General features: G+C 69.4%; 58 protein-coding genes (1 of these 58 cut by a window edge). 45 read left to right on the forward strand and 13 right to left on the reverse strand.

Annotated features, from left to right (window positions below):
- The 17 genes from ITJ61_RS00005 to ITJ61_RS00085 all read left to right on the forward strand — a co-directional run.
- Positions 1-2,235: hypothetical protein (locus ITJ61_RS00005; RefSeq protein WP_194685125.1), on the forward strand; the 2,235-nt coding region annotated here is incomplete at its 5' end.
- A 180-nt stretch (positions 2,236-2,415) separates the two neighbouring features.
- The gene (locus tag ITJ61_RS00010; RefSeq protein ID WP_194685126.1) at positions 2,416-3,453 is read left to right on the forward strand and encodes an HAD-IIA family hydrolase; all 1,038 of its coding nucleotides are present in this window, start codon (positions 2,416-2,418) and stop codon (positions 3,451-3,453) included.
- Positions 3,450-3,623: a hypothetical protein gene (locus ITJ61_RS00015; protein WP_181062905.1), complete on the forward strand. Its 174-nt coding sequence runs from the start codon at positions 3,450-3,452 to the stop codon at positions 3,621-3,623. Before ITJ61_RS00010 ends, ITJ61_RS00015 begins: the two co-directional genes overlap by 4 nt.
- Positions 3,620-4,501 carry a TlyA family RNA methyltransferase gene (locus ITJ61_RS00020; protein WP_323744265.1) on the forward strand — a complete coding sequence of 294 codons (882 nt, stop codon included), beginning with the start codon at positions 3,620-3,622 and terminating at the stop codon, positions 4,499-4,501. The genes ITJ61_RS00015 and ITJ61_RS00020 overlap by 4 nt, the downstream gene beginning before the upstream one ends.
- A complete protein-coding gene (locus tag ITJ61_RS00025; RefSeq protein WP_104242281.1) occupies positions 4,498-5,421 on the forward strand; it encodes an NAD kinase in 924 nt (307 codons plus the stop codon). Before ITJ61_RS00020 ends, ITJ61_RS00025 begins: the two co-directional genes overlap by 4 nt.
- Complete coding sequence (gene recN / locus ITJ61_RS00030) at positions 5,418-7,166, forward strand: DNA repair protein RecN (protein ID WP_194685127.1); 1,749 nt, start codon at positions 5,418-5,420, stop codon at positions 7,164-7,166. The genes ITJ61_RS00025 and recN overlap by 4 nt, the downstream gene beginning before the upstream one ends.
- 11 nt (positions 7,167-7,177) lie before the next feature.
- Complete coding sequence (locus ITJ61_RS00035; RefSeq protein WP_258063201.1) at positions 7,178-8,899, forward strand: CTP synthase; 1,722 nt, start codon at positions 7,178-7,180, stop codon at positions 8,897-8,899.
- A complete protein-coding gene (locus ITJ61_RS00040) occupies positions 8,896-9,540 on the forward strand; it encodes an NUDIX domain-containing protein (RefSeq protein ID WP_104242279.1) in 645 nt (214 codons plus the stop codon). Before ITJ61_RS00035 ends, ITJ61_RS00040 begins: the two co-directional genes overlap by 4 nt.
- An 11-nt stretch (positions 9,541-9,551) precedes the next feature.
- Complete coding sequence (xerD, locus tag ITJ61_RS00045; RefSeq protein ID WP_194685128.1) at positions 9,552-10,514, forward strand: site-specific tyrosine recombinase XerD; 963 nt, start codon at positions 9,552-9,554, stop codon at positions 10,512-10,514.
- The gene (locus ITJ61_RS00050; protein ID WP_104242275.1) at positions 10,511-11,383 is read left to right on the forward strand and encodes a ParA family protein; all 873 of its coding nucleotides are present in this window, start codon (positions 10,511-10,513) and stop codon (positions 11,381-11,383) included. The genes xerD and ITJ61_RS00050 overlap by 4 nt, the downstream gene beginning before the upstream one ends.
- A complete protein-coding gene (locus tag ITJ61_RS00055) occupies positions 11,367-12,233 on the forward strand; it encodes a segregation and condensation protein A (RefSeq protein WP_374953200.1) in 867 nt (288 codons plus the stop codon). Before ITJ61_RS00050 ends, ITJ61_RS00055 begins: the two co-directional genes overlap by 17 nt.
- Complete coding sequence (gene scpB / locus ITJ61_RS00060) at positions 12,226-12,822, forward strand: SMC-Scp complex subunit ScpB (RefSeq protein ID WP_104242273.1); 597 nt, start codon at positions 12,226-12,228, stop codon at positions 12,820-12,822. The genes ITJ61_RS00055 and scpB overlap by 8 nt, the downstream gene beginning before the upstream one ends.
- A 103-nt stretch (positions 12,823-12,925) precedes the next feature.
- Positions 12,926-13,831: a pseudouridine synthase gene (locus tag ITJ61_RS00065; RefSeq protein ID WP_104242308.1), complete on the forward strand. Its 906-nt coding sequence runs from the start codon at positions 12,926-12,928 to the stop codon at positions 13,829-13,831.
- On the forward strand, positions 13,828-14,922 hold the full coding sequence (locus ITJ61_RS00070) for a prephenate dehydrogenase (protein WP_194685129.1): 1,095 nt from the start codon (positions 13,828-13,830) through the stop codon (positions 14,920-14,922). The genes ITJ61_RS00065 and ITJ61_RS00070 overlap by 4 nt, the downstream gene beginning before the upstream one ends.
- Complete coding sequence (cmk, locus tag ITJ61_RS00075; protein WP_194685130.1) at positions 14,919-15,710, forward strand: (d)CMP kinase; 792 nt, start codon at positions 14,919-14,921, stop codon at positions 15,708-15,710. The genes ITJ61_RS00070 and cmk overlap by 4 nt, the downstream gene beginning before the upstream one ends.
- The gene (gene der / locus ITJ61_RS00080) at positions 15,703-17,250 is read left to right on the forward strand and encodes a ribosome biogenesis GTPase Der (RefSeq protein ID WP_104242269.1); all 1,548 of its coding nucleotides are present in this window, start codon (positions 15,703-15,705) and stop codon (positions 17,248-17,250) included. Before cmk ends, der begins: the two co-directional genes overlap by 8 nt.
- 199 nt (positions 17,251-17,449) lie before the next feature.
- On the forward strand, positions 17,450-18,901 hold the full coding sequence (locus tag ITJ61_RS00085) for a glyceraldehyde-3-phosphate dehydrogenase (protein ID WP_104242267.1): 1,452 nt from the start codon (positions 17,450-17,452) through the stop codon (positions 18,899-18,901).
- A gap of 79 nt (positions 18,902-18,980) precedes the next feature.
- Here ITJ61_RS00085 and ITJ61_RS00090 read toward each other — a convergent pair whose 3' ends face one another.
- Positions 18,981-20,483: an APC family permease gene (locus ITJ61_RS00090; protein WP_104242265.1), complete on the reverse strand. Its 1,503-nt coding sequence runs from the start codon at positions 20,481-20,483 to the stop codon at positions 18,981-18,983.
- Between the two features lie 234 nt (positions 20,484-20,717).
- Here ITJ61_RS00090 and ITJ61_RS00095 point away from each other — a divergent pair, with 234 nt between their 5' ends.
- The 6 genes from ITJ61_RS00095 to ITJ61_RS00120 all read left to right on the forward strand — a co-directional run bounded on the left by ITJ61_RS00095 (position 20,718) and on the right by ITJ61_RS00120 (position 24,937).
- Positions 20,718-21,266 carry an RNA polymerase sigma factor gene (locus tag ITJ61_RS00095; protein WP_104242263.1) on the forward strand — a complete coding sequence of 183 codons (549 nt, stop codon included), beginning with the start codon at positions 20,718-20,720 and terminating at the stop codon, positions 21,264-21,266.
- Positions 21,263-21,838, forward strand: coding sequence for a hypothetical protein (locus ITJ61_RS00100; RefSeq protein ID WP_146081993.1), 576 nt, complete (start codon positions 21,263-21,265; stop codon positions 21,836-21,838). Before ITJ61_RS00095 ends, ITJ61_RS00100 begins: the two co-directional genes overlap by 4 nt.
- Positions 21,835-22,131: a hypothetical protein gene (locus tag ITJ61_RS00105; RefSeq protein WP_104306405.1), complete on the forward strand. Its 297-nt coding sequence runs from the start codon at positions 21,835-21,837 to the stop codon at positions 22,129-22,131. The genes ITJ61_RS00100 and ITJ61_RS00105 overlap by 4 nt, the downstream gene beginning before the upstream one ends.
- A gap of 69 nt (positions 22,132-22,200) precedes the next feature.
- Positions 22,201-23,682, forward strand: a complete 1,482-nt coding sequence (locus ITJ61_RS00110) for a S1C family serine protease (RefSeq protein WP_194685131.1) — start codon at positions 22,201-22,203, stop codon at positions 23,680-23,682.
- 58 nt (positions 23,683-23,740) lie between these two features.
- Positions 23,741-24,166 (forward strand): NUDIX hydrolase, encoded by a 426-nt coding sequence (locus ITJ61_RS00115; RefSeq protein ID WP_219819647.1) that lies wholly within the window; start codon positions 23,741-23,743, stop codon positions 24,164-24,166.
- Between the two features lie 114 nt (positions 24,167-24,280).
- Positions 24,281-24,937: a PadR family transcriptional regulator gene (locus ITJ61_RS00120; protein ID WP_104242253.1), complete on the forward strand. Its 657-nt coding sequence runs from the start codon at positions 24,281-24,283 to the stop codon at positions 24,935-24,937.
- Between the two features lie 56 nt (positions 24,938-24,993).
- Here the strand turns inward: ITJ61_RS00120 and ITJ61_RS00125 are convergent, their stop codons facing one another.
- Both ITJ61_RS00125 and ITJ61_RS00130 read right to left on the reverse strand, forming a co-directional pair.
- Positions 24,994-25,665, reverse strand: coding sequence for a hypothetical protein (locus ITJ61_RS00125; RefSeq protein WP_104308685.1), 672 nt, complete (start codon positions 25,663-25,665; stop codon positions 24,994-24,996).
- Positions 25,662-27,110: an alanine--tRNA ligase-related protein gene (locus ITJ61_RS00130; RefSeq protein WP_194685132.1), complete on the reverse strand. Its 1,449-nt coding sequence runs from the start codon at positions 27,108-27,110 to the stop codon at positions 25,662-25,664. Before ITJ61_RS00130 ends, ITJ61_RS00125 begins: the two co-directional genes overlap by 4 nt.
- A 107-nt stretch (positions 27,111-27,217) precedes the next feature.
- Between ITJ61_RS00130 and ITJ61_RS00135 the strand changes: the two genes are divergently transcribed.
- Complete coding sequence (locus tag ITJ61_RS00135; RefSeq protein ID WP_219819646.1) at positions 27,218-27,931, forward strand: RraA family protein; 714 nt, start codon at positions 27,218-27,220, stop codon at positions 27,929-27,931.
- 59 nt (positions 27,932-27,990) lie between these two features.
- Here ITJ61_RS00135 and ITJ61_RS00140 read toward each other — a convergent pair whose 3' ends face one another.
- Positions 27,991-28,917, reverse strand: coding sequence for an SDR family NAD(P)-dependent oxidoreductase (locus tag ITJ61_RS00140; RefSeq protein WP_194685133.1), 927 nt, complete (start codon positions 28,915-28,917; stop codon positions 27,991-27,993).
- An 89-nt stretch (positions 28,918-29,006) separates the two neighbouring features.
- Between ITJ61_RS00140 and ITJ61_RS00145 the strand changes: the two genes are divergently transcribed.
- The 4 genes from ITJ61_RS00145 (at position 29,007) to ITJ61_RS00160 (ending at position 34,027) form a co-directional block, all read left to right on the forward strand.
- Complete coding sequence (locus ITJ61_RS00145) at positions 29,007-29,414, forward strand: MarR family winged helix-turn-helix transcriptional regulator (RefSeq protein ID WP_104242245.1); 408 nt, start codon at positions 29,007-29,009, stop codon at positions 29,412-29,414.
- 34 nt (positions 29,415-29,448) lie between these two features.
- Positions 29,449-30,297, forward strand: a complete 849-nt coding sequence (locus ITJ61_RS00150; RefSeq protein ID WP_104299225.1) for an oxygenase MpaB family protein — start codon at positions 29,449-29,451, stop codon at positions 30,295-30,297.
- A gap of 137 nt (positions 30,298-30,434) precedes the next feature.
- Complete coding sequence (locus tag ITJ61_RS00155; RefSeq protein WP_194685134.1) at positions 30,435-32,741, forward strand: glycoside hydrolase domain-containing protein; 2,307 nt, start codon at positions 30,435-30,437, stop codon at positions 32,739-32,741.
- The gene (locus tag ITJ61_RS00160; protein WP_194685135.1) at positions 32,738-34,027 is read left to right on the forward strand and encodes a glycosyltransferase; all 1,290 of its coding nucleotides are present in this window, start codon (positions 32,738-32,740) and stop codon (positions 34,025-34,027) included. The genes ITJ61_RS00155 and ITJ61_RS00160 overlap by 4 nt, the downstream gene beginning before the upstream one ends.
- A gap of 167 nt (positions 34,028-34,194) precedes the next feature.
- Here ITJ61_RS00160 and ITJ61_RS00165 read toward each other — a convergent pair whose 3' ends face one another.
- The 3 genes from ITJ61_RS00165 to ITJ61_RS00175 form a co-directional block, all read right to left on the reverse strand.
- Complete coding sequence (locus tag ITJ61_RS00165; RefSeq protein ID WP_104299223.1) at positions 34,195-34,680, reverse strand: SRPBCC family protein; 486 nt, start codon at positions 34,678-34,680, stop codon at positions 34,195-34,197.
- A complete protein-coding gene (locus tag ITJ61_RS00170; RefSeq protein WP_194685136.1) occupies positions 34,677-35,066 on the reverse strand; it encodes an ArsR/SmtB family transcription factor in 390 nt (129 codons plus the stop codon). The genes ITJ61_RS00165 and ITJ61_RS00170 overlap by 4 nt, the downstream gene beginning before the upstream one ends.
- 89 nt (positions 35,067-35,155) lie before the next feature.
- Positions 35,156-35,716, reverse strand: coding sequence for a TetR/AcrR family transcriptional regulator (locus ITJ61_RS00175; protein ID WP_194685137.1), 561 nt, complete (start codon positions 35,714-35,716; stop codon positions 35,156-35,158).
- 54 nt (positions 35,717-35,770) lie between these two features.
- Between ITJ61_RS00175 and ITJ61_RS00180 the strand changes: the two genes are divergently transcribed.
- From ITJ61_RS00180 to moaA, 4 genes are read left to right on the forward strand one after another with little or no spacing between them, the layout of a single operon-like run.
- The gene (locus ITJ61_RS00180; protein WP_194685138.1) at positions 35,771-36,175 is read left to right on the forward strand and encodes a DUF1304 domain-containing protein; all 405 of its coding nucleotides are present in this window, start codon (positions 35,771-35,773) and stop codon (positions 36,173-36,175) included.
- Positions 36,176-36,219: 44 nt separating this feature from the next.
- The gene (locus ITJ61_RS00185) at positions 36,220-36,741 is read left to right on the forward strand and encodes a MogA/MoaB family molybdenum cofactor biosynthesis protein (RefSeq protein ID WP_160074004.1); all 522 of its coding nucleotides are present in this window, start codon (positions 36,220-36,222) and stop codon (positions 36,739-36,741) included.
- Positions 36,738-37,160 (forward strand): molybdenum cofactor biosynthesis protein MoaE, encoded by a 423-nt coding sequence (locus ITJ61_RS00190; protein WP_194685139.1) that lies wholly within the window; start codon positions 36,738-36,740, stop codon positions 37,158-37,160. The genes ITJ61_RS00185 and ITJ61_RS00190 overlap by 4 nt, the downstream gene beginning before the upstream one ends.
- Positions 37,157-38,275, forward strand: a complete 1,119-nt coding sequence (gene moaA / locus ITJ61_RS00195) for a GTP 3',8-cyclase MoaA (RefSeq protein WP_194685140.1) — start codon at positions 37,157-37,159, stop codon at positions 38,273-38,275. The genes ITJ61_RS00190 and moaA overlap by 4 nt, the downstream gene beginning before the upstream one ends.
- A gap of 16 nt (positions 38,276-38,291) precedes the next feature.
- On the opposite strand, the gene ITJ61_RS00200 is transcribed toward moaA, so the two are convergent.
- Genes ITJ61_RS00200 through ITJ61_RS00225 form a run of 6 tightly spaced genes read right to left on the reverse strand, consistent with a single transcriptional unit; the run spans position 38,292 to position 42,567 of the window.
- Entirely contained in the window at positions 38,292-38,540 is a 249-nt protein-coding gene (locus ITJ61_RS00200) for a MoaD/ThiS family protein (RefSeq protein ID WP_194685141.1), read from the reverse strand.
- Entirely contained in the window at positions 38,537-38,818 is a 282-nt protein-coding gene (locus ITJ61_RS00205; RefSeq protein ID WP_104242221.1) for a DUF6457 domain-containing protein, read from the reverse strand. Before ITJ61_RS00205 ends, ITJ61_RS00200 begins: the two co-directional genes overlap by 4 nt.
- Positions 38,815-39,600 carry a molybdenum cofactor guanylyltransferase gene (gene mobA / locus ITJ61_RS00210; RefSeq protein WP_194685142.1) on the reverse strand — a complete coding sequence of 262 codons (786 nt, stop codon included), beginning with the start codon at positions 39,598-39,600 and terminating at the stop codon, positions 38,815-38,817. The genes ITJ61_RS00205 and mobA overlap by 4 nt, the downstream gene beginning before the upstream one ends.
- Complete coding sequence (gene moaC, locus ITJ61_RS00215; protein WP_104242218.1) at positions 39,582-40,055, reverse strand: cyclic pyranopterin monophosphate synthase MoaC; 474 nt, start codon at positions 40,053-40,055, stop codon at positions 39,582-39,584. Before moaC ends, mobA begins: the two co-directional genes overlap by 19 nt.
- A 2-nt stretch (positions 40,056-40,057) precedes the next feature.
- On the reverse strand, positions 40,058-41,317 hold the full coding sequence (gene glp, locus ITJ61_RS00220) for a gephyrin-like molybdotransferase Glp (RefSeq protein WP_194685143.1): 1,260 nt from the start codon (positions 41,315-41,317) through the stop codon (positions 40,058-40,060).
- Entirely contained in the window at positions 41,314-42,567 is a 1,254-nt protein-coding gene (locus ITJ61_RS00225) for a ThiF family adenylyltransferase (RefSeq protein WP_194685144.1), read from the reverse strand. Before ITJ61_RS00225 ends, glp begins: the two co-directional genes overlap by 4 nt.
- Before the next feature lie 199 nt (positions 42,568-42,766).
- On the opposite strand from ITJ61_RS00225, the gene fdhD reads away from it, so the two are divergent.
- From fdhD to ITJ61_RS00290, 13 genes are all read left to right on the forward strand, one after another.
- Entirely contained in the window at positions 42,767-43,681 is a 915-nt protein-coding gene (gene fdhD / locus ITJ61_RS00230; RefSeq protein ID WP_194685145.1) for a formate dehydrogenase accessory sulfurtransferase FdhD, read from the forward strand.
- An 87-nt stretch (positions 43,682-43,768) separates the two neighbouring features.
- On the forward strand, positions 43,769-44,182 hold the full coding sequence (locus ITJ61_RS00235) for a TOBE domain-containing protein (protein WP_104242210.1): 414 nt from the start codon (positions 43,769-43,771) through the stop codon (positions 44,180-44,182).
- A gap of 82 nt (positions 44,183-44,264) precedes the next feature.
- Positions 44,265-45,011 carry a molybdate ABC transporter substrate-binding protein gene (gene modA / locus ITJ61_RS00240; protein WP_104242208.1) on the forward strand — a complete coding sequence of 249 codons (747 nt, stop codon included), beginning with the start codon at positions 44,265-44,267 and terminating at the stop codon, positions 45,009-45,011.
- Positions 45,012-45,067: 56 nt separating this feature from the next.
- Complete coding sequence (locus ITJ61_RS00245; protein ID WP_104242206.1) at positions 45,068-46,621, forward strand: MDR family MFS transporter; 1,554 nt, start codon at positions 45,068-45,070, stop codon at positions 46,619-46,621.
- Positions 46,622-46,756: 135 nt separating this feature from the next.
- Complete coding sequence (locus tag ITJ61_RS00250; protein ID WP_104242204.1) at positions 46,757-47,224, forward strand: SRPBCC domain-containing protein; 468 nt, start codon at positions 46,757-46,759, stop codon at positions 47,222-47,224.
- 194 nt (positions 47,225-47,418) lie between these two features.
- Positions 47,419-48,432, forward strand: coding sequence for a dimethylarginine dimethylaminohydrolase family protein (locus ITJ61_RS00255; protein ID WP_104242202.1), 1,014 nt, complete (start codon positions 47,419-47,421; stop codon positions 48,430-48,432).
- Between the two features lie 3 nt (positions 48,433-48,435).
- Positions 48,436-50,112, forward strand: a complete 1,677-nt coding sequence (locus tag ITJ61_RS00260; RefSeq protein WP_104299207.1) for a thiamine pyrophosphate-binding protein — start codon at positions 48,436-48,438, stop codon at positions 50,110-50,112.
- Positions 50,109-50,702, forward strand: a complete 594-nt coding sequence (locus ITJ61_RS00265; RefSeq protein WP_104242199.1) for a helix-turn-helix domain-containing protein — start codon at positions 50,109-50,111, stop codon at positions 50,700-50,702. Before ITJ61_RS00260 ends, ITJ61_RS00265 begins: the two co-directional genes overlap by 4 nt.
- A gap of 172 nt (positions 50,703-50,874) precedes the next feature.
- On the forward strand, positions 50,875-51,765 hold the full coding sequence (locus tag ITJ61_RS00270) for an ABC transporter substrate-binding protein (RefSeq protein WP_104242197.1): 891 nt from the start codon (positions 50,875-50,877) through the stop codon (positions 51,763-51,765).
- 41 nt (positions 51,766-51,806) lie between these two features.
- Positions 51,807-52,772 (forward strand): amino acid ABC transporter permease, encoded by a 966-nt coding sequence (locus ITJ61_RS00275; RefSeq protein ID WP_104242195.1) that lies wholly within the window; start codon positions 51,807-51,809, stop codon positions 52,770-52,772.
- Positions 52,772-53,554, forward strand: a complete 783-nt coding sequence (locus ITJ61_RS00280) for an amino acid ABC transporter ATP-binding protein (RefSeq protein ID WP_323744266.1) — start codon at positions 52,772-52,774, stop codon at positions 53,552-53,554. The genes ITJ61_RS00275 and ITJ61_RS00280 overlap by 1 nt, the downstream gene beginning before the upstream one ends.
- A 10-nt stretch (positions 53,555-53,564) precedes the next feature.
- A complete protein-coding gene (locus tag ITJ61_RS00285) occupies positions 53,565-54,539 on the forward strand; it encodes an NAD(P)-dependent oxidoreductase (RefSeq protein ID WP_194685146.1) in 975 nt (324 codons plus the stop codon).
- Positions 54,536-55,204 carry the 5' portion of a M20 family metallo-hydrolase gene (locus ITJ61_RS00290; protein WP_194685147.1) on the forward strand. It continues 624 nt past the right edge of the window, so only the first 669 of its 1,293 coding nucleotides appear in the window; it begins with the start codon at positions 54,536-54,538; its stop codon lies beyond the right edge, outside the window. The genes ITJ61_RS00285 and ITJ61_RS00290 overlap by 4 nt, the downstream gene beginning before the upstream one ends.

The raw sequence follows: 55,204 nt of genomic DNA on the forward strand, positions 1-55,204 counted from the left end.
GAGCGTCGTCCCTACAACTCCCGCGATGACCGCGGCGAGCGCAAGTCGTTCCCGCCCCGCGACGGTGAGCGGAAGTCGTACGCACCGCGTGATGACAACCGTGGTGAGCGGAAGTCCTACGCGCCCCGTGATGACAGCCGCGGCGAGCGCAAGTCGTACCCTCCTCGTGACGGCGAGCGGAAGTCCTACGCACCGCGTGATGACAACCGTGGTGAGCGGAAGTCGTACGCGCCTCGTGATGGTGAGCGCAAGTCCTACGCGCCCCGTGATGACAACCGTGGTGAGCGGAAGTCCTACGCGCCACGCGATGACAACCGTGGTGAGCGCAAGTCGTACCCTCCTCGTGATGGTGAGCGCAAGTCCTACGCGCCACGTGACGACAACCGTGGTGAGCGGAAGTCGTACCCTCCTCGCGATGACAGCCGTGGTGAGCGCAAGTCGTACCCGCCTCGTGACGGGGAGCGTCGTCCCTACAACTCCCGCGATGACCGCGGCGAGCGCAAGTCGTTCCCGCCCCGCGACGGTGAGCGGAAGTCGTACGCACCGCGTGATGACAACCGTGGCGAGCGGAAGTCCTACGCGCCCCGTGACGACAGCCGCGGCGAGCGCAAGTCGTACCCTCCTCGTGACGGTGAGCGCAAGACCTACGCGCCTCGTGATGACAACCGCGGCGAGCGGAAGTCCTACCCTCCCCGTGACGGCGAGCGTCGCTCATCTGGCCCCCGTGGCGACAGCCGTGGCGGACGCGACGATCGCGGCTTCTCTGGCGGCCGCGGACGTCCTCCGGCGCCTGAGCGTCCGGAACTGACCGAGGAGGAGCTGCTCGCGCGTGAGCTCCGCCCCGTTCGGGCAGAGCACATCGACCCCATCGTTCCCGACGAGGTCAGCGAGTCGGATCTCCCCAAGGGCGCCCGCAACGAGCTCAAGACGCTCGAGGCGACCAACCAGGAATTCGTCGCCAGGCACCTCGTGATGGCATCGGTGCTGATCGACAGCGATCCCGAGCTCGCCCATCAGCATGCCGTCTCGGCGGCACGCCGCGGCGGACGTATCGCCATGGTGCGCGAGACCCTCGCCATCACGGCGTACACGATCGGCGACTACGCTCTGGCACTCCGCGAGCTGCGTACCTACCGTCGCATCAGCGGCAAGGAAGACCAGCTGGCGCTCATGATCGACAGCGAGCGCGGCCTCGGCCGCCCGGACCGGGCCCTCGAGCTCGGTCGCGCCGCCGACCGCACGGGGCTCGGCCCGGCCGAACTGGTCCAGGTCGCCATCGCCATGTCCGGTGCGCGTCTCGATCAGGGCGCCGCCGACCTCGCGCTTGCTGAACTCGAGATCCCGCAGCTCGACCCGAAGCGCGCCTACTCGTACAGCCCGGCCCTGTTCGCCGCCTACGCGACCGTGCTCGAGGAACTCGAGCGCACCGCGGAAGCCGAGCGCTGGACTGCCCTCGCCACCAGGGCGCAGGATGCTCTCGACGCCGTCAAGCACGACGAGCACGAGACCATCGAAGTCGTCACCGAAGGCGAGTTCCCCCCTCTCGAGGAGGACGAGATCGACGAGGACGGGATCGCAGCCGAGACCGAGATCGCGGGCGAAGGCTCGACGAGCGCTGTCGAGGGCTCGGGAAGCGTCGCAGATGGCGAAGCATCCGAGGCCGCGGAGTACTCGCGTGACGAGGACGACCTCGAAGCCGAGGTAGATGAGCTGCTCGCGGCGGCCGGTGACACGGTTGCAGCTGAGCCCGAATCGGAGGCTGCGGCTGAGGCCGTTGTCATCGACGAAGCCGCTGCCGTGCTCGACGACGAACTGGTCGCCGAGGTCGAGGAAGAGGCGGACGAGATCGTCGCCGAAGCCGAGGCGCTGGATGAGGTCCAGGAAGAGGCCGACGAGATCGTCGCTGACGCGGAGACTGCCGACGAGGCGAAGGAAGTCCAGGAAGAGGCTGACGAGATCGTCGCCGCTGCCGAGGATGCCCAGGAACTCGCGATCGACGAGCACGACATCGACGAGCACGAGAGCGCGCCTGTTGCCGTCGACGTCGAGCTCGATGTCGTCCCGGCACCTGCTGAGGCCGAGGTCGCATCGGAGTCAGACGCTGACGCTGCGCCTGCCGATGCTGCATCGGACGCTGATGACAGCGACGCCGAGAACAGCGACGACGAGAACGACGACGAAGACGAGGAGAAGAAGCGCAAGGGCGACGAGCCCGAGCCCCTCTTCGACCTGTGATCGGATGCGGGGCGGCGGATCCACTCCGCCGCCCCGCGCCCGCCTGCGGGGCCCGCAGCGCCCGCTGTGCCTGTACCTCGCGCGAAGTGCGCGAATCGCGTCGATCCTGCCTGGGCCGACGCCAAGATCCCAAGAGTCAGGCTGCCGAAGCCGACGAGCCGAGAGAGACGAGAGATGCTGATGGCTTTGTTCAAGAAGAGCACCGGAACCGGACCTTCCCCGCTCGACGGCGTGGACGTGGTGCTGGCGGACCTGGATGGCGTCGTCTACCGCGGACCGAACCCGGTGCCCTACGCGGTGGAGAGCCTGAATGCGCTCGCCGCGGCCGGTCTCCGCTCTGGGTACATCACGAACAATGCCTCCCGCACGGATGAGCAGGTCGCGCAGCATCTGCGCGAGCTGGGGCTCACGCTGACGGCCGAGGACGTCGTGACGAGTCCGCAGGCGGCGGTGCGTCTCCTGGCTGACCAGGTAGCCCCCGGCGCGCTTGTGCTCGTCGTCGGTGGGGACGGTCTCATCGACGAGCTCGCCAAGGCTGGATTCCGCGTGACGCGATCCGCGGACGACGAACCCGACGCAGTCATCCAGGGCTTCGCGCCGCACGTCGGCTGGGAGCACCTCGCGGAGGCCTCGTTCGCGCTCGCGCGCGACATCCCGTGGGTCGCGACGAATCAGGACTGGACGATCCCTGTCGCTCGCGGCATCGCCCCAGGCAACGGAACGCTGGTGTCGGCCGTGCACACGGCGGTGCAGAAGCTGCCGCTCGTCGCCGGGAAGCCGGAGAAGGCGATCTTCGACGAGGCGGTGCGCCGCTTCGACGCGAAGAAGGCGCTGTTCATCGGCGACCGACTCGACACCGACATCAAGGGTGCCTCGAACGCCGGCATGGCCTCGGCGTTCGTGCTCACGGGCGTCGACCGCCCCAAGCAGCTCATCGCGGCGCCCCCTGGTCAGCGTCCCGACTTCATCTTGAGCGACCTTCGCGAGCTCTCGCAGCCGTACCCGAAGGTCGTCAGCGAGCGTCCACAGGCCGAGGTGGCCGTCGCGCGCGTCGGAGACGCGCAGGTCACAGTGCGTGGCATCGACGTCATCGTCGACCGCGCCGGCTCCTCGCCCATCAACCTCCTGCGTGCTGGCTGCGCAGCGATCGCGGCTTCGGAGAAGCTCATCTACGCGCTCCGGGTGCCGGAGGTGCTGTACTCGGAACTCGCGTCATGAGCATCGACCCAGGCGGGGCCGCCGACGACACGGAGCTCGCCCCCGAGCTCGATCGAATCGCGTCCCTGCCCGTCTCGGAGCGCGCGGCCGAGTTCTCGCAGCTGCACCAGCAGCTGGGGGAGCTCCTGGAGAGCACTCCCGTGGAGCTCTTCGACGGGGACAGCGCGTGAACGGTCCGATCACGACGCCCGAGGGAGGGCCGCTCAAGCGCCTCGACACCGAGCTCACCCACCGTGGACTCGCGCGCAGCCGCACGGCCGCGGCGCGCCTCATCGAGGCCGGGCTGGTGTCCGTGAACGGTGTGCAGGCGAGCAAGACGGGCCTCCGCGTCGCCGACCACGACGAGCTGACGATCGCTGGGGGAGACGACTTCGTCTCGCGAGCCGCGCACAAGCTCGTCGCGGGTCTCGACGCGGTGCCGACGCTCGATCCCACTGGTCGAGTAGCGCTTGACGTGGGTGCATCCACCGGCGGCTTCACACAGGTGCTGCTCTCTCGCGGCGCACGTCACGTCGTGGCACTCGACGTCGGGCACGACCAGCTGGCGCCGTCGGTGCGCGAAGATCCTCGCGTCTCGAACCTGGAAGGCGTCAACGCCCGGTTCGTCGACGCCGAGCAGCTCGACGAACTGCTCGTGGCAGCGGAATCGCCCGTGCGCTCCGCCGATATCGACCTCGTCGTTGGCGACCTCTCGTTCATCTCCCTGACCAAGGTCATCGCGCCCATCCTGGCGATGGCGCCCGGGATCGTCGACGCCGTGCTGCTCATCAAGCCGCAGTTCGAGGTCGGGCGGACGGGCGTGAAGGGCGGCATCGTCCACGACCGCAGGCTGGTCGCGCCCGCACTCGAGCGGGTGCTCATGGAAGCCGCCGACTGCGGGCTCGAGCTCGTCTCCCTGCGGCCGTCTCCCATCGTGGGAACGCACGGGAACTCGGAATTCGTCGCGGTCTTCCGCACGTCGAGAGGCTCGAGTCCAGCGGATGCTGACAGACTCGACACTCTGCGGCGAGCCATCGTCGAAGCGGAGGACTTGGAGGCAGATCGATGAGCGGAAACTCGAAGCGGCGGATCCTCGTCGTCAGCCATGTCGCACGCGAAGACGCCATCGAGGCGGCCATGACGGTTCTGCAGCTGCTCGACGATGCCGGCGTGGTTCCCGTGCTCGAGCCGTCGACGCACCGCGAGCTGCTGCGCCTCGACAGGAACCGGGTGCCCCGGACGACCATGGCGCTCGGCGATCAACTCGCGGCCGACGAAGTCGAGATCGCCATCGTGCTCGGGGGCGACGGCACCATCCTGCGTGCCGCCGAGCTGGTGCGCGATGCCGGGGTCCCGATTCTGGGGGTCAACCTCGGTCACGTCGGCTTCCTCGCCGAGAGCGAGCGAGACTCGCTCGCGGACGCTGTCGGACGAGCCCTCGATCGCGACTATGAGGTCGAGGAGCGGATGACGCTCGACGTCCGGGTCACGCTCGGCGGCCAGACCGTCTACGAGACCTGGGCCCTCAACGAGGCATCCATCGAGAAGGCCAGCCGTGAGCGGATGCTCGAGCTGGTTCTCGAGGTCGACGGGCAGCCGCTGCTCAGCTTCGGCGCCGACGGCGCGATCTTCTCGACGCCGACCGGCTCCACCGCCTACTCGTTCTCGGCGGGCGGCCCCATCGTGTGGCCGACGGTTGAAGCGCTGCTGCTCGTGCCGATCAGCGCGCACGCCCTCTTCGCGAGGCCCATCGTCGTCGGCCCGAGCTCGACGCTCGCCGTGGAGATCATTCCCCGCACCGGCACGCCGGGTGTGCTGTGGTGCGACGGGCGACGCACGTACGACCTCACGGCGGGCTCCCGCGTGACGGCAACGCGGGGAGGCGCCCCGATCCGTCTGGCGCGACTCCACAGCGCGCCGTTCAGCAAACGACTTGTGGAAAAGTTCCAACTCCCGACTTCAGGATGGCGAGGACCCGCACGCGCATGATTCTTGACATCGATATCTCCGGCCTCGGCGTCATCGAACGCGCCGAGCTTCCCCTCGGCCCCGGCTTCACCGCGATCACGGGTGAGACCGGCGCGGGAAAGACCATGATCGTCACGGCGCTCGGCCTGCTCCGCGGCGGGCGCGCCTCCGCGGACGCGGTGCGATCGGGCGCGAGCAAGGCAGTCGTGGAGGGGCGCTGGCAGCTCGACGCCGACAGTGCCGCAGCGCGCCTCGCGGCAGACGCGGGCGCAGAGCTCGACGAGAACGACGAGCTCCTCGTGGCCCGCCAGGTGAGCGCGGAGGGTCGGAGCCGAGCCTGGCTCGGCGGGCGCGGGGTGCCAGCCTCGATCCTCGCCGACCTCGGAGAGCGCCTTGTCGTGGTGCACGGGCAGAGCGACCAGTGGCGGCTTCGCAGCGAGGGAGCGCAGCGTGCCGCGCTGGATGCGTTCGGCGGTGCCGAGCTGCGCAGCGCACGCACCACGGTTCGCGAGGCGCATGTTCGCCGCGCCGAGCTGCGCGCCGAGCTGCAGACGCTGAGCGACGCTGAGGCCGAGCGCGAGCTCGAAGCCGCCCGACTGCGTCGAGCACTCGCCGACATCGAGCCGGCCGAGCCGCAAGCGGGGGAGGACGTGACGCTCCTCGCCCGCATCGAGCGGCTCTCCAACCTCGAGGCGCTCCGGCGCGACGTCGGCCAGGCGCACGAGCTCCTCGCCGGTGACAGCTCCGCAGGATTCGGCGGACAGGGCGGCGCGAGCTCCACCGAGCTGGTCTCGCAGGTGCGGGCCCTCATCGACAGCGCGACAGCGAGCGATCCCGCTTTGGGTGAGCTCGGACAGGCGGCGGCCGACATCTCGTTCGCAATCGACGAGCTCGGCCTGCGCCTCGCCGGCTACCTCGACGGACTCGAAGCCGAGGGAAGCGGTGAACTGGCGGAGCTCAACGAGCGGCTCACGCTGCTCACGAGCCTCACGCGCACCTACGGACCGACGCTCGACGACGTGATCGAGCTCGGCTCCCAAGCGGGCATCCAGCTGCTGGAACTCGAGAACGACTCGACGCGCATCCAGCAGCTCGAGGCGCAGATCGCCGAGGCGGAGGAGGCGCTCGCCGCCGCGGCTGCGCGCCTCACGGAACTCCGGACCGCGACGGCTGCGGTGCTCGAGGAGCGGGTCACGGAGGAGCTCCACGCCCTCGCCATGCCGGCAGCCCAGCTCACCGTGGCCATCACCCCGCTCGACGAGATCGCCGCCCACGGCGGCGACCGGGTCGCCTTCATGCTCCGTCCGCATCCGGGAACCGAGCCGGCCCCGCTCGGCAAGGGCGCTTCCGGCGGCGAGCTCTCTCGCGTCATGCTCGCGCTCGAAGTCGTGCTGGCGGACGTGAGCTCGGTGCCGACCCTCGTGTTCGACGAGGTCGACGCCGGCGTCGGCGGGTCCGCGGCGATCGAGATCGGGCGCCGCCTGCAGCGGCTCTCCGCGAACGCTCAGGTCATCGTCGTCACGCACCTGGCGCAGGTCGCTGCGTTCTCGGACAACCACATCAGCATCGAGAAGTCGAGCGACGGACAGTTCACGACCTCCAGCATCCGCCAGATCAGCGGTGCAGACCGGACGCAGGAGATCGCCAGGCTCCTGTCGGGACTCTCCTCCAGCGAGACCGGGAACGCCCACGCAGAGGAGCTGCTCGAGCTCGCCGCGGCGAATCGCACAGCGTCAGGCGCAGACGGATCGCGGTCCGTCGGCTAACATGGAATTCCGTGACTAGCGCAGATATCCCAGTTGCGGGAAACGACCAGGCCGTTGTCAAGCAGATCTATGTGACCGGGGGCGTGGTCTCCTCTCTCGGCAAGGGCCTGACCGCTGCCAGCTTGGGCAACCTCCTCAGGGCCCGAGGCCTGCGCGTCGTCATGCAGAAGCTCGACCCGTACCTCAACGTCGACCCGGGCACCATGAACCCGTTCCAGCACGGCGAGGTGTTCGTCACCAACGATGGGGCTGAGACCGACCTCGACATCGGCCACTATGAGCGCTTCCTCGACGTCGACCTCGCGCAGTCGGCCAACGTCACGACCGGGCAGATCTACTCGAGCGTCATCGCCAAGGAGCGCCGCGGCGAGTACCTGGGCGACACGGTCCAGGTGATCCCGCACATCACCGACGAGATCAAGCGACGCATGCGCCTCCAGGCCAGCGAGGAGCCTCGCCCCGACGTCATCATCACCGAGGTCGGCGGCACGATCGGCGACATCGAGTCGCAGCCCTTCATCGAGTCGGCCCGCCAGCTGCGCCACGAGCTCGGACGCGACAACGTGTTCTTCGTGCACGTCTCGCTCGTCCCGTTCATGGGAGCCTCAGGCGAGCAGAAGACCAAGCCCACCCAGCACTCGGTCGCGGCTCTCCGCTCCGCGGGGATCCAGCCGGACGCGCTCGTGCTGCGCAGCGACCGCCCCGTGACCGAGAGCAACAAGCGCAAGATCGCCCTCATGTGCGACGTGCCGGAGCGTGCCGTCGTGAACACCATCGACCTGCCGTCGATCTACGACATCCCCCGCGTCCTGCGCGATCAGGGGCTCGACGAGTACATCATCGAGCAGCTCAAGCTCCCCGCCGAACCCATCGAGTGGAGCGCCTGGGAGCGCCTGCTCGAGGTCGTCCACCAGCCCAAGCATCAGATCACGGTCGGCCTGGTCGGCAAGTACATCGACCTCCCCGACGCCTACCTGTCCGTGACCGAGGCGCTGCGGGCCGGCGGCTTCGCGAACCAGACGCGCGTCAAGCTGCGCTGGATCCCATCCGACGAGTGCGAGACGGCAGAGGGCTCCGCAGCACAGCTGAGCGACGTCGACGCGATCTGCGTGCCAGGCGGCTTCGGCATCCGCGGCATCGAGGGCAAGCTCGGCGCCCTGCGCTTCGCTCGCGACAACGGCATCCCCACGCTCGGGCTGTGCCTCGGCATGCAGTGCATGGTCATCGAGTACGCGCGCAACGTCGTCGGCATCAGCGACGCGAGCTCGTCCGAGTTCGACCCGGAGACGCCGAACCCCGTCATCGCGACCATGGCCGAGCAGGTCGACATCATCGAGACCGGCGACCTCGGCGGCACGATGCGCCTCGGGTCCTACCCGGCAGCCCTCGACGAGGGCTCCATCATCGCCGAGCTCTACGGCTCGACCCTCGTCGAGGAGCGCCACCGTCACCGCTACGAGGTGAACAACGCGTACCGCGATCAGATCTCGGATGCGGGCCTCCACTTCTCGGGACTCTCACCGGACGGCACGCTCGTCGAGTACGTCGAGCTGCCGCGCGAGGTGCACCCGTTCTACGTGGCCACGCAGGCGCACCCCGAGCTCAAGTCGCGCCCCAACAACGCGCACCCGCTGTTCTCCGGCCTCGTCGCCGCCGGCCTCGAGCGTCAGCGCTCCGGTCGCCTCGTCGACGTCGAGGAGAGCGTGCAGGACGTGGACCAGGTCCAGCAGTGACCTCGTCCGCTGAATCGGGACCCTTCGCCGACGCGGTCGCGGAAGACACGGTGCTCGAGTCGAGCGTCGTCTTCCGCGGCGCCGTCTGGGACATCGTCCGCGAGCGGTTCCGTTTCGGCGGAGAGGTGCTGACGCGGGAGTTCATGTCGCACACGGGCGCGGTCGCAGTGCTCGTGCTCGACGACGCCGACCGCATCCTCTTCATCCGCCAGTACCGTCACCCGGTCGGGCGGCGCGACTGGGAGCTGCCGGCAGGACTCCTCGACGCGCCCGGCGAGGACCCGCTCGACGCCGCGAAGCGCGAGCTCGGCGAGGAGGTCGACCTGCTCGCGGACCGCTGGGACGTGCTGCTCGACCAGTACACCTCGCCGGGGGGCAGCAGCGAGAACGTGCGCGTCTACCTCGCCCGCGGTCTCTCGGCCACTCCGGAGGCGTTCGATCGCACCGGTGAGGAGGCGGAGCTCGAGCAGCGCTGGGTTGCGCTTCCCGACGCGCTCGAGGCCGTCCTCGACGGCTCCGTGCAGAACCCGTTCGTCGTCTCGGGCGTCATGGCGCTCCACCTCGCGAAGGAACGCTCCTTCTCGACGCTCCGACCCGCGGACGCGGCCTGGCCGACCCGCTCGCCGGGGCGCCCAGAGTAGTCGGCCAGCGCATGGCCGCGGATCCGGGCCAGGCCACGTCGGACGCGGCCCGCCTCGATACCTACCTCAGGCATCTGACGATCGAGCGCGGCCTCTCCGCCAACAGCCTCGGGGCCTACCGGCGAGACCTCGTCAAGTACCTCGACTGGCTCGAGCAGGGTGACCGCAGCCCGGTCGCGGCCGCGAAGCCCGAGGACGTCACCGCCTTCCTCGCGCACCTGCGCGACGGCGAGCAGCTGGCCGCCTCCTCCATCTCGAGGACGCTGTCCTCGGTGCGCGGCTTCCACCGGTTCCTGCTCGACGAGGGTGTGCTCGACGTGGACGCCACCGCGCGGGTGCGCGCGCCGAAGCTGCCGTCCCGGCTCCCGAAGGCGCTCACCGTGGCCGAGGTGGAGCGGCTGCTGCAGGCAGCAGACGGCGAGACGCTCGAGGCGATGCGCGACACCGCGCTCGTCGAGCTCCTCTACGCGAGCGGCGCGCGCATCTCCGAACTCGTCGACCTCAACGTCGATGACCTGCTCGAGCCCGGCATCCTCCGGGTGCGGGGCAAGGGCAACAAGCAGCGCATCGTGCCGGTCGGCAGCTTCGCGCAGCGAGCCCTCGACCGCTACCTCGTCCGAGCGAGACGCGAGCTCTCCTCGCGGGGGAGCGCAACCCCGGCGCTGTTCCTCGGCACGCGCGGTGCGCGGCTCTCCCGGCAGAGCGCCTTCAACCTGCTCGACGCGATCGCAGCGCGGGCGGACCTCGCCGGGCGCGTCTCCCCGCACACCCTCCGCCACACGTTCGCGACGCACCTGCTCGAGGGCGGAGCGGACGTGCGTGTCGTGCAGGAGCTCCTCGGCCACGCCTCCGTCTCGACGACGCAGATCTACACGCTCGTGACAGCCGACACGCTCCGGGACGTCTACGCGACGAGCCATCCGCGCGCCACCCTCGGCGGAGGCCAGGCCGGGGATAGGATGCAGAGGTCATGAGCGAAGAGACCATCGAATCCACTCCCCGCAGCGCAAGCGCGGTGTCGACGCGACTCTATAACCACTTCGACGTGCCAGAGGAACTCGACGACCACGGCCCTGCGCGCATCATCTCGATGTGCAACCAGAAGGGTGGCGTCGGGAAGACCACGACGAGCATCAACCTCGGCGCCTCGCTCGCGCTCTATGGCCGCCGTGTGCTCGCCGTCGACTTCGACCCGCAGGGTGCGCTGAGCGCGGGCCTCGGCATTCGCACCTACGACGCCCCGACGGTCTACGACCTGCTCATCGGCACGGTCAAGGACCCACACGAGGTCATCCAGCCGACGGCCTTCCCGGGCCTCGACGTGATGCCCGCGAACATCGACCTCTCGGCGGCGGAGGTGCACCTCGTCACCGAGGTCGCGCGCGAGCAGATCCTCGCGAGTGTGCTGCGCAAGGTCTCGAGCGAGTACGACGTCATCATCGTCGACTGCCAGCCCTCCCTCGGACTCCTCACGGTCAACGCGCTCACCGCGAGCCACGGCGTGATCATCCCGCTCGAGTGCGAGTACTTCGCGCTCCGCGGCGTCGCGCTGCTCGTCGAGACCGTCGACAAGGTGCGCGACCGCCTCAACCCCTCGCTCGAGCTCGACGGCATCCTGCCCACCATGTACGACGGCCGCACCCTGCACTCGCGCGAGGTGCTCGACCGCGTCTACGAGGCGTTCGGCGACCGCGTCTTCGACACGGTGATCGGCCGCACGGTGAAGTTCCCCGATGCCTCCGTCGCCGGCGTGCCCATCGTCAGTTTCGCTCCAGAGCACACCGCGGCGAAGGCCTACCACCAGCTCGCGCGCGAGTTGGTCGAACGTGGCGCCGTCGCCTAGCACGCTGACCGCACGGGCCACCCCGGCCAGGCAGGGGAGCTCGGCCGCCGCCGACATCGAGGCGGCCCCGGACGCGGACTTCCGTGTCTCCCTCAGCAACTTCGAAGGCCCGTTCGATCTCCTGCTGACGCTCATTTCGAAGCACGAGATGGACATCACCGAGGTGTCGCTCAGCCGCGTCACGAGCGAGTTCATCGGATACCTGAACGACCTGTCGACGCCGGAGGAGCTCGATCGGGCGAGCGAGTTCATCGTCGTCGCGGCAACGCTGCTCGACATGAAGATCGTCAGCCTGCTTCCGCAGGGCGAGTACGTGGATGCGGAGGACGTGGCGATCCTCGAGGCACGAGACCTCCTGTTCGCGCGCCTCCTGCAGTACAAGGCGTTCAAGGAGGTCTCCGCATGGTTCGCGGCGGCGCTCGGCGTCGAGGGGCAGCGTACGACTCGTGCCGTGCCCCTGGAGGCGAAGTTCCGAGAGCGCATCCCGGAGCTCGTCTGGACGCTGTCCGCCGCCGACTTCGCCGCGCTCGCGACGCTCGCGCTCGCGCCACGAGAGATCCCGACCGTCGGCCTCACCCACCTCCACGCCCCCAAGGTGAGCATCCGAGAGCAGGCCCGCATCCTCGTCGCGGTCCTCCAGGACGGCGAACCGCGCACCTTCCGGGAGCTCGTCGCTGACGCCAGCGCTCGCGGTGTGGTCATCGCCCGCTTCCTGGCCCTCCTGGAGCTGTACCGCAGGGCCGCGTTGAGCTTCGAGCAGGAGACCCCGCTCGGCGAGCTCATCGTGCAGTGGGACGCGCAGGACTGGGATGCGGCGCAGCTCTCGAGCCTCGGAGACGACGATGACTGACCTCACCGCGACCGAGCAGCCCTCCGATCCGGGCGAGCAGCCAAGCGTCGAGCTCGACCGCGCCGTCGAGGCGATCCTCTTCGTCGCCGACGAGCCGCTGTCGCTCGTGACCATCGCCGGCGCGGTCAGCCGCCCCGTCTCCGACGTCCGAGCATCCATCGGCCGGCTCGTCGCCGACTACAACGGCGACCTCGGCGGGCCGGAGCGCGGCTTCGAGCTGCGCGAGGTGGGCGGGGGATGGCGGCTCTACGTGCGCGAGACGCTCGACGACATCGTCGCCGACTTCGTGCTCACCCGCCAGCCGTCGAGGCTCTCGCAGGCCGCGCTCGAGACGCTCGCCGTCATCGCCTACCGTCAGCCCATCACCCGTTCGCAGGTGGCGCAGGTCCGCGCTGTGAACGTCGACTCGGTGGTGCGTACTCTGGTAGCACGTGGCCTCATCGCAGAAGACGGCCACGACGACGTGACCGGGGCCATTCGCTACGTCACGACCCAGGCGCTTCTGGTGCACCTGGGACTCAACTCGCTCGACGAGCTGCCAAAGATTTCACCTCTGCTCGACGAAGGACAGGACGGATTCCATGAGTGATCAGCGAGGGCGCGCACCGCGCCACAGCGACGCCGACCGCACCGCCGACGAAGCCGCGGCGCTCCGCCAGGCTGCGCAGGCGCGACCTGAAGGCGGCTACTCGATGGACGACTTCGCCGACATCCCGCTGCCCGGCCGCGAGGTCGCTCCGGTGGAAGAGCGCAACGACGGCGTCCGTCTGCAGAAGGCGCTCGCGGCGGCAGGCGTCGCCTCCCGTCGTGTCTGCGAGCAGTACATCACGCAGGGACGCATCGAGGTCAACGGGGTCGTCGTGACCGAGCTCGGCAGCCGCGTCTTCCCGGACCGTGACGAGGTCGCGGTGGATGGCACCCCCATCCAGCTCGACCCGAGCAAGCGCTACGTCCTCCTGAACAAGCCCACCGGGGTCGTCTCGACGATGCGCGACGAGCAGGGCCGCCCTGACCTTCGCGAGTTCACGAGCGAATTCGAGGAGCGGGTCTACAACGTCGGCAGGCTCGACATCGACACGAGCGGCCTGCTGATCCTTACGAACGACGGGGAACTCGCGCACGTGCTCGCGCACCCGTCCTTCGGCGTGGAGAAGACGTACATCGCCCGCGTCGAGGGACGCGTGTCCGCGAAGGCCCTGCAGCGCCTTCGCCAGGGATTCGAGCTCGAGGACGGCTTCATCAAGGCCGACAGCGCGAGGCTGCTCGCCGATCAGCCGAGTCACACGGCCTCGCTCGTCGAGATCGTGCTGCACTCCGGCCGCAACCGCATCGTGCGTCGCATGCTCGAAGAGGTCGGGCACCCCGTCAGCGCGCTCGTGCGCCGGAGCTTCGGGCCGTTGAACCTCGGCACGCTGCGCGAAGGGGAGATGCGCGAGTTCACTACACTGGAGCTCGGCCGCATCCTGAAGCTCGCCCGGCGAGCCGGTGAGCAGCGCGAGAGCGGCGCCCCCGCGCAGTCAGCAGCCCCCGAGCGCGGGGCGAAGCAGGGGAGAACCGCGCGGCAGACGCCGTCTGCCAAGTCGAAAGGTCGTCGATGACGCCAACTCGAACCAACTCCCCGGTGCGGGTGGTCGGTGCCGGGCTGCTCGGCACGAGTGTCGGTCACGGGCTCCGGAGGCTCGGCGTCGACGTCCAGCTCGACGACATCTCGCCGTCGGTGCTGCAGCTCGCGGTCGACTACGGCGCGGGAACCCCCGCGGCGGATGCTGCCGGGGGAGAGCCACCCCGCATCGTCGTGGTCTGCGTGCCGCCTGACGTGACGGGCCAGGTCGTCGCGGCCGAACTCGAGCGCTGGCCGGACGCCATCGTGACCGACGTCGCGAGCGTGAAGTCGGCACCGCTCGCCGAGCTCGTCGCTCGGGGAGCCGACATCAGCCGGTACCTCGGCTCGCACCCCATGGCCGGCCGCGAGACGGGCGGGCCGCTCTCGGGCCGCGCCGACCTCTTCGTCGGACGCCCGTGGGTCATCGCGCACCACGAGCAGACGAGCGTCTTCGCGCTGCAGGAGGTCGAAGGCCTTGCGCTCGACCTCGGCGCGACTCCCGTCGCGATGACGGCCCACGACCACGACCGTGCCGTGGCGCTGGTCTCCCACGTCCCCCAGCTGGTCTCCACGCTGCTCGCCTCCCGCCTCGTCGACGACGAGGACGGCGCGACCGCGCTCGCGGGCCAGGGGCTGAGAGACCTCACGAGGATCGCCTCGAGCGACCCCGTCCTCTGGACCCAGATCCTCACCGCGAACGCGGCCCCGACTGCTGCGGTGCTCCGCAAGCTGCAGGCCGACCTCGACAAGGTCGCCGGAGCGCTCGAGCGCAGCCAGGAGCGCGGCTCCGGGCGCATCATCGCGGAACAGCTCGCGACCGGCAATGCCGGCGTCGCGCGCCTGCCAGGCAAGCACGGCTCCTCGCGACGCGAGTTCGACTCCGTCACGGTCATGATCGACGACAAGCCAGGCCAGCTCGCACGCCTCATGGGCGATGTGGGCGACGCGCAGGTCAACGTCGAGGACTTCCGGATGGAACACGCGCAGGCATCGAACGTGGGTCTCGTCGTCATCTCCGTCGTGCCATCGGCGACGGCGAAGCTCGTCGAAGAGCTCGAGCAGCGAGGGTGGAGGATCGCCGCATGAGCGCGCTCGCCTCTCCGCCCGCCGCCTCCGTCGCGGTCGCCCCCCTTGTCGTCGCCGTCGACGGCCCGGCTGGGTCGGGCAAGTCCAGCGTGTGCCGCGAGAGCGCGAGGCGCCTCCGCTTCGGCTACCTCGACACCGGCGCCGCGTACCGCGCGCTCACCTGGTTCGCCATCGAGCGGGGCTGCGACCTCGACGACGCCGCGACCATCGTCGCCCTGCTGCCCACCTTCATCGCCGAGTACCGCATCTCGCAGAGCCCGGACGAGCGCTGGGTTCGCGTTGGCGAGACCGATGTCTCGGAGCACATCCGCGACACCGCCATCTCCGGCGAGGTCTGGCGAGTATCCCGGGTGCCAGAAGCCCGTGCGGCCCTCACGGCGCTCTTCCGGAGCACCATGGCCGAGACGGCAGCTGCCGGCATCATCGCCGAAGGCCGGGACATCACGACGGTCGTGGCCACGGATGCGCCCGTGCGCATCCTCATGACCGCGGACGAGGCCGTTCGCATCGCACGCAGGGCCGGTGAGAAGGCAGGCGAGGCGGCCTCCGCCGTGGCCGAGTCCGTCTCGGCGCGCGATGCCCGCGACGCCAAGGTCACCAACTTCACCGAGGCCGCCGACGGCGTCACGGTGCTCGACACGACGAGGCTCGATTTCGAGCAGTCGGTCGAGGAATTCCTGCGAATCGTCGCCTCGGCGCCCGGTTCGCACCAGACGACAGCACCGTCGCTGGCAGCCGCCCCGAGCGCGCTGTCAGACACGACAACACGAAGGAGTCACGATGACTGACGACCAAGGGAACAACGACGAGGCCACACAGGCCTCAGACGAGTTCGACGCAGCAGGAGGCGAGGAGCTCGTCTCGCGCCTGGAGGGGCTCGACGAATCCGTCGTCGAGCAGCGCACCAACGCGCTGCGCCAGAGCCTCGACGACTACGAGCTCGAGGAAGACGACCTCGAGGTGCTCCTCGGCGCCTCCGAGGACGGCGACGCCATCACGTACCTGCCAGCGCTTCCCGTGCTCGCGGTCGTCGGCCGACCCAACGTCGGCAAGAGCGCGCTCGTCAACCGCATCATCGGCCGGCGCGAGGCCGTCGTGGAGGACACGCCAGGCGTGACCCGCGACCGCGTCTCGTACAAGGCCGAGTGGAACAACCGCTGGTACACGATCGTCGACACCGGCGGGTGGGAGCCCGACGCGAAGGGCATCGACCTGTCGGTCGCCCAGCAGGCGGAGATCGCCGTCGAGCTCGCTGACGCCGTGCTCTTCGTCGTCGACGCGAATGTCGGCCCCACCGCCACGGACGAGCACGTCGTGAAGCTGCTCCGCAAGACGGACCGGCCCGTCATCCTCGTCGCGAACAAGGTCGACGACGCCGTCCAGGAGCCGAACGCGGCGCAGCTGTGGAGCCTCGGACTCGGCGAGCCGTGGCCGGTCTCGGCAGTCCACGGACGCGGTGTCGCCGACCTCCTCGACAAGGTCATCGAGATCCTCCCCGAGGTCTCCAAGGTCGCGAAGGAGGAGATCGGCGGGCCCCGCCGCGTCGCCATCCTGGGACGACCGAACGTCGGCAAGTCGAGCCTCCTCAACAAGGCCGCTGGCGAAGAGCGTGTCGTCGTCAACTCCCTCGCCGGCACCACTCGCGACCCCGTCGACGAGCAGGTCGAGCTTGGCGGCAAGATCTGGCGCTTCGTCGACACGGCGGGCATCCGCCGTCGGGTGCACCTGCAGCAGGGTGCGGACTTCTACGCCTCGCTGCGCACGACGGCCGCCCTCGAGAAGGCCGAGGTCGCCGTCGTCGTCCTCGACGTGACCGAGGCCGTCAACGTGCAGGACCTGCGCATCATCGACCTGGTGCTCGAGTCCGGGCGCGCGCTCGTGCTCGCCTTCAACAAGTGGGACATGCTCGACGACGAACGCCGCTGGCAGCTCGAGCGTGAGGTCGAACGCGACCTCGCTCACGTCGCCTGGGCGCCGCGCGTCAACATCTCCGCGAAGACCGGCCGCCACCTCGAGAAGCTCGTGCCGGCCCTCGAGCTGGCCCTCGACTCGTGGGACACGCGCATCCCCACGGGCAAGTTCAACGCGTTCCTCGCGGAGCTCACGGCGGAGTTCCCGCACCCGCTCCGTGGCGGCAAGCAGCCGCGCATCCTGTTCGGCACCCAGGCGCAGACGCGTCCGCCGACATTCGTGCTCTTCACGACCGGCTTCCTCGACCCGGGCTACCGTCGTTTCATCCAGCGTCGACTCCGCGAGGTGTACGGCTTCGAGGGCTCGCCGATCATCACGAACATGCGTGTCCGCGAGAAGCGGGCGAAGCGCAGCTAGCGAGTCCGCCAGCGCCGAGGGGTCCGTTCCGCAGTCGCGGGACGGGCCCCTCGTGACAAATTCGGCCCTTTTTTCCTCATCGTGAATACGGGCGTGCCCCTTGACCCGGATTCCCGCACGTCAGGCAGCGCAGAACCGTAGGATTTTTCGTGAGCCTGGCTGTCAGGCGTGAACTTTCGACGTTGAGGGGTCCCATTCGATGATGGAAAAGTCCGAGAAGACGCAGCACGAGTGGCTGGAGAAAGTCGGCATCGCCGAGCGGATGATCCCGCTCATCGGGAACCTCTACCGCACCCGCAACGTCGTGACCTCCATCTACGGTCACCGGCTCATCAACCTCTCCGCGATCGACATCATCAAGGCGCACCGCTTCGCGCGCCGCATCAACGACGTCGAGCTGTCGCTGGACGCGACGCTGCCCATCCTCGAGCGGCTGCAGGAGTTCGACCTCGGCACCGCCTCGATCGATCTCGGCGAGCTCGCGACCCGATTCGCGGCCCAGGCCGAGGACCTCGACACCTTCCTCGCGAATCAGCTCCTCGAGGTCATCGGCACCGGCTCGCCGGACTCCGGCGCCGACGTCGTCCTCTACGGATTCGGTCGCATCGGCCGCCTGCTCGCCCGCATCATCATCTCGCACGCCGGCACCGGACGCGGGCTGCGCCTCCGGGCCATCGTCGTGCGCAAGGGCAGCGACAACGACCTCGAGAAGCGGGCGAGCCTCCTTCGACGCGACTCCGTGCACGGCGCCTTCGCGGGGTCGATCTCCGTCGACCAGGCCGCCTCGACGATCCAGGCCAACGGCACCGTCATCAAGGTCATCTACTCGAACGACCCGGCCACCGTGGACTACGCCTCGTACGGGATCCGGGACGCCATCGTCGTCGACAACACGGGCCGCTGGCGCGACGCCGAGGGCCTCGCGCAGCACCTGCAGAGCCCCGGCGTGCGTCGGGTGCTGCTGACGGCGCCGGGCAAGGGCAAGCTCAAGAACATCGTCTACGGCATCAACAACGCCGGCATCACGGACGACGACCGAATTCTCTCGGCAGCATCCTGCACGACCAACGCCATCACGCCCGTCCTCAAGGTCATCGACGAGCGATACGGGGTCGTGCACGGACACGTCGAGACGGTGCACTCGTTCACCAACGACCAGAACCTCATCGACAACTTCCACAAGGGGGACCGCCGCGGACGCGCCGCGGGACTCAACATGGTCATCACGGAGACCGGCGCGGCGAAGGCGGTCGCGAAGGCGCTCCCGCACTTCGAGGGCAAGCTCACCGGCAACGCCATCCGCGTCCCTACGCCGGACGTCTCCATGGCCGTGCTCAACCTCACGCTCGAGCGTCCGACGACTCGCGGCGAGGTGAACGACTTCCTCCGACAGATCTCGCTCAGCTCCGTCCTCCGTCAGCAGATCGACTACATCGAGTCGAGCGAGGTCGTCTCCACGGACTTCGTGGGCACGACCCGGGCCGGCATCGTCGATGGGCTCGCGACCATCGCCGAGGGCAAGAACCTCGTGCTCTACGTCTGGTACGACAACGAGTTCGGCTACTCCACCCAGGTGGTGCGCATCATCGAGCAACTGGGTGGCGTGCAGCCCCCGATCGTGCCGCACCGCAAGGAGCTGTCGCAGATCTAGCTCCACGCCGCATCACACAGCGAGACGGCCCCCGTCCACCGGAAGGTGGACGGGGGCCGTCTCTGCGAGCAGGGGCCGGCTACTTCAGCTCTCCGGAGCCCAGCTTGTCGGCGAGCGAGTGCTGCTCCTTGCCGAGGCGCGAGTTGCGGCGGCTGTAGAGGAAGTAGATCGCGAGGCCGATGACGAGCCAGATGGCGAAGCGCAGCCAGGTGAGCGTCGAGAGGTTGAGCATGAGCCAGAAGCACAGCACCGCCGAGAGGATCGGCAGGAACGGCGACCACGGCATGCGGTAGGCCAGCTCACGGTTCGGGTACTTCTTGCGCAGCACGAGGATGGAGAGGCTCACGAGCACGAACGCGGAGAGCGTGCCGATGTTGATCATCTCCTCGAGCCAGTCGACGTTCGTGAGCCCGGCGAGCAGCGCGACCGCGACGCCGACGCCGATCTGCAGGCGGATCGGCGTCTTGCGCTTCTCGCTCGTGATGCTCCACGAGCGGGGGAGCAGCCCGTCGCGGCTCATCGAGAACAGCACTCGGGCGAGGCCCATGAGGAGCACGAGGATGACGGTCGTGAAGCCGAGGAGGATGCTGATCGAGATGATCTGGGCGGCCCAGTCGGCACCCACGAGCACGAATGCCGTCGCGAGCGACGGGGTCTCGGACGCCGCGAGGTCGGTGTAGGACACCATGCCCGTGATGACGAGGCTCACCGAGAGGTAGAGCACGGTGACGATGGCGAGGCCGAGGAAGATGCCGCGGGGCAGGTTCTTCTTGGGGTTCTTGACCTCTTCCGCGCTCGTCGCGACGACGTCGAACCCGATGAACGCGAAGAACACGATGGAAGCGCCGGCGAGGAGGCCGAAGACGCCGTACATGCTCGGCTCAGCACCGGACATGAAGGAGAACAGCGACTGGTGCCACGCATCCGCTCCCGAGTCCTGCGCGGGCTGGGACGGCGGGATGAACGGCGTGTAGTTCTTCACGTTGACGAAGAAGGCGCCGACGACGATGACGAAGAGCACGGTCGCGACCTTCAGGATCGTCAGGACCGCGCTGACGCGAGAGGACAGCTTGGTGCCGAGCGCGAGCAGCGTCGTGAGGACGGCGACGATGAAGAACGCGGCCCAGTTCAGCTCGAAGAGCCCGAAGATGCTGAGCTTCGGCGGGATGTCCCAGCCCCAGATGTTGACGACCTCCTGCAGGTACACGCCCCAGTAGCTGGCGATGACGGCGGAGGCGGAGAGCATCTCGAGGATGAGGTCCCAGCCGATGATCCACGCGAGCAGCTCTCCGAGCGTCGCGTACGTGAACGTGTAGGCGGAGCCGGCGACGGGCACCGACGACGCGAACTCGGCGTACGCCATGATCGCGAGACCGCACGTGACCGCCGCCAGGAGGAAGCCGATCGTGATCGAGGGGCCGGCGTTGTTGGCGGCCGCCTTAGCTCCGACGGAGAAGATGCCGGCGCCGACGGCAACGGCGACGCCCATGATGGCGAGGTCCCACACGCCGAGGGAGCGCTTGAGCGACCGTCCCTCGGAGTGCGAGTCCGCAAGTGATGCCTCGATGCTCTTCGTGCGCATCAGGCTTTCGAAAAAGCTCAAGGAGTTCCCCCAGGATTGTTGCAAGCGCACGTGGGCACGCGCGCGCGAGTGGAGTTTACCTGTTGGAAACACGATGGTCGACGCTCGAATTCGCCGCTTTCGTCGTCGGCCTCCCCGGGTGCCAGGCATTGGCAGGAAGCGGCGAGGATCGGTGTCATAGGGTTGCTCGCGAGTGGAGCCGCCCGGCCCACTGGCTTTCGCGAAGGAGGGGCCATGCCTGACCTCGCCGAGGCGCCGGACGCGTTGCTCGTCGCCCGCGCCAGAGACGGTGACCAGCGCGCGTTCGAGGTGCTCATCCGTCGCCACTGGGGGCTCATGATCGCCACCGCGATCCGACTGCTCTCGTCCCGCGCCGACGCCGAAGATGCGGTGCAGGACGCCTGCATCGTCGCCTGGAAGCGACTCGACCTCCTCCGCGAGCCCAGTGCCGTGCGCGCCTGGCTCGTGCAGATCGCGGCTCGCAAGGCGACCGACCTGCTCAGGAAGAGGAAGTTCGAGCAGGACATCGACGACGTCGTGGCACCCGCCGCGAAGGAGCTCGGGCCGTCGGCCCAGCTCGAGCTGAACGCAAAGCTCGATACCGCATCCCGAATTCTCGGCACGCTCCCCGAGCTCCAGCGGCAGTGCTGGGTCCTGAAGGAGACGGCGGGCTTCACCTACGCCGAGATCGCCGAACAGCTCGAAACGAACACCTCGACGGTGCGAGGGGCCCTGTCGCGGGCCAGGCTCGCGCTGCTGCGGGGAATGGAGGAATGGGCATGAGCGAAGACGACGAACCGACCATCGGCGCGGCGGGGTACACCCTCACGCAGCTCTCCGAGTATCTGGAAGCCGGTCGCGTGCCCTACAACGCCGACATCGAGAGCGACCCGGAGTGCGAGCGAGCGCTCGAAGCCCTCGAACGCGTCACACGCGCCTCCCACGACCTCATCGAAGCCGAGTCGGCAGCGACACCAGGGCCGAGCGGAGCGTGGCTGCAGTCGATGCTGCGTGGCATCGCGATGGATGCTCGTGCAGGCCGCGAGATTCCGCTCACCTCGGTCGAGCCCGAGTACGAGTTCTCGCAGAGCGAGGGCGTCGTGCGCGAGATCGTCCGACGCACGGGGGATGCCATGGACGGCGTCCTGATCGGTCGCTGCGTGCTCGACGGCGAGGTGACGGAGCCAGGTGCGCCCGTGCACCTCACGGTCTCCGTCACGGTCCTGGGCTTGAGACCGCTGCATCCGCTGGCCGACCGCGTGCGGGAGGCGATCGCCGAGGCGCTCGCCGTCCACACGACCCTGCAGGTCACCGGCATCGACATCGTCATCGCCGACGTGAGGAGCGCCGAATGATCGACCGCGAGCGTATCGCCGAAGCCGTCGAGGCGGCGACCATCGGTGCTCCCGGGGTGGTGGAGCTGCTGCCCATCACGAGCATCCATCTCGGATCGCTGCACGTGGAGGTCGGCACGTCGGGCGACGCCACGACCGTGGCCGTCCGGGTGCGGGTCGAGGCGTCTGCGCCGCAGGCGCAGATCCTGGAAGGTCTCGCCGAGCGCATCAAGGCGGCTGCGCTCACCGTGCTCCCGCCCGGATCTCTGGTGCGGGTGCGGATCAGGGTGCACGCGCTCGCGGGTCGAAGCTGAGCCACAGCTTCGCCATAGGAAGGCCATAGCCCCGGGTTGGATGCTCAGTGGTGTCGAAAGGAACCACACATGTCCACCCCCTCCTTCCCGGAAACGAACCCGCAGGACGGCGCCAAGCCGCACCTCGAGTCCTCCGCTCAGCAGCCCTCCTCGTCCTCGCAGTCGCACGCCTTCGCGCCGCAGTACTCCTCCGGCCCGTACCAGCCCGGCCAGTACGCGCCGGCCGGCTACCAGGCGCCCCAGTACCAGGACTACTCGGCGCCCCAGTACTCGACCCCGGACTATGCGGGCGCCGAGTACCCGTCGAACAGCTTCGGCCCGGCAGGTTCGCCGGCAACGGCGCAGGTGCCGAAGCCCCGCAAGCGCCGCTTCGGCACGGTCGCGCTCCTCACCGCGGGCCTCCTTGTCGGTGGCGTCGTCGGTGGCGGCGTTGGCGGAGCCGTCGTCGGCGGCTTCGGCTCGTCCCAGGTGGCCGCGGGCTCGTCCAGCTCGCAGTCGATCACGGTCAACAACCCGCAGGACGCGACGCTCGTGACGAGCATCGCCGCGGTGGCCTCCCCGAGCGTCGTCACGATCTCCGCATCCTCCGGTCAGACGGGGGCGAGCGGCTCCGGTGTCGTCGTCGACGGTTCCGGGTACATCGTCACGAACAACCACGTCGCGACGATCGACGGCGCAACGGGCAACGCCGAGCTCTCGGTCCAGACGAGCGACGGCCGCCTGCTGCCTGCGACCCTCGTCGCCGGCGACCCTGTGCTCGATCTCGCGATCATCAAGGTCGAGGACACGTCGCTGACCCCCATCACGTTCGCCGACTCCGACTCGCTCAGTGTGGGCGATGTCGCCGTGGCCATCGGCGCTCCGCTCGGGCTCTCCGACTCGGTGACCGAGGGCGTCGTGAGCGCCCTCGACCGTGGCATCCTCGTCAGCTCCTCCGCGGTTCCGGAGGAGGTCCAGTCTGACGGCACCCAGGAAGACAGCCCGTACAATTTCTGGCGCGGCGACCCGAACTCGTCCGAGGGGCAGACGAGCACCCAGGGCTCGTCCTCCGTCGCCCTCCCGGTCATCCAGACCGATGCCGCCATCAACCCGGGCAACTCGGGTGGCGCGCTGGTCAACCAGGACGGTGCCCTTATCGGCATCAACGTGGCGATCGCTGGTGCCGGCAGCAGCAGCGGCAGCGCGTCCGGCAACATCGGCGTCGGCTTCTCGCTGCCCTCGAACCTCGTGAAGCGGGTGGCGGAGCAGCTCATCTCGAGCGGCGCCGTCTCGCATGGATTCCTCGGAGCGAGCGTCAGCGACCCGACCGCGGCCGACTCGAGCATGGCCGGGGCCTACGTGACGCAGCTCACCGCAGGGGGCCCCGCGGCGCAGGCCGGCATCCAGGCCGGTGACGTGATCACCTCGTTCGGTGGGCACCGAGTCTCCAGCTCGACGGACCTGACGGCCCAGATCCGTGCCCTCGAGCCGGGAACGCAGGTCGAAGCCGTGCTCATGCGCGGCGGCCAGGAGCAGACGGTCCGGGTCACGGTGGGCAAGCTCGGGCAGTAGCGGCAGGAACGGCGACGCCTCCTTTCGGCGCCAGCGGGCACGCACCTATCCTTGGTGCGTGCCCGCTTCTGTGTTGACTGTCGCCGCCATCTGCTTCGAGGATTCCGAGGGGCAGGTGCTCACGGTCCGCAAACGCGGGACGACGAAGTTCATGCTCCCCGGCGGGAAGCTCGAGCCGGGGGAGTCGCCGAAGGCGGCGGCTCTTCGCGAGATCGAGGAGGAGGTGGGGATCGTGCTCGACGACGCCGACGTGACGCTCCTCGGGGAGTGGACGACCGCGGCCGCGAACGAGGCGGCGACCGACCTCATCGGCACGGTGTACCTGGCAGAGCTGAGCGGGACGCCACGGGCTCGCGCCGAGATCGCGGAGTTGCGCTGGGTGGATGCGTATCCGGCCCCTGGAGCTGACCTGGCCGATCTCGCGCCGTTGCTCAGCGAGTGCGTCATGCCCGAGCTCCGGAGGCGACGCGACGCGCGTGGCTGAGCGCTTCCCGAACCTCTCGAACATTCTCCGATATATCGCTTGACAGCGACTCTTCTCCGATATATCGTCGAGCTATCGGAGTTGCACGGTGCAGCTCCGGCAGAAAGGTTCACCATGCGAAAGCACTTCACCCACAACCACCACCCGTTCGACGCAGAGCGAGGCCGCTCCCACGAGCAGGGCCACGGGTTCGGCCACGAGGCCGCACAGGACGAGCGCGTCCGTCGCTTCTCGCACGGATTCGGCCCTGGACGAGGATTCGGCCCAGGATTCGGTCCGGGGGCCGGTCACGGTCCAGGCTTCGGCCCGAAGTTCGGCCCACGCGGCCACCGCCGGGCAGGCAAGGGCGACGTCCGCGCCGCCATCCTCTCCCTCCTCGCGGAAGGCCCCTCCAACGGCTACGGCCTCATCAAGGGCATCGCGGAGAAGACCGACGGCGTCTGGCGCCCAAGCCCCGGCTCCGTCTACCCGACACTGCAGCAGCTCGTCGACGAAGACCTCATCGAGCAGGGCGGCACTGAGAAGAAGCCGGTCTTCGAGCTGAGCGAATCGGGCCGCACCTACGTGGCCGAGCACGCCGAGGAGCTCGAGCAGGGCTGGCGCGGCGTCGCCGGGATGTCAGAGTCCGCGAGCGGCCTGCGCGAATCCGCCATGCAGTTCATGGGCGTCATGCAGCAGTTCCGCCTCGGTGCGACCGAGGAGCAGCAGCAGGAGGCCACCAAGGTCCTGGACGACGCCCGCAAGGCGCTCTACACGATCCTCGCCAAGTAGCGGCGTGCGGACGCCGACGGCCGAGCGCGTCTGCCCGCAGCGCCGGGGGAGCAAGGTCAGGAGCGGTCGCGCTGCTTGGACTCGCGTCGCTCCTGAATCTTCGCCTCGCGCGCGAGCTTCCGCAGCTCCTTCTCGAGGTCGTCGAAGCGATCGGCGCGTTCCGGGTCGTCCTCTGGCGAGGTCGGCAGCTGCATCCGCGGGCTGCCCTTCGACCACGGGTCGAGCAGCTCGTGCTCGATGTGCGCTGAGATCTCGGTCCACGCGTCAGCTCGCGCCTGCTCGATGAGCCCGTCGATGAACGCCTCGTCCTCGCGGTCCGCTTCGATGCGCTCGCTCACCGCCTGCGAGGCCCGCTCGCGGAAGCTCAGCGTCTCGATGTCCGCGTGCCGGTAGTCGTGGGCGCTCAGCGATCTGCCTGGTCGCGCGCGGTCCCGAACCCCGGCCACGCGCTCCGCCGAGTACCGCAGCTCCTTGAGCACCCGGTCGAGCGAGGCGTTCGCCGCCTCGCGATAGTCGGCGGCAGCGAACGGCACCTTCTCGCCGACGGTCCGCTTGATGATCGAGTTCTTCACGTCGAGTCGAACGATGCGCATCGCCAGCAGCAGGCCGTCGTCGATGGCCTCGGAGAGCTCAGGGAAAATGACCGGAGGCAGCCCCGTCTTCTTCTTGGGCTTCGTCTGCTGACTCGTGGAAGCTGTCCGAGCTCTGCGACGCCAGCGGAACATCATCCCTGGCCCTTGGGGGCCTGAGGCTCCTGGTGCGGGAGTCCAGCCGCGCCGAGCTTCGTGGCTCCGCGTGAGCGGGCCCGCTGCTCCTCGAGGGCTTCCAGGAACTCCGCCTCCCAGGCCACATCGACGTCGATGCCCTGTCGTCTGGCTTCCTCGACGCTCAGCTCACGCGGGAACCCGTGCGTGTCGGAGAGCAGGAACACGTCGGCGCCGGTGAGCGTCGACCCCTTGTACGCGGCGAGCGCCTTGAGGCCGCCCTTGAGGGTGCGGCGGAACGAGCGCTCCTCCTTGACGAGCACCGAGACGACCTCCTCGCGACGCTCGCGTACCTCCGGGTAGTCATCCACGTAGAGGTCGGCGATCGTCGGCACGAGCTCCGCGAAGAAGTTCTCGGAGATCCCGAGGATGAGGGCCTCGCGGATCGCGCGACGCACGAGGCGGCGCATGACGTACCCCTGCTCCTTGTTCGACGGCACGACCCCGTCGACCGCCAGGAACGTCGCCCCGCGCAGGTGGTCGGCGATGATGCGCATCGAGAGCGTGTGCTCTTCGTAGCTCTTGCCGCTCAGCTGCTCGATCTGCTCGACGATCGGGCGCAGGAGCGAGATCCGGAACACGTCGGGGGAGTGGATCGCGGCCGCGGCGATGCGCTCGAGCCCACCGCCGAAGTCGACGTTGCGTCGTTCGAGCTCGACGAAGGAGCCGTCTTCGACGCGCCGGTACTGCATGAAGACCTGATTGCCGATCTCCATGAACTGGCCGCTGTCGCTCGCCGGGTGCGCGCGACCGTAGGAGGGGTCGTGGTTCTCCGGTCCGAAGTCGTAGAAGACCTCGCTGTCGGGGCCGCAGGGGTCTCCGATGGGGGTCGCCTCGAGCGATCCGCCACGCGACCACCAGTTCTCGCTGCCGTCGTAGAAGAAGATGCGCTCGCCGGGGTTCACGCCGCGAGCGTCGCCGTCCGCCTGGCTCCCCATCTCGACGATGCCGGCTTCGATGCCGCGCTCCGCGAAGGCCGCCTGCCAGATGCGGGCGGCCTCGTCGTCTCGGGGGATGCCCGCGGCCTCGTCGCCGATGAACGCGGTCACGTAGAGACGGTTCGGGTCGATGCCGACCTCGTCGACGAGGAACGACAGGAACGCGGGGATCTGCTCGGACTTGAAGTAGTCGCCGAGGCTCCAGTTGCCGAGCATCTCGAAGAACGTCGTGTGGCGGTTGTCGCCGACGTCCTCGATGTCCTGCGCGCGCACGCAGGGCTGGCTGTCGGTGAGGCGCGTTCCGGCGGGGTGGTCTTCGCCGAGAAGGTAGGGGAGAAGGGCCTGCATGCCACTCCCGGTGAAGAGCGTCGACCCGTCGCCGCGGGGGATCAGCGGGGCTCTGTCGATCCTGACGTGCCCGAGTCGCTCCTGGTAGTCGAGGTAGGCATTGCGAATCTCATGCGCGTCCATGTGGAGAGTGTTTCACAACTCCGGATGTCGTATCGTGATCTCGCCGAACGTGGGGGCGTTCAGGCACTCGGCGACGAGTGCTCGAGTGAGGTTCAGGGGAGTCGTCTGTGCAGGAGATCGCGCAATTGTGGACCGGTGCGACGGGGCTTTCGACCGCGCACGTCGCCGACGGGAGCGTGCGGGCCGGGGTAGCCGCGCGCTGCGGGCCCGCAGCGGTGAGGCCCGTGTCGGAGGGCGCGCCGCGGCTCGCGGGACGCTGCCTTCCCGTTCGCCACTTCGGCAGCGTCGACGTCCTCCTCGAGGCCATGGATCGGGCGCACCCCGGCGACGTGCTGGTCGTCGACAACCAGGGCCGCACCGACGAGAGCTGCGTCGGCGGCCTCATCGTGCTCGAGGCGAAGGCGGCAGGGCTCGCGGGCATCGCCATCTGGGGACTGCATCGGGACACGCGCGAGGTTCGCCGCGCAGGGTTCCCGGTGTTCAGCCTGGGTTCGCTGCCCGCAGGTCCCGCGCGCCTCGACGAGCGTCGGCGCAGCACGTTCTCGTCCGCGGAGTTCGGGGAGTACACCGTGCGCACGCGCGACGTCGTCTTCGGCGACGAGGACGGGGTCGTGTTCGTGCCTGGGGACCGAGCCAACGAGGTGCTCATGCACGCCCTGCAGCTCAGGGACGCCGAGCGCTCGCGGGCCACGAGCATCCGCCTCGGCACGACCCTCCGCCAACAGGTGCAGTTCTCCGCCTACCAGCGGGCGCGCCGGAGCGAGCCGGAGCTCACGCTGCGCGAGCACCTCGCCCGGACTGGCGACGCCATGATCGTGTGAACTGTCGTGCTCTTCTTGGCGAACGTCCCCTCAGGCCGAGGTGACCGCCTCGCTCAGGCTCAGGCGACCGTCTCGCTCAGGCGAAACGTCGCTGAGGTCGATTCCTCGCTCAGCCGCCACAGGCGCTCGGCCCGCTCGCGGTCGCGCTGCGTGGTCGGCTTGTCCAGTTTCACGGGGGCGCCGCGCACGGTGCGCGCCGGGCCGAGGTAGTCGCCACCGGCGACCGTGTCGCTCGTCAGCGCGTGCACGGCGATGGCCGCAGCGCGATGCTTCCCGTGCGCGAATGGTCCGGCGAGGCGCGACGCGAAGCGCTGCCAGGCGGTCGGCTCGTTCACGCCCGTGCGCACTGGGGTTGCCCCGTTGACGGGGATGCCCGGGTCGACGACCAGCGCCTCCGCGGGGGCGCCGGCTGCTCGCAGGCGACGGTCGAGCTCGAACGTGAACATCTCGAGCGCGTGCTTCGACGCGGCGTAGGCGCGGCGCGGCTCGTACAGGTGCGTGCTCTGCCAGTCCTCGAGGTCGAACGGGTAGATGCGGGTGGCGAGGCTGCCGACGGCCACAACCCGGCTGGTCTCCGCCGCATCGCCGTGGGCTGCGGGCTTCGGGGCGACCAGCGCATCCATGAGCTGAGCCGTGAACTCGAAGTGGCCGAGGTGGTTGGTCGACATCGTGAGCTCGCGACCGGCCGCATCGTGCTCGCGCTGCGTTCCCGGGGCCATGTGCGCGGCGTTCAGCAGCACCCCGTCGAGGCGCTCGCGGGAGCTCAGCGAAGCGGCCGCGCTCGCGATCGACTCGCTCGACGTGAGGTCGAGGACGATGCGGCTCGTGCTCGCATCCGGCACCTGCTCGGTGATGGAGATCAGGGCCGTGTTGAGTTTCTCGATGCTGCGCCCGAGCAGCACGACGTGGTGGCCGCGGCGTGCGAGCTCTTCCGCGGCGAAGTAGCCGACACCCTGCGTGGCACCGGTGATGGCGAAGGTCTTCATCGTCACACTCCTTCAAGCCTCGAACGTTTCGAGACTCAGAGTACAACGCTTCGATTGCTGAAATATTTCCGTGGCGTAAGGTACTGAATATGGATTCGCTGGAACGGGCGATGCGTGCCGTCTACGAAACCGCGCAGAGCACCAATGTGGCTGCTGAGCGGGAACTCGAAGCGCTCGGGCTCACCTTCCCGACCGCGCAGGCGCTCTGGGCGATCGATCCGGACGCGCAGCCTCCCGCGATGAAAGAGCTCGCGACCAAGCTGCACTGCAACGCCTCGAACCTCACCTTCGTCTCCGACCGCCTCGTCGATCGCGGCCTCGTCGAGCGCCGGGAGAGCGAGCATGACCGACGCTCGCGGGTGCTGACGCTGACCACCGAGGGCAAGCGGGTGCGCAAGCTCGCGATCGCAGCGCTCAAGCGCGCATCGCCGCTCGCCGGCTGCAGCAGCACCGAGCTGAAGGCCATCGCGAAGAGCCTGACCTCTCACGACGCGTGACCTTTTCAGCAGCCCCCGAGCGGGGGAGTGACTGATGGAGACGTGGACCGCCGCCTCCATCGATGACCTCGTGTGCGTCGAGCTCCCACGCAGCTCACGCCTGCTCGCCCTGGCCATGGGGGCCGCGAACGTCATCATGCAGCTCTCCAACCCCGCCGTCGGTCAGGGGGTCGCGCACAGCCGCGTCACGAGTGGGCGCCTCGACGTGCACCCCATCAAGCGCACCAGGACGACCCTCAGCTACCTCGCCGTGGCCGTCCTCGGCACCGTGGAGGAGCGCCGCGCGTACCGCAGGGCGGTGACGCGGCAGCACGCGAAGGTGCGCTCCGACCGTGACCCGCGAGCCACCGAGGAGTACTCGGCCCTCCGCGTCGACCTGCAGCGCTGGGTCGCGGCATGCCTGTTCGTGGGCTCCCGCGACGTGCTCGAGCTCGTCGAAGGCCCGCAGGCAGGCGCGTCCGCGGAGCGCTTCCTGCTCGAAGGGCGCGTCTTCGGGACCACCCTGCAGATGCCGCCGAGCGCGTGGCCGGGCAGCACCGCCGCTTTCGAGGAGTACTGGCGCGGCGAGCTCACGAAGCTGCGCATCGATGACGAGGTGCGCAGCTACCTACTCGACATCGCCAGGCTCGAATTCGCCGCGGCGGTGCTTCCCGAGCGGATGCGGGCGTGGCATCAGCGGCTCACGGTCGGCTTCCTGCCGCCCGAGTTCCGGCGCGCGCTCCGCGTCAGGTGGACGCCGGGCGACGAGACGTGGTTCCGGCGGCAGCGCGCCGCCTTCGTGCGAATCGAGCGCGTGCTCCCGCTCGCCGCCTCCGGCCTCGTGTACCGGCTGCTGCTGGCCGACGTGCGCTGGCGCATCCGCCGCGACCGCCCGCTGGTGTGAGGGACGCGCGCGCCGTCGCCGGGCCCACGCTCGCCCCGCGAGCTCGCGTGCGCGACCCAGGGCGTGCACAGTCTCCCGACGCGTGAACGTAACGTGACGTCCACACTCCCGTAGCAGGGCCCGTCCAGGCTCACAGCATGACCACCCGCGTAGACCCGTTCATCGGCACAGAGCCCACCGCGCTGCCGACGCAGACGGGCCTCGCCGCGACCTGGTGGTGGCCGAAGCCGCAGATCGGCAACACGCATCCGGGCGCCACCTACCCACTCGGGATGGTCTCGGCCTGCGCCTACTCTGGCGCGTACCCGACCGGCTACGGCCGTTACGACCTCAGCCTCGAGGGCATCCCCGAGACGATCTACGACGGCACGCTCGCCTCGGGATTCACGCACTTCCAGCAATCGGGCACCGGGGCGATCCGCAAGTACTACAACTACTTCCGCGTCACGCCCATGATCGAGCCGCTCGACGTGCTCGGGCGCACCTGGTCGCTCGACGACGAGGACGCCTCACCCGGCTACTACGCGGCGATGCTCGGCAACGGCATCCGCGCCGAGATCACCGTGGGTCCCAAGAGCGCCGTGCACCGATACACGTTCCCGAAGCACTCGAGCGCCAGGGTCGTCGTCGACTTCTCGCTCGGCGGCCTCGCCATCCCCTACGGGGCCACCGTTCCGCTGCGGGCCCACCTCGAGACCGTCAGGCCCGGCGTCGCGACGGGTGAGATCGTGGCGGAGGGCGCCCCGCTCGCCGTGCACATCGAGTGCGACACTCCCCAGTGGCGCCAGATGCTGTGGCACGATCGGCGCCTCATGCCGGGCGGCACGCGCCTCGACTTCGACCACATCCGCCCAACGACGCTGCGGCCGTTCGGCCTCATGTGGGCGGGCCCGAGCGAGGAGGGCCAGGTCGTCGAGGTGCGCATCGGCTTCTCCCTGCGCGGGGTCGAGCAGGCCGAGCAGAACCTCAGGGACGACTGCGGCGACGGGGAGGGCAGGTTCTCGGACCGACTCGCCGAAACCGGGCGCGCCTGGCAGGAGCTGCTCGACGAGGTCCAGGTCGAGACGGGCTCGACCGAGCGCGAGACGGTCTTTTCGACAGCCATGTACCACTCGTTCGTCAAGCCCTCCTTCGCGCTCAACGAGAGCCCCTTCTGGCCAAGCGACGGACCCTTCGTCTTCGACCTGTCGACGATGTGGGACATCTACCGCACCCAGCTTCCCCTGCTCACCGCGCTGCGTCCGGACAAGGCCGTCGAGCTCGCCAACGCCCTCCTCACCATCTGCGAGGAGGAAGGCAACTTCCCGATCGGCTACCGCATGGCCAAGGGCAGCGACCGCTTCTCCCGACAGGGCAGCGCGCTCGCGCACACCTTCCTCGCCGACCTCTGCCAGCTCGGACTGCCAGGCATCGACTGGGACTGGGCGCTTGTGCACATGGCCGATGACCTGCGGCGCACGTACGGCGAGGAGTTCCTGCTGCGCGGCGTCGCGCATCCCATCACGCACACCCTCGACCTCGCGTTCGGGTACTGGTGCACGGCCCGCGTCGCGGCTCGCGTCGGCGACCTCCAGCTCGTCCAGCAGCTCGAGAAGCGCGCAGGGCAGTGGCGGGGCGCGTTCGACCCGGCCACGGGCCTGCTCGTCGACTCCAACTTCTACGAGGGCTCCAAGCACAACTACTCGTTCCGGATCCTCCACGACATGGCAGGGCGGATGCAGCTGAGCGGCGGGCCGGAGGGCTTCGTCGCGCAACTCGACGAGTTCTTCGGCTACGGCGCCCAGCCGGTCGTGCAGCCCGGCCGATCGCCCGGCATCGAGGAGCTCGCGGCCGGCTACGCCCTCGGACGCTTCGAAGGCCTCAACAACGAACCGGACATGGAGGCGCCATGGGCGTACCACTACGCCGGACGACCGGACCGGACCGCGGAGATCGTGCACGCCATCATCACCCAGCAATACGCGACGGGACGAGGCGGCCTGCCAGGCAACGACGACTCGGGCGGCCTCAGTTCCTGGTACGTCTGGGCCTCGCTCGGGCTATTCCCCGTGGCTGGACAGGCGAGCTTCCTCATCAACGCGCCCGCCTTCGCCGAGTCGTCGCTCGCGGTCTACGGGGAGCGCTTCCGCATCACGACGACAGGGTTCCGCGAACCCGCGCACGGCGGCCCAGTCCAGTACGTGCAGAGCGCCCACCTCGACGGCAGGCCGCTCAGCAGGAGCTGGCTGTCGCCCAGCGAGCTCATGGCGGCGCAGGAGCTGCACCTGGAGCTCGGGCCCGAGCCGAGCGACTGGGGCACCCGCGAACAGGACCTGCCGTCGTCGTTCCCGGCCCCAGCATCCGCCCCACCAGCCGCACCCACCTCACCCGCAGCATTCATCCCCGCCACCCCACCCCTCGTCGACGGCCAGCCGGCGACACCAAACCCGGGAGGACCCTCATGAACAAGATCCAGAACCGCCTCGTGATCGTCGTCCGCGCCGATCCAGTCATCTGCGGGCACTCCGTCGAGGCCCGCAACCTGGCGGAGGCCGCACGCCTGCGCGGCTTCGACGAGGTGCGCATCGTCACGTGGCCCATCGAGCGCCTGCAAGCGGCAGGGCTGCCGCTCAAGCCCCTCGAGACGGTCATGCCCTACAGCGACGGCATCTTCGTCGACCGCCCCGCGCCCGTCGGCGACTACAAGGTTCCAGACGGCCGCTACCTCGCGGGGCTCGTCGGGCGCCTCGTCGAGCTCTTCACGGACGGGGTGCCGACCGTCTGCATGTCGCTCTACCTCAGCCCGCACACGCTCGCCGTCGCGGAGGCGCTCACCGTCGCCCGCTCGACGGGCCTGCCCGTCAACGTCACCACCATCGCCGAGGCCGTCGGCTCCGACGTCACCAACGTCGTCAAGCACGCCGTCGAGGACGGCCGCCTCGGCGCGGCAGCCCATATCCTCTCGGCGTATTTGTCCCAGGACGTGTGCGTCGCCGTCTCCGAGTACACGCGCGACCTCATCGTGGGGGAGGCCGCCAAGGTGGACGCGCAGCACGGCACCCGCTACGCGCCCCAGTGCCAGGAGCGCATCGACATCTCCTACCCGGCCATCGACTCGAGCGCGTACGTCGACCTTGCCGACGCCGAGATCACCGCCGCCGTGGAAGCTCGCGGGCTCAAGCGCGACGGCTACGTCATGTTCCTGTCGAGGCTGACCGAGGCGAAGGGCGTCGAGGACCTCATCGCGGGCTTCGAGCAGTCCCGCGTCGCCGACGACCCCGAGATCCAGCTCGTCATCGCGGGACGAGGGCCGCAGGCCGAGGAGCTGAAGGCGATCGGTGCCGCGTCACCGCTGGCCGAACGCATCCACTTCCTCGAGGACGTGGGAGACGCCGAGAAGCCCTTCCTGATGGCCGGATGCGCGGCGTTCGTGCTGCCCACGAAGCCGCGCCCCGAGTTCATCGAGACCTTCGGCATCGCGCTCGCCGAGAAGATGCTCGCAGGCGGCGGGCCGGTCATCACGACCGTCACCGGCGGCGTGGGGGAGGCCGTGGGTGACCACGCGCTCATCGTGCCCGTCAACAGCCCATCGTCGATCGCGGACGCGCTCAACACGGCGGTGCTCGAGACCAGCGCCGCCGAGCGGCGGCTGCTCGCCGTCCAGGCGCGCGACTACGCGCTCCAGTTCGACCGGCTGGCGGTCTTCGACAAGCTCTTCGACCGGCTGCCTCGAGTCGCGATGGCGGCCTGACCCGCGCGGCACGCGAGCGCCTGCTCAAGTGCCTGTCCAACTTCAGTGCAATTCCGGGGTCTCGCGCCATCGCGAGGTCGATTGGGGCGAATATTGCACTGAAGTTGGACAGGCTGGCGGGTGGGCGCCCGCCTCCGAGGGACGCGGCGTCTTCGAAACGGGGCGGCTCAGAGCGCGAGGAGGGCGTCGAGCTTCTCGTACCCCTCTCGCACGCCGTGCTCCATGCCGCTCGCGACGAGCCCGTCGCGCATCTCGAACGACTCGAGCAGGCTCGTGCTCGTCACTCGCGTGCGGCCTCCCTCGAGTGCCTCGAACACGATGGTCTCGAGGAGCACGCCGTCCGGGATCATCTCGAAGGTCTGCGTCTGCACGATGCGCTCGTTCTCCCGGACCTCGTGGAACGAGCCGTAGAAGGTCGCGATCTCCTCGCCGTCCTTGAGATTCACCCACCGGTAGGCGCCTCCCGTGGCCGCGTTCCAGTGGTCGATGTTCGTCGACACCTCGTGCGGGCCGACCCACTTCGTGAAGAGGTCGGGGTCGACGAATGCGCGGAACACGCGGTCCGGGGTGGCCTCGAACTCGCGGACGACGGAGACGTTCGGCACGTCTTCGCCAACCGTGACGGCGGTGTCGTTGGCTGATGTGGTGCTCATGATGTGGTTCCTTTCGCTGGTTCTGGTTCTGGTTCTGGTTCTGGTGCTGGGTGCTGCGTGGTGTCGTCCGGCAGGGTCTCGAGCAGCGCGTCGAGTCGGCGGAACCGCGCCTCCGCGGCGGCCTGGTAGCGCTCGATCCACGCGGTCATGAGGCTGAGGACCTCCGCTTCGAGGTGCCGGGGTGCGCGGACCGCGCTGCTCGTACGGGTGACGAGGCCCGAGTCCTCCAGGACGCGCAGGTGCTTCGAGATCGCCTGCACCGAGACGTCGTAGGGAGCTGCGAGCTCTCCGACGGTCGCGTCGCCGCTGGCGAGCCTCGCGACGATGTCGCGTCTCGTCGGGTCGGCGAGCGCCGCGAAGACGGGGGAGAGCGCGTCGGTGGTCATAGCTCCTCGACTGGGTTCGTCAACCGTGTGGTTGATGAAATCAGTCTGCGACGCACGGGAATCTTTGTCAACCTTTCGGTTGATGAAACTCAGGCTCGAAGGAGCTGGCGAGCAGCCTCGAGTGCGTTGCGTGCGGCATTGCCATCGACGCGCGCGATCGTCAGGGCGCCGACGACGGCCGCGGTCACGAGTGTGGCCGTGTGCTCAGTGAGGCCGAGCGCGCGGGTGCCCCGCGAGATCGCGCGCTCGAGCGTCGCTCGGTAGTCGGTGATCGAGGCGCGAATCTCCCGGTCTTCGGAGAGTGAGCTGGAGGCCGTCGCGAGCAGGAGGCAGCCTCGGACGTCGTCGCGGCGCCCTTGGGCTGCGACGGCAGCTGAGAGGCGAGCGAGGTAGTCATCGAGCGCGGATGCTGGTGTCGGGTCCGCGAGCAGCGGCGCGAGCAGCGGGTGCACGACGTTGTCCAGGTAGCTCTGCACGGAGGCGTCGAAGAGGCCGCGCTTGCTGCCGAAGGTGTTGTAGATGCTCGATCGGCTCAGGCCAGTGGCGGCCTCGATGTCGCTCGTCGACGCGGAGTCGTAGCCCTGGCGCCAGAAGAGGGTGCGTGCGCCGACGATGACGTCCTGGCGGTCGAAGCTCATCGTGCGTGCCATGTGGCCTCCGATACTGTAACGTTCGTTGCAGAATACACCGATCCTGGAGCTGACATGCTTATCGCCGCCCTCGTCTTCGCCGCCCTCGCCGCGCTTGTCCACGTCTACATCTTCATCCTCGAGTCCGTCCGCTGGACGGCGGAATCGACGAGGAAGACGTTCGGCATCCCCTCCCTCGAGGTCGCCGAGACGACCAGGTCCATGGCCTACAACCAGGGCTTCTACAACCTCTTCCTCGCGATCATCGCCGGCCTCGGCGTCATCCTCGCGATCGCGGGCAACAGCGTGGTCGGCGCGACGCTGATCTTCGCCGGAGCGGGCTCCATGCTGCTCGCCGCGCTCGTCCTCGTCACGAGCGACCGCACGAAGCTGCGCGCCGGCACCGTCCAGGGCAGCTTCCCGCTGCTCGCCGTGGTGCTGCTCGGCATCGCAGCCACCACGGGAGCACTCGCCGCCTGAGCCGAGCTGGGCTGACGGGCAAGACAAGCGGGTACGCTCGATCCATGCAGGAAGCGTCCCCAGCACAGCAGGCCACGATCGCCGTCATCACGGTCTCGGATCGGTCTTCGCGGGGCGAGCGCGAGGACCTCTCGGGTCCGGCGGCGCTGGAGGCGCTCGCCAGGCACGGCTACACGGCGGTGACGCTCAGCGTCGTCCCCGACGGAGCCACGGTCGTCCGTGACGCCATCGCCCACGCGGCGGACTCGGACGCGCACATCATCCTTACCCTCGGTGGCACGGGCCTGTCGCCCCGCGACGAGACGCCGGAGGCCACCTGGCCCCTCATCACCCGCGAGCTTCCCGGCATCGCCGAAGCGCTGCGAGCGACAGCGCGCGACCGGGTCCCGACGGCCGTGCTGTCGCGCGGGCTCGCGGGCATCATCGACCGACCAGGGCGCGGAGCGCCGAGCCTCGTCGTCAACCTCGCCGGCTCACCGGGCGCTGCCCGGGACGGCGTCGCGCTGCTGGCCCCGCTCATCCCGCACATCCTGGACCAGCTCCGCGGCGGAGATCACACTCCGTGAGTGCCAGCCCCCTCGCCCGAGTCACGAGCGACGAGCTGCTCCTCGCCGAGCACCTCGCCGCCGTCGAGGATCCCCACGCGGGTGCCGTCGTGACCTTCGTCGGCCAGATCCGGGACCACGACCCCGAGGCGAGCGGACGAGTCGTCTCGCTCGACTACACCGCGCATCCCGACGCCGAGCACGTGCTCGAGAGCCTCGTCGCGGACCACGCCCGCGACGGCGTGCGGGTCGCCGTGAGCCACCGCATCGGACACCTCCGAGTGGGCGACATCGCCCTCATCGCCTGCGTCGCCAGCGCGCACCGCGGCGACGCCTACGAGGTGAGCCGGGCCCTCGTCGAGGCGGTCAAGGCCGAGGTGCCGATCTGGAAGCAGCAGCACGAGGTCGACGGCGCAACCTCCTGGGTGGGTCTGCCATGACCGGCGTCCCCGTCACGATCGCTCGCCGCCCGAGGCTCGTGGAGCCGCAGCTCGAGCCGTCTCCCGGAGACCCGATCGTCGACAAGCACGGCAGAGTCCACCGCGACCTGCGTATCTCCCTCACCGACAAGTGCTCGCTGCGCTGCACGTACTGCATGCCGGCCGAGGGCGTCGAATGGCTGGCCAAGGCGAGCATCCTCTCCACCGAGCAGATCGTGCGCATCGCCCGGATCGCGGCGGCCTCCGGCATCACCACGTTCCGGCTGACGGGCGGTGAGCCGCTCCTGCGTCCCGACGTCGTGGAGGTCGTGCGGCGCATCTCCGAGCTGCATGGCCCGGATGGCCCAGTCCAGGTCGCGATGACCACCAACGGCATCCGCCTCCCGCAGATGCTTCCCGACCTCATCGACGCCGGCCTCGACAGGCTCAACATCTCGATCGACACGATCAGACGCGAGCGCTTCACTGCGCTCACGAGGCGAGACAAGCTCGATGAGGTGCTCATCGGCATCCGCGCCGCCCAGAACTCCTCCCTGCGGCCCCTCAAGCTCAACGCCGTCGCGATGCGCGGCGTGAACGACGACGAGATCGTCGAGCTCGTGGAGTTCGCCATGGAGCACGACGCGCAGCTGCGCTTCATCGAGCAGATGCCGCTCGACGCCGGACACACCTGGGACCGCGCGCAGATGGTGACGCGCGAGGAGATCCTCGAGTCGCTCAGCGCGAGGTTCACGCTTGAGCCCGTGCCCGGCCGCGGCGGCGCCCCCGCCGAACGGTGGACGCTCGACGGCGGCCCGCACACGGTCGGCGTCATCGCCTCCGTCACGGCGCCCTTCTGCGGCAACTGCGATCGCCTGCGCCTCACCGCCGACGGTCAGCTGCGCAACTGCCTGTTCTCGACGAGCGAGTACGACCTCATGCCCATCCTCCGAGCCGAGGCCGCCGGCTCAGGAGACTCCAGTGCTGCGGCCGACACCGCGGCGAGGGCCGCCGCGACGGACCTCGCGATCGATGGCCTGCTGCGCTCGTGCATCCACAACAAGCTGCCGGGGCACGCCATCAACGACCCGAGCTTCCTGCAGCCAGCTCGAGGGATGAACGCCATCGGCGGCTGACGACCCGGCGGTCGCTTCAGCCTCCAGTGAAGGGCGGCAGCACGTCGACGGATGCACCGGGTGCGATCGGTGCGTCGGCGTCGGAGGTGCGCACGCCGTCGATCAGGAACGAGCACCGGGAGAGCACCTCCGCGACGTGGACGTCGCCCGAGGGGTTGAGCGTGCCGACGAGCGCGGCTACCGTCGCCGCTTCGAGCGTGAAGTCGCTGCCGCCCACGGCCTCCGCCGCTCCGGCGAAGACGCGGACGCGGCTCGGGGTGCTCACGACTCCTGCTCCCAGGAGAGCGCGCGAGCCGTCACGAGCTCAGCGAGTCGGCTGAAGGCCTCGGGGGAGTCGGCGGCGGAACTCTGCCGGCCGAGGGCGAGCCCCAGCGCGAAGGTCGTGAGCGGTGCCGCTGGCCTGGCGACGTTGTGCGCGACGTCCTTCGCGACGTCGAGGAGCGCTGCGATGTCGATCTCGTCGTCGATCTCGAGCACGCGCTTGGCCTCGGCGAGCCAGGCGTCGAGTGCTTCCGGTGGCAGGTGCTTGGGAGTCTCGGTCATGGTCTCTGGGTCCTTCCGTGAGCGGTGATGGTCTGCTGTGCTGCGCGAGCACGCTGTGCTGCGCGAGCACGCTCGGCCGCGAGCTGCTCTGGGGTGTCGATGTCGGCGCTCGCGCCGCGTCGGTCCGGCACTCGGGTCAGTGCGAGGGGCTCGAGGACGTGGCGGAGGGCCAGGCCGTGGGCACCGGACGCTGCGGCCGCACGCTCGAGGGCGCGCTTGAGCGCCGTCGTGCGGTAGATGCCGGCAAGCCACTGCGGGCGCCCACCGCTGTCGACGACCACGAATCCGTCGGGGCCGCCCCCGGGTGCGCCATGTACCGAGGCAGCCCTCACCGTCGAGGCAGGTGGGGAGCCGTCAGCGTCGGCTTGCCCGTCAGTTGCGACTTCGGACGCCGCCGTGCCGCGGCCGCTCGCCTCCGTGAGGAGCTCGACGAGCGCAGGAGCTCGGGGTAAGTCGCAGGCGAGCAGGAGCAGCCACGGCGCCGAGACGCTGGGGAGGGCGGCCGCGAGGCCAGCTGCCGGTCCGCCGAACGGGGGTTCCTCGCGGATCAGCTCGGCGGGCGCCTGCACATCGACGGCACCGACCACGATGGTGCGACTCGCGCCGGCGTCATGAGCCGCGCCGAGCGCCACGTCGATGAGGCGCCTGCCCCCGACCTCGAGGTCGCCCTTGCTGACGCCACCGAGACGGGAGCCGCGGCCACCCGCGAGGATGACCGCATCGAGCCCCGGGGTCGGGCGGCGGCGGCTGCGCGGCGGCTGCGCTACTGCTCGCGCTTCCACGGCCCCGACTTCCCGCCCGTCTTCGCGATGAGCTTGATGTCTCCGATCGTGACCGACTTGTCGATGCCCTTGACCATGTCGACCAGCGCGAGCGCTGCGACCGAGACGGCAGTGAAGGCCTCCATCTCGACACCGGTGCGGTCGGCGGTGCGCACCGTCGCCGTGATGAGCACGCCGTCGCCACGCAGCTCGAGATCGACGGTGGCGCCGTGCACGCCGATGATGTGGGCGAGCGGCAGGAGCTCCGCGCACTTCTTCGCGCCCTGGATGCCGGCGATGCGCGCCACGGCGAACGCGTCTCCCTTCGGCACTGCATCGTTGGTGAGGGCCTCGAGCACGTCGGTGCCGCAGTAGACCATGCCGGATGCCGTCGCGGCCCGTACCGTCGGCTGCTTCTCGGTGACGTCGACCATCCGTGCGTGGCCGGCTGCGTCGAGGTGCGTGAAGTTCGTCATGGTCAGAGTCTGGCACCCACGTCCGACATCAGGCGGACCACCTGCACGACATCGCCCTCTTCGACCCGCTCGACACGCGCATCCACGATGGCGTAGCCGTTCGCGTCGGCGAGGCTGCCCACGAGGTGCGAACCCGAGCCCCGCGCGGCGGCGGGCGAGACCACGACCCCCGACTCGGTGGTGCGGATGCGCGCGGGCAGGTACTGGCGGCGCCCGGGCGGTGTGCGCCAGCCGGTCTCGGCGCGCGCGCTCAGACGCGGGTCCTCGACGACGGAGGCTCCTTGCAGGGCGCGCAGGCACGGCCGCACGAAGACGAGGAACGACACCCAGGCGCTGACGGGGTTGCCGGGGAGGCCGAAGACGAGCGGGCCGAGCTCGCCCTCGCCGACCCACGGCTCGGCGAGGCGACCGAAGCCCTGTGGCTTGCCCGGCTGCATCGCGACCTTCTCGAAGCGCACCTGGCAGCCGGGGGAGAGGAGCTCCTTGACGGGGTCGTAGGCGCCCATGCTCACGCCGCCCGTCAGCACGATCACGTCGCAGCGGCCCGCGAGTGCCTGCAGTGCGGCCTCCAGTTCGGCGACCTCGTCGGAGACTCGGACGACGTCGACCAGCTCGCTCCCGTGCTCGATGGCCAGGGAGGAGATGAGGAGTGAGTTCGAGTCGGGGATCTGCCCGCGCTCGAGCGCCTCGCCTGGTGCGACGAGCTCGCTTCCTGTGGCGATCACGGCGACGCGTGGGCGCCGCGCGACGGAGACCGTGCCGTACCCGGCCGAGGCCAGTGCGGAGAGGGCCTCGGCGCTGCCGCGCGACCCCGCGGTGACGAGCGGGTCTCCTGGCTGGCGGTCCTCGCCGGCCGAGCGGATGTGCACGCCGCGCTTCGCCGGGGCGGTGATGCGCACCCGCCGCTCGCCGCCGTCGGTCGCCTCGACGGGCACGATCGCATCGGCGTCCGCCGGGACGGGGGCGCCCGTCATGATGCGGGCGGCCTGCCCGCTCGCGAGCGAGGGGTCGGAGGCGGTGCCCGCCGGAAGATCCGCGACGACGTCGAGGATCACCGGTGTCTCGGGGCTCGCTGCGGCCACGTCGTCGGAGCGGACCGCGTAGCCGTCCATGGCCGAGTTCGTCCAGGGTGGCAGCGCGTATCGCGACACGAGGCTCTCCGCCAAGTACCTGCCGTGGGCTGCCGCCAGGGCAACGGTGTCGCTCGGCAGCTGGCGGGACTCGCCCAGCACGCGCGCAAGCTGCGTCTCGACCTCGATCATGCCCGCACCCCTGTCTGAGTCGCATCCGCGCCGAGCGTGCCGCTGGCTGCTCGCAGCACCTGCAGCTGAGGTGTCTGCACCACTCGCACGTCGAAGCCGTGCGGCGCGAGGAGCAGCGCCGCCCGCCTGGCCCTCGCGGCGGAGACGCAGTAGAGGTTGAGCGGGGCATCCGGCGTGCCCGCGTGCCCAGCCTTGAGCCCGAGGAGTCGCGTCCTCAGCACGTCCGGCTCGCGCTCGAGCTGAAGCAGCTCGCTGAGCGGCAGGGAATGGGCACCTGGCAGCGCATCGACGGCGTACTCGTCCGGCTCGCGCACGTCGATCAGCCGGCCGTGCGAGTCACGAACCGGATCGAAGTCGAGCGGGGCCGGCCTCGCCTGCGGGGCTGTTCCGTTCTCCTCCGGTGCGGGGGATGCTGTCTGCGACGTCGAGCATGCCGCCGACGGGGCCGAGGTGCCCGCCACGCGGTCGAGGGCGGCGTGATCGGCTGCCCGGAGCGGCACTTCGGAGATGCGCATCGTGAGCGCCTCGACGACGAGGAGCCTGCCGAGGAGCACGTCGCCGATCCCGGTGATGAGCTTGATCGCCTCGGTCGCCATCATCGAGCCCACGACGCCGCAGAGCGAGCCGAGCACACCCGCCTCTGCGCACGACGGCACCGAGCCCTCCGGTGGCGGCTCAGGGAACACATCGCGCAGGGTGATGCCCTCCGCGGGCGCCGGCGGCGCCGACCAGAACACCGTGAGCTGCGCGTCGAAGCGCAGCACGGAGCCCCACACGAGCGGCAGGCCGAGGCTCGTGCACGCGTCGGCCACGGCGTAGCGCGTCGGGAAGTTGTCGGCGCCGTCGAGCACGAGGTCGTAGCCGCCGAGGATGCGCTCGGCGTTCGCGCCATCGAGGCGCTCGTCGTGCTCGACAACCGTCACGCCCGGCGCGAGCCGTCGGAGGCTGCGGGCGGCGCTCGCGGTCTTGCGAGCGCCGACGTCGTCGATGCCGTGGATGACCTGCCGGTGCAGGTTGCTCGGCTCGACCGCATCCGCGTCGATGATCCCGATCGTGCCGACCCCCGCCGCCGCGAGGTACTGCAGGGCCGGAGCGCCGAGGCCCCCGGCTCCCAGGACCGCGACCCGGCTGGCGGCGAGGCGGCGCTGCCCGATCTCGCCGAGCTCGGGCAGGCGGCGCTGTCGAGCGGTTCGGGCGAGCTCATCGCCCCGGAGCTCTGGGGACGGTTCGACAAGCGGTGCGAGGCGCATGGCGTCACCCTACCGCCGCATCCCGCGCAGCCAACCGGCAGCCGACCCTGCCCGGGTTCGCCTCGCGCCCGCGCTCTCGCCGCGCACGCCGCCCAGGGCTGACTTGTGGTCGCTACCCGCGAAGAATGACGACCACAAGTGCGCTCTCGGCAGGAATGGTGGGCGGGCGCGGATGCGCGCGGCGAGCTAGCATGATCGCGTGGGTCGGATCACGGTGCGACGGAGCGTTACACGCCTGAGCCTCGGGAAGCCCCCGAGCAGGAAGGCCGACTTCCTCGCGGCCGAAGAGCCCCTCGAGATCCGCGTCGGCGGACAGCAGCTCGCGGTCACGATGCGCACCCCGGGCAACGACTTCGAGCTCGCGGCGGGTTTCCTCGTCTCCGAGGGCGTCATCTCGCGCGGCGAGCAGTTCCGCTCGGCGATGTACTGCGCCGGTGCCGACGGGAGCGCGGATGGTCTCAACACCTACAACGTGCTCGACGTCCGCCTCTCCGCTGAGACCCCGCCGCCTGACCCCGACCTCGCGCGCAACTTCTACACCACGAGCTCCTGCGGACTCTGCGGCAAGGCGAGCATCGACGCCGTCGAGCTGACCTCGAGCTACGACGTGGCCCTCGACCCCGTCACACTCCAGGCGGCTCGGCTCGTGACGTTCCCCGACAGGCTCAGGGAACAGCAGGAGGTGTTCGAGAAGACCGGCGGCCTGCATGCTGCGGCGCTCTTCGACGCCGCGACCGGCGACCTCCTCGTGCTGCGCGAGGACGTCGGACGGCACAACGCCGTCGACAAGGTCGTCGGCTGGGCGGTGCAGAACGACCGGCTTCCGCTGACCGGGACGGTGCTGCAGGTGTCCGGCCGATCGAGTTTCGAGCTCGTCCAGAAGGCGAAGATGGCGGGTATCCCGATCCTCGCGGCCGTCTCAGCCCCCTCATCGCTCGCCGCCGACCTCGCCGAGGCCAGCGGCATGACCCTCATCGGGTTCCTCCGCGGGGAGTCGATGGTCATCTACTCGCGCCCCGACCGCATCCTGGACGCCGAGGAGATCGAGCTGGGAACGGAGACCGAGACCAACACCGAGACCGAGACCGAGACCGAGGCGGGGGCACGGAGCTAGCGCGCATCAGCGGCGCGACAAGCGCAGCTGCGGTTCCCACCAGAGCACGGGCCACGCACATGCGGGAGCGCGTGAGAAGATGCCCGCATGGCAGAACAGCGATACCGGGTCAGCGAGGCCGCATCGCTCCTCGGGGTCAGCGACGACACCGTTCGTCGCTGGGGTGCGAGCGGCCGCCTCGACCTGCAGGGAGACGCCGGCGCGAAGACCGTCGCGGGCGTTCAGCTCGCGGCTCTCGCCAAGGAGCTCGCCGACGGCGACGCCAGAGCCGACTCGGGCGAGCTGCCGCCCGCATCCGCCCGCAACCGGATGCGAGGCATCGTCACCAAGCTGACGCTCGACACCGTCATGGCCCAGGTCGAGGTGCAGGCTGGCCCGTTCAGGATCGTGTCGCTCGTGTCACGCGAGGCCGTCGACGAGCTCGGCCTCGAGGTGGGGAGCCTCGTCGTGGCCAGCGTGAAGGCGACGAACGTGGGAATCGAAGGAGTGCACAGTGCCTAGGAAGCGGAGACCAGGAACGCTCCGGTCCGTCGCCGCCGCCCTCGGGATCCTCGTCCTGGGCGCGCTCGCAGGATGTGCTCCGATGACAGCCCCGACTGGGCCTACCGGCGAGGCGTCCGTGTCTCCGTCACCCAGCGAGACCGGCCCGACCGGCAACGTCACCGTGTATGCCGCGTCCTCGCTCACCGAGACCTTCACGCAGCTTGCGGGGGAGTTCGAAGCGGAGCACCCCGGCGTCACCGTGACCCTGAACTTCGGGGGCAGCTCGACGCTCGCGGACGAGATCGTGGCGGGCAGCACTCCCGTCGACGTGTTCGCCTCCGCCGACGACGCGACGATGAAGACGGTCGTGGATGCGGGACTCGTCGAATGGACCCCCGCGACGTTCACGCGCAACGCGCTGGTCATCGTGACGCCAAAGGGCAACCCGGCCGGTGTCACGGGCCTCAAGGACTTCGCCGACCCCACGCTGAAGATCGCCGTCTGCGCCGCGAAGGTTCCCTGCGGCGCCGCGAGCGCCAAGCTCTTCGAGCAGAACGACATCGTTCCGAAGCCCGACACCAAGGAAAGCGACGTCAAGGCGGTGCTCACGAAGGTGCGCCTCGGCGAGGCCGATGCCGGACTCGTCTACGCGAGCGACGCGAAGGCCGCGGCGAGCGAGGTCACGGCCATCGAGTTCCCCGAGGCGCTCGACGCGGTCAACAACTACGGAATCGTCCCGCTCAAGGCCGCGCCCAATCCGGAGGCGGCCGCCGCCTTCACCGAGTTCATCCTCACGGCGCGAGGCGTCGAGGTGTTCGATGAGGCCGGCTTCCTCAGCCTGACGTGAGCGACGCGCCGGGGAATGCGGAGGGCGGTCACCGCGTTAACCCCGACCGTGCGGGCATGCCCGCACGCCAAGATCTGAACCTCTCAAGGAGTACTGTGACCGACTCGCGCACCGCGACCCGCGACGCCGAACCGACCCCAGCTGAGTCCGCATCCGCGGGCGCAGCCGCCTCCACGAGCGAGCTCGGCGCGGACCCGCGCACTCGCTTCGTGATCCCACTCCTGCTCGTCTCCGCGTTCGTCGTCATCCTCAACGAGACGATCATGGGCGTGGCCCTGCCCGCCCTCAACGCCGACCTCGGCATCCCGCTGGCGACCGGCCAGTGGCTCACGACCGCCTTCATGCTGGTCATGGCCGTCGTCATCCCCATCACGGGCTTCCTGCTGCAGCGGTTCCACGTGCGCCAGGTGTTCATGGCGGCGATGATCCTCTTCTCGCTCGGAACGCTGCTCTGCTTCCTCGCGCCCGGCTTCGAGGTCCTGCTCCTCGGCCGCATCGTGCAGGCCTCCGGTACCGCCATAATGATGCCGCTGCTCATGACGACCGTGCTCAACATGGTCCCGCCGGAGCGTCGTGGCCGCACGATGGGCAACATCTCCATCGTCATCTCCGTGGCACCCGCAATCGGACCGACGGTCTCCGGCCTCATCCTGCAGGTCTTCGAGTGGCGCTGGATGTTCGGCTTCGTCCTCCCGATCGCCATCGTCGCGCTCGTGCTCGGAGCCCTGTTCATCAAGAACGTCACCGAGCCGCGCCAGGCGAAGATCGACGTGCTCTCCGTCATCCTCTCCGCCTTCGCGTTCGGTGGACTCGTCTACGGCTTCTCCGGGCTCGGCGAGAGCTCGGCGACGGCCGTCGTCCCCGCGTTCGTCCCGATCCTCGTCGGTGTGCTCGCGCTCGGCGCGTTCATCTGGCGCCAGATCGCGCGCCAGAAGACGGACTCCGCGCTCCTCGACCTGCGCGTCTTCACGAGCCGCCAGTTCACGGTGTCGCTCATCCTCCTCGCGGTGAGCTTCATGTCGCTGTTCGGCACGATCATCCTGCTGCCCATCTACATGCAGGAGGTGCTCGGCTACGACACCCTCCGCGCCGGCCTCACCCTGCTGCCCGGTGGCCTCACGATGGGTCTGCTCGCGCCGTTCGTCGGTCGTCTCTTCGACCGGTTCGGCACCAAGCCGCTCATCATCCCCGGCTCGCTCGTCGTGAGCACGGCGATCTGGGGCATGACGATGCTCGGCGAGAACTCCGAGCAGTGGATGGTCATCGCCGCCCACGTCACCCTCTCGATCGGCCTCGCGCTCATGTTCACGCCGCTCATGACCAGCGCGCTCGGCGACCTGCCCAAGTCGCGGTACTCGCACGGCTCCGCCGTCGTGACCACGGCGCAGCAGCTGGCCGGAGCCGCAGGCACGGCGATGTTCGTCGTCGTCATGGCCAACTCGACGCTCGCGGCGGCCGGTGAGGGCCTCGCGCCCATCTCGGCTGAGGCGCAGGGCATCCACTCTGCCTTCCTCGTGGGTGCGTGCATCTCGCTCGTCACCATCGTCGGCACGTTCTTCGTGAAGTCGACGCCGAAGCGCGCGGACGCGGAGATCCCGATGGGTCACTGAGCCTGCTCAGCAGACGGAGGGCCCGGCACCAGAGACTTCTGGCGCCGGGCCCTCCGTTCGTCCCCGCCCGGAAGATCTTCCTGTCGAGATTTGCGAAGATGGGGAGTCGAGCGTCCACCGAGCTGAGGAGCGACCATGGCTGACGCGCCCGAGATCGTCGAGAAGTCCATCACCTTCGAGGCCGCACCGGAGCGGCTCTGGAGCATGCTCACGGAGCAGGAGTCGTTTGCGAGCTGGTACGCGTTCGGTGGCGCGACGATCGAGGCCGAGCCCGGGGGCGTGCTCGCCGTCCACTGGCCGGAGCACGGCACGTTCCGCGGCGAGGTCACGCTCGTGGAGTCGCCGCGTCGCTTCGGCTACCGCCTCGCCGCGGTGCCGGAGGAGGACCCGCAGCCGCAGAACAGCACCGTCGTCGAGTTCACGATCGAGCCGGCAGACGGCGGGTCGGCGCTGACCGTGCGCCATTCGGGTTTCGAGGAGCTCGAAGGCCTCGCTGCGGACTCGACGTCGGCCGAGATCGAGACGATGGCCTGGACGGCGGCGCTGCCGCTGCTGCGAGAGGCACTCGGCGAGGCCCCGGCGGAGGAGATCCCACTGCTCTGATCCGGGTGCTTGCTCTGATCCCGCTGCTGGGTGACTGGCGCGCCATCGTGCCTGGACTCAGCAGAAGTTACGGGCTCGAAACATGGGCGTCACGTGCTCGGAAACGAGCAACCGTAGTTTCGCACTAGACAACGCATGATGTCGTGAGCGAAACTTCTCGGAGTCGCAACGACGCGACCACGAAAGGTTTTCACATGACCGACGTCGACCCCACCCTCGAGATGTCAGACGGCGCCTTCCACCGCCTCCTCGGCCCTGAGGCCGAACCCGGCTTCCTCGCCGACTCCGAGCTGCCCGCCTACTGGGGCCGCAAGTGGGGTGCGCAGGACGAGGTCGGACGCCTCCGCACCATCATGATGCGCCGCCCCAGCGCCGGCCTCGAAGCCGTCGAGAAGGCGGGGGAGTCGACCTGGATGCCCGAGATCGGCGCCTACGTCGACCCGGATCGCCGCTGGTACTGGTCTGGCCGCGAGTTCCCCGACCTCGAGAAGCTGCACAGCGAGTTCGACAGCTTCGTGCAGGTGCTCGAGGACAACGAGGTCGAGGTCGTCATGGCCCCCGACCTCGCCCCCAGCTTCACGAAGTCGGTCTTCACCCGCGACCCGCTCGTCACGATCCCCGGCGGCGCGATCATCGGCCGCCTCGCACCGCGCATGCGGCGAGGCGAGGAGCAGTCGATCACGCAGACCGTTGCGGCCCAGGGCATGCCGATCCTCGGCACGATCACGGGCACGGGACTCGTGGAGGGCGGCAGCTTCATCAAGGTGCGCCCCGACCTCGCGTTCTTCGGCACCTCCGTGCGCTGCAACGTCGAAGGCTACCGTCAGCTCAGGAACATCCTCGAGGAGCAGGGCATCGAGCTCGTCCACTCGCAGATGCCCGGCTACCAGATCCACCTCGACCTGTGCTGCGCCATGCTCGACGACGACCTCGCGCTCGTGAACTCGCGCATCGCGCCATATGACTTCCTCGACGCGCTCTGGAAGCTCGGCATCGAGACCGTCGACGTCGCACCCCAGGAGGACTGGGCCTGCAACCTCCTGACCCTCGACCGCCGCAAGCTGCTCTTCCCCTCCCACCTGCCCCGCACGGCGGAGCTCCTCAACTCGAAGTACGGCGTGGAGATCATCCCCGTCACCTACCGCGAGATCAACAAGAACGGCGGCGGGCTGCACTGCTCGACCATGGAACTCCAGAGGGACTGGTAAGCGATGTCAGAGAACGTCACCGGCGGGGAGCTCGTCATCCGAACGCTCGAGGCGCTCGGCGCTGAGCGAGTGGTCGGACTGCCCGGCCAGCACGCGCTGCCCATGTTCGACGCGCTCGGCGACTCGTCGCTCGACTACCTCGGTGCGCGGGTCGAGAACAACGCGGCGTTCATGGCGGATGGGCACGCACGCGTCACCGGAACCGTCACCCCGCTCCTGCTCTCGGCCGGCCCCGGAGCGCTGACGGCGCTTCCCGGTCTGCAGGAGGCGGCGACGGCGAGCTCGCCCGTGCTGCTCATCTCGGCGCAGGTGCCGACCCCCGGCATCGGCGGCCAGGCCCACGGCTACCTGCACGAGCTGCGCGACCAGGAGTCGCACTTCCGCGGCATCGCCAAGGGCACGTGGAGCATCCGCTCGGTCGACCAGATCGTGCCGACCCTCGTCGAGGCGTGGCGCACGGCGCAGAGCGCCCCCGCTGGCCCCGTCTACGTCGAGGTGCCGCACGACGTGCAGCAGGCGAGCGTCGAGCTCGCGGACGGGCAGCTCGGCGGCCTCGCGGCGGAGGCGTACGCGCTCGCTCCAGAGGCCACGGGTGCGCAGCTCGACGCCGTCGCGAGGCTCCTCGCCGAGTCCTCGACGCCGCGCATCTACGCGGGCGGCGGCGTCGTCCGCTCCGGCGCCGGGGAGCTGCTCGAGCAGCTCGCCGAGCAGCTGCAGGCCCCCGTCGTCACCACCTACGGCGGCCGCAGCGCCTTCCCGTGGGCGCATCCGCTCTCGGCCGAGGGGTGGATCGAGGACATCGCGACCACCGAGTTCCTCGAAGCCGCCGACGTGCTGCTCGTCGTGGGCACGGGCCTGAGTGAACTCTCGTCGAACTACTTCCGACTCGCCCCGACGGGCACCGTCATCCACATCGACGCCGACGCGCGTGTGCTCGGCGCGAACCACGAGGGCACGATCACGCTCCGCTCCGACGCCGGCCTGGCGCTGCAGGGAGTCCTCGACCGCCTCCGCGCGAGCGAGCTCGGAGAGCGAGCGGATGCGCGCCCCGCCATCGACGAGCTCCTCGCGACCGTGCGCGGCAGGCTGGACGCGCAGCCCCTCGCCACGGAGCGGGAGCTCATGGACACCTTGCGCTCGGCCATCCCCGACGAGGTCGCGACCTTCTGGGACATGACGATCAGCGCCTACTGGGCCTGGTCGGCGTGGGATGCGCGCGGCGGCGTGTACGAGAACGGGCAGTGCGGCGGGCTCGGGTTCGGGCTGCCGGCGGCCATCGGCGCCTCCTTCGCCTCCCGCTCGCGCGAGACGCCGAACGGTGCCCCCGTCGTGGCGATCTCCGGCGACGGCGGAGGACTCTACGGTGTCGCCGAGCTGTCCACACTCGCGCAATCGCAGCTCAGCGTGACCTGGCTCGTCGTCGACGACGGCGGCTACGGCGTGCTGCGCGGCTACATGAACGAGGCCTACGGGCGGGCCACGGCGACCGAGCTCACGGGCCCCGACTACCTGGCGGTGGCGCGTGCGTTCGGCATCGAGTCGAGGGCCGTGGAGCTGGACACGCTCGCCGACGAGCTCGCCGCGAGCATCCGCACGCCAGGGCCCCGCGTGCTCGTGCTGCCCGCCACCCTCGAGCTGTTCGAGGCGACCCACACCCACCGGCCGGCGGTCCACCGATGAGAGCCCTGCCCGTCGTGCCGCGCAACGAGCCCGCCGCCATCGGCGGCAGGCTCCGGTCGGTGCGACAGCTTCGCCAGATGACGATCGAGCAGCTCGCCAGCGCGACGGGCCTCAGCAAGAGCTTCCTCAGCCGTGTCGAGCGCGACCAGACGTCGCCGAGCGTCTCCACGCTCGTGCTGCTCTGCGACGTGCTCAACATCGAGGTGGGCGAGCTCTTCAGCGCACCGGATGCGCAGCTCGTCCGCTTCGACGACGCACCGCAGATCAACCTCGGCGGCACCAACGTGTACGAGCGCCTGCTCAGCCCCCGCAACGACCCGCGCTTCCAGGTCGTGCGCTCCCGCGTCGACGCAGGCATGTCCGGAACTGGCGGGGAGGAGCTGTACTCCGTGAACTGCGAGGTCGACTTCCTGCACGTGCTGCGCGGGTCGATCACGGTCGTGCTCGCCTCGGAGACGTGGGAGCTCGAATCCGGGGACTCGATAACGCTCGACGGTCGTGAGCCGCACACGTGGCACACGCGCGACTCGACCGAGGGGGTCGAACTCCTCTGGGTGCTCGCCCCCGCCGCGTGGGGAGGCACGACCTGACCTTGCCCGACCCACTACTGTCGTTCACCGGCACAGACCGAGCGATCGCTCGGCACGTAACGCCCTTGTAAACCCTGCGTGACTTGGCGCCTCCGGCGGCAAGTTGCCTCCTAGATTACGCATGTTGCCTACAGATGATCACTGCTGGTGATCAAGAGAAGGAGAAATTCACATGGCATCCAAGAAGCTCATGAAGGCGGGCCTGGCTGGCGCCTCGTTCGTCGCCCTCACCGCACTGCTCGCCGGATGCTCGTCCGGTGACGCGCCGGAGGCCGACGTCTCCGAGGTCGCCGTGGACGAGGCGGCCGTCGCGCTCCTCCCGCAGGAGATCGCCGACGCCGGCACCCTCACGGTCGGCACCGAGGCGTACTACCCGCCCTACGAGTACCTCGACGCCGACGGCGCCACCGTCATCGGCCTCGACATGGACCTCATCAAGGCCGTCGGGCAGAAGCTCGGCCTCGAGGTCCAGATCGAGAACGTCGCATTCGACACGCTCCTCCCGTCGCTCGACACGGCACGCTACGACGTCGTCGTCGCCGCCATGACCGACACCCCCGAGCGCCAGGAGAACTACGACTTCGTCGACTACTTCAACGCCGGCCAGGGCATCGTCGTCGCAGAAGGCAACCCGGAGGGCATCACCGCCGAGGCCGACCTCTGCGGCAAGGCCGTCTCCGTGCTCCGCGACTCCGCGCAGCAGGGCATCCTCGAAGCCTTCAACACCGACATCTGCGCATCGAGCCCCATCGAGATCTCCGCGCAGGCCACCGACAACGACGCCCTCATCCAGGTGCAGTCCGGCCGCGCAGCAGCGTCGGTCAGCCAGTACCCGGTCGCGAGCTACAACGTCGAGCAGGCAAGCGGCTTCGAGCTCGCCAACGAGGAGCCCTTCCAGCCAGAGCCCCTCGGCATGGCGGTCGCGAAGGACAACCAGCTGAGCGCAGCCATCCAGGCGGCAGTCCAGTCCCTCATCGACGACGGCACCTACACCGAGATCCTGACCTCCCACGGTCAGGAAGGCGGAGCCGTCGAGGAAGTCACCATCAACGGCGCCGAATAGGCCCCGCGGAGACTGACGAACAACAACGGAGCTGAAGAACAGTGAACACCTCGACCGGCCCCTCCACGGGCGCGACGGGAGCGGTCACCACCGCCCCCGCCGCGCCCGCGGCCGACGCCCCCAAAATCGTCCCGCTGCGGCACTACGGCCAATGGATCTTCGCCGCGATCGTGCTCCTCTTCCTCGCGAAGCTCGTCTACGACGTCGCGACGGGATCGAGCATCCGCTGGGAGAAGGTCGGCTCGAGAGTCTTCGCAGAGGCCATCATGCAGGGCCTCCTCATCACCATCATGCTGACCGTGGTGAGCATGATCCTCGGCATCATCGGCGGCATCACCCTCGCCGTCATGCGCATCTCCAGCAACGGGGTGCTTCGTGCCATTTCGAGCGGATTCGTGTGGATCTTCCGAGGGACGCCGATCCTGGTGCAGATCCTCATCTGGTTCAACCTCGCGCTGTTCTTCCCGCAGATCGACCTGATCTTCATCCAGCTCGACACCAACGCCCTCATCCTGCCGCTCACCGCGGCAGTCCTCGGCCTCGCGGCCAACGAATCCGCCTACATGTCGGAGATCATCCGCGGCGGCATCATCTCCATCGACCCGGGCCAGAAGGAGGCAGCGGAGGCGCTCGGCATGACGCAGGGCAAGATCATGTTCCGCATCATCCTCCCGCAGGCGCTGCGCTCCATCGTGCCTCCCATGGGCAACGAGCTCGTCACGCTCCTCAAGGAGACGTCGCTCGTGTCGGTCATCGGTGCTGGAGACCTCCTCACGAGAGCCCAGCAGATCGGCGCCGCCGACTTCAGCCGCATGGAGATGCTGCTCGTCGCGAGCATCTGGTACCTGATCCTCACCTCGATCGCGAGCATCGGCCAGGGCTTCCTCGAGCGCAAGCTCGGCAAGTCCCGCGGCTTCACGACCCCGGAACCCGTGTGGAAGCGAGTGCTCACCTCGATTCTGCCCAACCGCAGGTCTGCAGGAACAAGCAGAGAGGCAATCCGCTGATGCCCGCATCCGCATCCACCGCACCCATGATCGAGCTGCGCAACGTCGCGAAGTCGTTCGGCAGCGTCGAAGTGCTCAAGGACATCTCGCTCGACGTGCACGCCGGCGAGGTCGTCAGCATCCTCGGTCCGTCAGGCTCCGGGAAGTCGACGCTCCTGCGCTGCCTCAACCACCTCGAGACCGCCGACCGCGGCGTCATCAGGGTGGCGGGGGAGCCCGTCGGCTACAAGGAGAAGAACGGCAAGCTCTACGAGCTGCGGCCGAACGAGATCGCGAAGCGCCGTCGGGACATCGGCATGGTCTTCCAGCGTTTCAACCTCTTCCCGCACATGACGGCGATCGAGAACATCATCGAATCGCCCGTGCAGATCCTCGGACACAAGAAGTCGGCGGCCATCGAGGCCGCCAAGGAGCTGCTCGAGCAGGTCGGCCTCGCCGACAAGGGCGACAACTACCCGTCGCAGCTCTCCGGCGGGCAGCAGCAGCGGGTCGCGATCGCCCGTGCGCTCGCCATGAAGCCCAGCGTGCTGCTCTTCGACGAGCCCACCTCGGCACTCGACCCGGAGCTCGTCGGCGAGGTGCTGCAGGTCATGACGAAGCTCGCCAAGGAGGGCATGACCATGGTCGTCGTCACGCACGAGATCGGCTTCGCGCGCGACGTCTGCGACCGTGTCGTGTTCATGGACGGCGGCGTCATCGTCGAGGAGGGCGCCCCGGAGGACGTCATCCAGAACCCCAGGCACGAACGCACGAAGCGCTTCCTGGCGCGCGTGCTCAAGTAGGCGGGCTGACATGACACGTCCACTGGTGATCTTCACCGACACGACCGACCTCTCGCAGGAGCCCGCCTCGAGGCTCCTGCGGGAAGCGGGCTACGCAACCGCCCACCTCGAGCTGCCGACCGCACCGGGACCCGACGCGATCGTGCCCCGCGAGCACCTCGCCGCCGTTGCCGCGGTCGTCGGCTACGCCCGCATCACGGCGGACGTGCTCGCGCAGCTCCCATCGCTCCGGCTCCTCGCGACGAGCTCCGTCGGCACCGACATGATCGACGCGGATGCGGCCGCCGCCAGAGGCGTGAAGATCGTGACCCTTGCTGGGGTCGCGACGGAGGAGGTCGCGGCGCACGCGCTCACGCTGCTGCTCGCCGCCGAGCGCTCCCTGCTGCGGAGCCTGCAGCTCGTGCGGAGCGGAGAGTGGACGGACGAGGCCACCGAGCGCCTCCGCGTGCCGCGACGCCTCAGCACGCTCACGCTCGGTCTTGTCGGGCTCGGCCGCATCGGCGGCAGGCTCGCCGAGATCGCGCGCCCCAGCTTCGGCCGCATCCTCGCCTTCGACCCCTACGCGCAGGTGGCACCGGACGGCGTCGAGCTCGTCGGCTCCCTCGAGGAGCTCCTGCGCTCCTCCGACTCGTTGAGCCTCCACCTGCCGCTCACCCCAGAGTCGAGGGGCATCATCGGCGCCGAGGCACTCGCCCTCCTGCCGGACGGCGCCGTCGTCGTCAACGTCTCGCGGGCTGGCCTCGTCGACGAGGCCGCCGTTCAGGCCGCCCTGGCTGACGGCTCCCTGCGTACCTACGCCGCCGACGTCCTCGACGGGGAGCCCCCGCACCCGAGCGACGCCATGCGCACCGACCCCGGCACGCTCATCACTCCGCACACGGCCTGGTGGTCGGACGCTGCACTCGCCGGCTACGAATCGCAGCCAGCGCTCAACATCATCGCCGAGCTCGGCGCACCAGCCGACCCCACCGGGAGCACTTCATGACAGACAAGCCCGGCCTGCCGCACGCGCAGGCAGACGCAACAGCATCCACCCCCGCCGCCGCGCACGAGAGCTTCCTGCGCGACTTCGACACGATGGGCGAGTTCGGGGCGACGGGGCACGGCGGCGTCGACCGGCAGGCCGCGAGCGACGCCGACAACGAGCAGCGCCGCTGGTTCCAGGCGCTGCTCGAAGGGCGCGGCTTCACCGTCGAGTACGATCGGATCGGCAACCAGTTCGGCCTGCTCGAGCTCGTCCCCGGCGCGCCGTTCGTGCTCATCGGCTCGCACATGGACTCGCAGCCGACCGCCGGCAAGTACGACGGCGCATACGGCGTGCTCGCCGCGGCGCACGCGGCGTTCCGCATCGCCGACGAGGCAGCCGCCGGCGGCATCGACGGCGTGAAGTACAACGTCGCCGTCGTCAACTGGTTCAACGAGGAGGGCTCGCGTTTCGTGCCCTCCATGATGGGATCGTCCGTCTACACGGGCGTGCTGCCGCTCGAGAAGGCCCTCGCCGTCCGTGACAAGGCCGGCATCAGCGTCGAGGAGGCGCTGCGGCCCACCGGCTTCCTCGGCGAGGGCACCGGTCCCGTCGCGGCGCTGTGCGCTGAGATCCACATCGAGCAGGGCCGCCTGCTCGAGAACGCCGGCACGACCATCGGGCTC

The sequence above is a fragment of the Pseudoclavibacter sp. VKM Ac-2888 genome, from assembly GCF_015351285.1.
GTDB lineage: Bacteria > Actinomycetota > Actinomycetes > Actinomycetales > Microbacteriaceae > Pseudoclavibacter.

What these genes read in the sequence shown, in the direction of transcription:
- ITJ61_RS00070 (WP_194685129.1), top strand. Translation starts at nt 13,828, where the DNA reads ATGACGCCAACTCGAACCAACTCCCCGGTGCGGGTGGTCGGTGCCGGG.
- scpB (WP_104242273.1), top strand. Translation starts at nt 12,226, where the DNA reads ATGACTGACCTCACCGCGACCGAGCAGCCCTCCGATCCGGGCGAGCAG.
- ITJ61_RS00260 (WP_104299207.1), top strand. Translation starts at nt 48,436, where the DNA reads ATGTCAGAGAACGTCACCGGCGGGGAGCTCGTCATCCGAACGCTCGAG.
- ITJ61_RS00205 (WP_104242221.1), bottom strand. Translation starts at nt 38,818, where the DNA reads ATGACCGAGACTCCCAAGCACCTGCCACCGGAAGCACTCGACGCCTGG.
- ITJ61_RS00255 (WP_104242202.1), top strand. Translation starts at nt 47,419, where the DNA reads ATGACCGACGTCGACCCCACCCTCGAGATGTCAGACGGCGCCTTCCAC.
- modA (WP_104242208.1), top strand. Translation starts at nt 44,265, where the DNA reads ATGACAGCCCCGACTGGGCCTACCGGCGAGGCGTCCGTGTCTCCGTCA.
- ITJ61_RS00245 (WP_104242206.1), top strand. Translation starts at nt 45,068, where the DNA reads ATGCCCGCACGCCAAGATCTGAACCTCTCAAGGAGTACTGTGACCGAC.
- ITJ61_RS00280 (WP_323744266.1), top strand. Translation starts at nt 52,772, where the DNA reads ATGCCCGCATCCGCATCCACCGCACCCATGATCGAGCTGCGCAACGTC.
- ITJ61_RS00270 (WP_104242197.1), top strand. Translation starts at nt 50,875, where the DNA reads ATGGCATCCAAGAAGCTCATGAAGGCGGGCCTGGCTGGCGCCTCGTTC.
- ITJ61_RS00165 (WP_104299223.1), bottom strand. Translation starts at nt 34,680, where the DNA reads ATGAGCACCACATCAGCCAACGACACCGCCGTCACGGTTGGCGAAGAC.
- ITJ61_RS00180 (WP_194685138.1), top strand. Translation starts at nt 35,771, where the DNA reads ATGCTTATCGCCGCCCTCGTCTTCGCCGCCCTCGCCGCGCTTGTCCAC.
- ITJ61_RS00150 (WP_104299225.1), top strand. Translation starts at nt 29,449, where the DNA reads ATGGAGACGTGGACCGCCGCCTCCATCGATGACCTCGTGTGCGTCGAG.
- der (WP_104242269.1), top strand. Translation starts at nt 15,703, where the DNA reads ATGACTGACGACCAAGGGAACAACGACGAGGCCACACAGGCCTCAGAC.
- ITJ61_RS00285 (WP_194685146.1), top strand. Translation starts at nt 53,565, where the DNA reads ATGACACGTCCACTGGTGATCTTCACCGACACGACCGACCTCTCGCAG.
- ITJ61_RS00170 (WP_194685136.1), bottom strand. Translation starts at nt 35,066, where the DNA reads ATGACCACCGACGCGCTCTCCCCCGTCTTCGCGGCGCTCGCCGACCCG.
- recN (WP_194685127.1), top strand. Translation starts at nt 5,418, where the DNA reads ATGATTCTTGACATCGATATCTCCGGCCTCGGCGTCATCGAACGCGCC.
- ITJ61_RS00250 (WP_104242204.1), top strand. Translation starts at nt 46,757, where the DNA reads ATGGCTGACGCGCCCGAGATCGTCGAGAAGTCCATCACCTTCGAGGCC.
- xerD (WP_194685128.1), top strand. Translation starts at nt 9,552, where the DNA reads ATGGCCGCGGATCCGGGCCAGGCCACGTCGGACGCGGCCCGCCTCGAT.
- cmk (WP_194685130.1), top strand. Translation starts at nt 14,919, where the DNA reads ATGAGCGCGCTCGCCTCTCCGCCCGCCGCCTCCGTCGCGGTCGCCCCC.
- moaC (WP_104242218.1), bottom strand. Translation starts at nt 40,055, where the DNA reads ATGACGAACTTCACGCACCTCGACGCAGCCGGCCACGCACGGATGGTC.
- ITJ61_RS00010 (WP_194685126.1), top strand. Translation starts at nt 2,416, where the DNA reads ATGGCTTTGTTCAAGAAGAGCACCGGAACCGGACCTTCCCCGCTCGAC.
- ITJ61_RS00025 (WP_104242281.1), top strand. Translation starts at nt 4,498, where the DNA reads ATGAGCGGAAACTCGAAGCGGCGGATCCTCGTCGTCAGCCATGTCGCA.
- moaA (WP_194685140.1), top strand. Translation starts at nt 37,157, where the DNA reads ATGACCGGCGTCCCCGTCACGATCGCTCGCCGCCCGAGGCTCGTGGAG.
- ITJ61_RS00050 (WP_104242275.1), top strand. Translation starts at nt 10,511, where the DNA reads ATGAGCGAAGAGACCATCGAATCCACTCCCCGCAGCGCAAGCGCGGTG.
- ITJ61_RS00100 (WP_146081993.1), top strand. Translation starts at nt 21,263, where the DNA reads ATGAGCGAAGACGACGAACCGACCATCGGCGCGGCGGGGTACACCCTC.
- ITJ61_RS00265 (WP_104242199.1), top strand. Translation starts at nt 50,109, where the DNA reads ATGAGAGCCCTGCCCGTCGTGCCGCGCAACGAGCCCGCCGCCATCGGC.
- ITJ61_RS00145 (WP_104242245.1), top strand. Translation starts at nt 29,007, where the DNA reads ATGGATTCGCTGGAACGGGCGATGCGTGCCGTCTACGAAACCGCGCAG.
- ITJ61_RS00095 (WP_104242263.1), top strand. Translation starts at nt 20,718, where the DNA reads ATGCCTGACCTCGCCGAGGCGCCGGACGCGTTGCTCGTCGCCCGCGCC.
- ITJ61_RS00085 (WP_104242267.1), top strand. Translation starts at nt 17,450, where the DNA reads ATGATGGAAAAGTCCGAGAAGACGCAGCACGAGTGGCTGGAGAAAGTC.
- glp (WP_194685143.1), bottom strand. Translation starts at nt 41,317, where the DNA reads ATGATCGAGGTCGAGACGCAGCTTGCGCGCGTGCTGGGCGAGTCCCGC.
- ITJ61_RS00125 (WP_104308685.1), bottom strand. Translation starts at nt 25,665, where the DNA reads ATGATGTTCCGCTGGCGTCGCAGAGCTCGGACAGCTTCCACGAGTCAG.
- ITJ61_RS00065 (WP_104242308.1), top strand. Translation starts at nt 12,926, where the DNA reads ATGGACGACTTCGCCGACATCCCGCTGCCCGGCCGCGAGGTCGCTCCG.
- ITJ61_RS00160 (WP_194685135.1), top strand. Translation starts at nt 32,738, where the DNA reads ATGAACAAGATCCAGAACCGCCTCGTGATCGTCGTCCGCGCCGATCCA.
- ITJ61_RS00235 (WP_104242210.1), top strand. Translation starts at nt 43,769, where the DNA reads ATGGCAGAACAGCGATACCGGGTCAGCGAGGCCGCATCGCTCCTCGGG.
- ITJ61_RS00015 (WP_181062905.1), top strand. Translation starts at nt 3,450, where the DNA reads ATGAGCATCGACCCAGGCGGGGCCGCCGACGACACGGAGCTCGCCCCC.
- ITJ61_RS00090 (WP_104242265.1), bottom strand. Translation starts at nt 20,483, where the DNA reads ATGCGCACGAAGAGCATCGAGGCATCACTTGCGGACTCGCACTCCGAG.
- ITJ61_RS00130 (WP_194685132.1), bottom strand. Translation starts at nt 27,110, where the DNA reads ATGGACGCGCATGAGATTCGCAATGCCTACCTCGACTACCAGGAGCGA.
- ITJ61_RS00175 (WP_194685137.1), bottom strand. Translation starts at nt 35,716, where the DNA reads ATGGCACGCACGATGAGCTTCGACCGCCAGGACGTCATCGTCGGCGCA.
- ITJ61_RS00155 (WP_194685134.1), top strand. Translation starts at nt 30,435, where the DNA reads ATGACCACCCGCGTAGACCCGTTCATCGGCACAGAGCCCACCGCGCTG.
- ITJ61_RS00120 (WP_104242253.1), top strand. Translation starts at nt 24,281, where the DNA reads ATGCGAAAGCACTTCACCCACAACCACCACCCGTTCGACGCAGAGCGA.
- ITJ61_RS00105 (WP_104306405.1), top strand. Translation starts at nt 21,835, where the DNA reads ATGATCGACCGCGAGCGTATCGCCGAAGCCGTCGAGGCGGCGACCATC.
- ITJ61_RS00225 (WP_194685144.1), bottom strand. Translation starts at nt 42,567, where the DNA reads ATGCGCCTCGCACCGCTTGTCGAACCGTCCCCAGAGCTCCGGGGCGAT.
- ITJ61_RS00185 (WP_160074004.1), top strand. Translation starts at nt 36,220, where the DNA reads ATGCAGGAAGCGTCCCCAGCACAGCAGGCCACGATCGCCGTCATCACG.
- ITJ61_RS00110 (WP_194685131.1), top strand. Translation starts at nt 22,201, where the DNA reads ATGTCCACCCCCTCCTTCCCGGAAACGAACCCGCAGGACGGCGCCAAG.
- ITJ61_RS00140 (WP_194685133.1), bottom strand. Translation starts at nt 28,917, where the DNA reads ATGAAGACCTTCGCCATCACCGGTGCCACGCAGGGTGTCGGCTACTTC.